The sequence below is a fragment of the Microvirga soli genome, from assembly GCF_016734765.1.
Classification (GTDB): domain Bacteria; phylum Pseudomonadota; class Alphaproteobacteria; order Rhizobiales; family Beijerinckiaceae; genus Microvirga; species Microvirga soli.
The window spans coordinates 112,658-170,328 of the sequence record NZ_JAERQE010000006.1; the positions used below are offsets into that span (position 1 = coordinate 112,658).

The following is a 57,671-nucleotide window of genomic DNA, read 5'->3' on the forward strand; positions in this document are numbered from 1 at the left end:
CTGTCGTTCATGTCCGCCGGAGCAGCCCAGGCGCAAGGAGCGCTGGTGATGTATTGCGCCGTGCAGGAGGAATGGTGCCGCGCCATGACCACCGCATTCGAGCGCGAGACCGGGATCAAGGTCTCCATGACCCGCAAAAGCTCCGGCGAAATCTATGCGCAGGTCAAGGCAGAGTCGCAGAACCCCCGCGCCGACATCTGGTGGGGCGGCACGGGCGACCCTCACATGCAGGCCGCCGAGGAAGGCCTGACGGAAGCCTACAAGTCGCCGAAGATGAGCGAGTTGCAGGACTGGGCCGTGCGCCAGTGGGATCAGTCCAAGCAGCGCACGGTCGGGATCTACTCCGGTGCACTCGGCTTCGGCTACAACACTGACCAGGCCAAGGCGAACAATATCGGCGAGCCGAAGTGCTGGGCCGATCTGCTCAAGGCCGAGCTGAAGGACGAAGTGCAGGTCGCCGATCCCAACTCCTCCGGCACGGCTTACACGCTTCTCGCCACCATCATCCAGATCATGGGTGAGGACAAAGGCTTCGAGTACCTCAAGGCCCTGCACAAGAACGTGAACCAGTACACCAAGTCGGGTGCAGCTCCGGCCAAGGCGACGGCCCTGGGCGAGACCACTGTCGGCATCACCTTCCTCCACGACATGGTGACGATGGTGGTCGACAAGGCGCCGGTGAAGGTCGTGGCCCCCTGCGAAGGCACGGGCTATGAGATCGGCTCCATGTCGATCATCAAGGGCGCCAAGAACTTGGACAGCGCCAAGAAGTTCTACGACTGGGCCCTGACCGCCGACGCGCAGAAGCTCGGCGCCGAGGCCAAGTCCTACCAGGTGCCTTCGAACAAGAACACCCCGATCCCGCCGCAGTCTCCGAAGCTCAGCGACGTCAAGCTGATCAACTTCGACTTCGCCAAGTACGGATCGTCCGACGAGCGCAAGCGCCTCCTGTCCAAGTGGGACAACGAGGTAAAGAACCTGCCGAAATAGTCAGGCCTGCGATGTCTTCGGCGAGGCGTGAGCCGCCTCGCCGAAGACAATTCTAAAGTGATGGATCAGAAGGCCGGTCGTCATGCCGGCCGTGAGGCGGGAATTCAAAGATGTCACGGGCAACCCTTGGCTGGATCGTTCTGAGCTGGGTCGGATTTGCCCTCCTGCCCTGGTACGGGTTCGACCGCTCCGCCTCTCCCACCCTCTCCGACTACTTCGTCAGCGGGTCGGCGCTGATCCACAGCCTTCGTGGCGTCTGGTGGCTTCTGCCGATTCTTGTGCCGCTCGGCATGGCTTTGGTTCCTGCCATCCGGCCGTCGATTCAACAGAAGGGCACCTGGCTCGTCGCATCGGGGCTCCTCGGACTTGCCCTCATCGTCGCTCAGGGCTTCAGCATCGGCCTCAATGGCTGGACGTTCGAAATTTTGAGGGGCCTGTTCGGTGAGCCGGGTCCGAGCCAAGCCGGCATGGGCTATGGCGCGGCCCTCACGGCGGCAGCGTTCCTCATCATCCTCTGCCACGGCCTTGCGGCGCGCGGCTGGTGCCGCGGCGATGCATTCGTCACCTCGTCCATCGGGGCAGTCGTCGCGCTCATCCTCGTGTTCGTGTTCTTCCCGGTTTCCACGATCCTGGCGAGCGCGTTCGCCGACAACAGCGGAAATTTCGCGCCGTCCGAGTTCGTCGCCAAGTTCATGGACAAGTCGATCTGGGGCCTGGACTGCCTGACCAGCGACCTGCGTTGCGGCGTGGCCTGGAACACCCTGTTCCTTGGGCTGCTCGTGGCCTTCGGCACCACGGCCCTGGGCCTTGCCTTCGCGCTCATCGCGACCCGCACCGACTTCCGGTACAAGAAGCTCCTGCGCGTGATGAGCGTGCTTCCCATCATCACGCCGCCCTTCGTGATCGGCCTCGCCCTGATCCTGCTCTTCGGCCGCTCGGGTGCCCTCTCCAACATTCTCTGGGAATGGTTCGGTGTCCCGCGTTCACGCTGGATCTACGGCCTTCCCGGCGTCTTTATCGCGCAGCTTCTAGCGTTCACGCCCATCGCCTTCCTTGTCCTCATCGGCGTGGTGCAGGGCATCAGCCCGACCCTTGAAGAAGCCTCCCAGACCCTGCGGGCCAAGAGCTGGACCACCTTCTGGACCGTGACGCTGCCACTGATGCGTCCGGGCCTCGCCAATGCATTCCTGCTCGGCTTCGTCGAGAGCCTCGCGGATTTCGGCAATCCCCTGGTGCTCGCCGGCAATTACGAGGTGCTCTCCACCAAGATCTTCTTCGCGGTCGTCGGCGCGCAGCAGGATCAGGGCCGCGCTGCGGTGCTTTCCATTATCCTGCTCGCCTTCACGCTCGGGGCCTTCTGGCTGCAGCATGCCTGGCTCGGCAAGAAGGTCTACACCACCGTGACCGGCAAGGGCGATTCAGGCATTCCGCTGCCGCTGCCGCGACGGGTCGCGCTGGCTTCCTATTTCACGGCGATCCCATGGGCGATCTTCACGGTGGCCGTTTATGCCATCATCGTCGTGGGCGCCTTCGTCCGCTCCATGGGCCGCGACTACACGCCGACATTCGAGCACTTCATCACCGCCTTCCGGGTCGAGCGTGCCGATTGGGGCCTCTACTTCTCGGGATCGGCCTGGAACTCGTTCTTTGCGACCGTGAAGGTGGCGGCGCTGTCGGCGCCCCTCACCGCTGCCATTGGCCTGCTGACGGCATACCTTCTCACCCGCCAGCGCTTCTCCGGCCAACGCGCCTTCGAGTTCGGCACGCTCTTGAGCTTCGCCATTCCCGGCACAGTGGTGGGCGTGTCCTACATCCTGGCCTTCAACGTACCGCCCATCGAGATCACCGGAACGGGCTTCATTCTCGTGATGTGCTTCGTGTTCCGCAACATGCCGGTCGGCGTGCGCTCCGGCATCGCCACCTTGAGCCAGATCGACAAGAGCCTTGATGAGGCCTCCCTTACCCTGGGTGCCCGCTCGTCCACCACCATGCGCCGCGTGGTGCTACCTCTGCTGCGGCCGGCCATCGTCGCCTCCCTGGTTTATTCCTTCGTGCGCGCCATGACGGCGGTCAGTGCCGTGATCTTCCTCGTCACCGCCGAGTACAACATGGCGACGACCTATATCGTCGGCCGCGTCGAGGCGGGCGAGTTCGGCCTCGCAATTGCCTATTCCACCGCGCTCATCCTCGTCATGCTGCTTGCCATCGTGGCGATCCAGCTCATGGTCGGTGAGCGCCGCCTTGGGCGTCGCAGCGCGAGCGCCCCCTCCCCCATTGCCGTGCAGGCGATTCCATGAACAAGATGTCCTCCGTCCATTCCATCTCCACCGCCGCATCCAAGAAGCAGGCTGCTTCCGTGGAATTCCGAAACGTGACGAAGCGCTATGGCACCGTCACGGCCGTGGACAGCGTGTCCTTCACCATCAAGCCCGGCCAGCTCGTCACCCTGCTCGGCCCCTCGGGCTGCGGCAAGACCACGACTTTGCGCATGATCGCAGGACTTGAGATGGCAAGCGAAGGCCAGATCCTGATCGGCGACCGCGACGTGACGAATCTCTCGGCCGCCGACCGGGACGTGAGCATGGTATTCCAGTCCTATGCGCTCTTTCCGCATATGTCGGTTCTGGAGAACGTGGCTTATGGCCCGACCGTGCAGGGCGTCCCGAAGAAGGACGCCTATGCAATGGCCATGGAGAAGCTCGACATCATTGGCTTGAAGGGTCTCGAGAAGCGCGCACCGTCGGAGCTCTCCGGCGGACAGCAGCAGCGTGTGGCGGTAGCCCGCGCCCTTGTGCTGGAGCCGCAGGTGCTGCTCTTCGACGAACCCTTGTCGAATCTCGACGCCAAGCTGCGCCGTCGCGTCCGCGAGGACATTCGCGAGTTGCAGCAGAACCTCAATCTCACCGTGGCCTACGTGACGCACGATCAGGAGGAGGCGCTTGCGGTCTCCGACCACATCATCGTCATGTCGAATGCCCGCATTGCCCAAACCGGCACGCCGCACGAACTCTACGAGGAGCCGGCGAACCTGTTCGTTGCCGACTTCATCGGCGATGCCAATATCATCACCGGAGACCTCGCAAGCATCGCCGGCCCCATGGCGCAGGTGAAGATCGGTGGTCTCAATCTCCAGCTTCCCCATCGCGGCGCCAGTCAGGGCCCTGTGAAGCTGGCCGCCCGGCCCGATGCCATTTTTCTCGATGAAGCTGTGCAAGCCGGAGCCTTGGCCGGCACGGTGCGCAAGACATCCTATCTCGGCACGCAGGTGGAATACGACGTGGAAAGCCCGATCGGGAACCTGTTCGTGGTCCAGTACGGCCGCAAGGAGGCAATTGCCCCCGGCACTCCAGTGTCGATCTCCTTCGCCACCCAGCGCGGTGTCGCCATCATCCCGGATGCATAAAGCCAGCCGGGCAGACTTCGGTCTTGGTGCTGCGGATTGCAAACCGGCCTGGGTGCCGCACCTTGCCCGGCTGTAAAATATCTATAGAGCAGGGTTACATTTCCAACGGGCTGCCTTCCGGAACGGAGGGCTGTAATCCCGTTGGCGTTCTGACCCATTCCAGAGACGACGTGATGCTCAAAGCCTTGATCTTCGATATGGACGGCACCCTGGTGCACAGCGACCCAGCCCACCTGGAAGCTTTTGCCCAGACCCTGGGCCCTCAGGGCATCGTGATCAGTGAGGACCTGTATCGCACGTCGATCATCGGCCACACCAACGAGTCGATCTTTGCCGCACTCCTGCCTCACCTGCCGGTCGAGGAGCACGAGGTTTATGCGGAACGCAAGGAAGCCGCCTTCCGGCGCCTCGCGCTCGAGCTCAAGCCCTTGGAAGGCCTGCTTGAGCTATTCGACTGGGCGGAGGCCCGCGGCATCAGGCTTGCCCTGGTCACCAATGCTCCCCTGCTGAACGCAACCCACATCCTCGATATTCTCGGCATTACGGACCGGTTCGAGGTCAAGATCACCATCGATCAGGTCGAGCGCGGCAAGCCCGATCCCCTGCCCTATCTGACGGCCATCGAGCGGCTCGGTATACGTGCGGAGGAGGCTGTCGCTTTCGAGGACTCACCCTCGGGCATGAAAGCGGCCAAGGCGGCGGGGCTGTTCTCCTTCGGCGTTCTGACAGGCCTGAGTGCCGCGGAACTCACCAAAGTCGGCGCCGACAGGACGATTGAGACTTTCCGTGACGCGGCCCTCTGGGACGTTCTGGAGCGCAGGATCGCAGCTTAAACCTCAAGCCGCATCGGGCTGCCGGTCAGGTTCGTCGCCTGCTGCATCGAAGCGCCGACGGGCGGCCAGAATCTCGTCGCGATTCTGGATCGCCCAGTCGCCCAAGGCCCGAACAGTCTTGATCAGGGAGCAACCCAGACCTGTGAGCTGGTAATCCACCCGGGGCGGAATGGTCGGATAAACGGTGCGCGTGACGAGCCCGTCACGTTCCAGGCCGCGCAGGGTCAAGGTCAACATCCGCTGGGAGATCCCGTCCACGAGGCGGCGCAACTCGTTGAAACGCTTGGGTCCTTCGCCCAACTGCACTACCACCTGAACGCTCCATTTGTCACCGACCCGGGACAGGATCTCCGTCACGGTCCGGCAGTCGGTGGGCACATGGATGTGACTGGGTGACATGAAAGTGCCTCCTTGCGAAAGGCTTCGAAAGTTACTTAATGAGCCTCGGTAACAAAAGGGAACTTAATTGTTCCCACCTCCGAATGCAAATAAAGGACATTCCATGAAGCCCAAGCTTCACATCATCATCGCCAGCACCCGCCCCGGTCGGGTCGGCCCGGGCGTCGCCCAGTGGTTCAGCGAGTACACAGCGGAACACGGCAAGTTCGAGCCTGTGCTGGTTGACCTCGCCGCGTTCAACCTGCCGCTCTTCGACGAGCCCGAGCACCCGATGAAGCAGAACTACCACCATGCCCATACCAAGGCATGGGCCGAGAGCGTGTCTGCCGCGGATGCCTTCGTGTTCGTCACGCCCGAGTACAACTACGCTCCGCCGCCGGCACTGGTGAACGCGCTGAACTACCTGTCGCGCGAATGGAACTATGCGCCCGCCGGCTTCGTCAGCTATGGCGGCATTTCCGGCGGCCTGCGTTCGGTCCAGGTGGCCAAGCAGATCGTCACGACCCTGAAGATGATGCCGATCCCGGAAGGTGTGCCGATGCCGATGGTGTTCCAGAATCTGGACGAGAACGGCAAGCTCAAGCCCGTCGACATCTACAGGACATCGGCAGCGACGATGCTCGACGAACTCTTCCGCTGGACGGAGGCTCTCAGGTCGCTGCGGGCCGAACGCAAGACCAAAATGAAGGCTGCGGCCTAAGAACCGAGAATATCAGAACAAAGGCACCGCTGAAGCTTGTCAGCGGTGCCTTTCTCGTTCGCACTATGGATTTCAGACCCGCCCGGCCAGCGCATCCTCGAAGAGCTTGCGGGCGCTTTCCTTCGTGATCGGCACCGGATTGCCGCCGGCGGTGGGGTCGTTCGGCGCCATCTCGGACATCTCGTCGAAGCGGGCGCTGTCCACCTTCAGGCCTTCCAGCGTGTGCGGCACGCCGAGATCCTTGCGCAGCTGCAGCACCCAGTCGAGGAAGGCCTGGAACGAAGGCTCAAGTCCGATATAGGCGGCGAGCCGCTCAATCCGCTCCTCGATGGCCTTGCGATTGTAGACCAGTACGTAGGGCATGAAGACCGCGTTGGTCAGGCCATGATGCGTGTCATAGAGCGCGCCGGTCGGGTGCGAGAGGGCATGGATAGCGCCGAGCCCCTTCTGGAACGCCGTGGCGCCCATGGCAGCCGCCGACATCAGCTGCGCGCGAGCCTCGATGTCTTTCCCGTCTTTATAGGCGCGCGGCAGGTACTCCTTCACGAGGCGGATGCCTTCGACCGCGATACCATCGGCCAACGGGTGATAGCCTGGTGCGCAATAAGCCTCGAGGCAATGCGCGAGCGCATCGAGACCCGTGCCGGCCGTGATGTGAGGCGGCATGCCCACCGTCAGCTCCGGATCGCAGATCACGATCTTCGGCATCATCAGTGGATGGAAGATCACCTTCTTGGTGTGCGTCGCCTCCTGCGTGATCACACCGGCGCGGCCCACTTCCGAGCCCGTGCCGGCGGTGGTCGGCACGGCGATGATCGGCTGGATGCCGTTCGGGTCGGCGCGGGTCCACCAGTCGCCGATATCCTCGAACTCCCACATGGGCCGGGTTTGGCCCGCCATGAAGGCGATGACCTTGCCAGCATCGAGCGCCGAGCCGCCGCCGAAAGCGACGACGCCGTCATGCTTGCCGGCCTTCAGGGCTTCCAAGCCCTTGTACACGTTCGTCTCGACCGGGTTCGGCTTGATATCGGAGAAGATCGCGGCCTTCAGCCCTGCGGACAAAAGCTGATCGAGCGCCGCCTTCGTCATCGGTTGCGTGGCCAGGAACGGATCCGTCACGATGAGCGGAGCCTGCATGCCGACCGACTTGCAGGCCTCAGCCAGTTCGGCAATGCGGCCTGCGCCGAAACGGATGGCGGTGGGATAGCTCCAGTTGGAACGGGGAGACATGGTCATGATGCTTTCAATCAGATCTGGCGGAGATGGTAGGATTTCGGACGGGTGAGCGATTCATAGGCCAGCCGCGACAGGCTCGCGCCGCGGCCCGTATCCTTCACGCCGGTCCAGGCAAGAGCGGGATCGAGATAATCGCAGCGGTTCATGAACACGGTGCCGGTTTCGAGCTTCTCGCCGATGGCCTCAGCCGCATCGACATCGGACGTCCAGATCGCAGCCGAAAGGCCATAGGGCGAGTCGTTCATGAGGCGGATCGCCTCCTCGTCGCCCTTCACTTTCATGATGCCGACGGTGGGGCCGAAGCTCTCCTCGCGCATCACGCTCATGGAGTGATCCACATCGGTGAGCACCTGCGGCGCGAGATAGGCGGTGTTGCCGGTATCAGAAGCAAAGCGTTTCGTGTCGATATGCGCCTTCGCGCCTTTCGCCACCGCCTCCGCATTCTGCCCTCGCACGAGATCGGCAAAGCGCTTGTGCGCCATCGGGCCGAGCGTCGTCGCCTCGTCGAGCGGATTGCCGAGCGCGTACTTGTTCACGAGTTCGACTGCGCCCTCAACGAAGCGGTCGTAATGCTTCTCGTGCACATAGATGCGCTCGATGCCGCAGCAGCACTGGCCCGAGTTGAAGAAGGCACCGTCTACGAGGTTCTCGATGGCATGATCGAGATTGGCATCCTCGCGCACGTAGGACGGATCCTTGCCGCCGAGCTCGAGTCCAAGCGATGTAAAGGATCCCGCCGCCGCACGCTCGATGGAGCGCCCGCCGGAAACGGAACCGGTGAAGTTGCAGTGATCGATGAGGCCGCCGCTCAGGATGCGGCTCGTCTGATCGTGGCTGAGATGCAGGTTCTGGAACAGACCCTTCGGCATCCCGGCCCGATCCATCGCCATCTGGAAGCGCTCGCCTGCCAGCACGGTCTGCGAGGCGTGCTTCAGGAGCACCGCGTTGCCTGCCATGAGTGCCGGCACGATGGTGTTGATGGCGGTGAGATAGGGATAGTTCCAAGGCGCGATCACCAGCACGAGACCCACGGGCTCGCGCTTGATCATGCGACGGAAGCCCGGCTTCTCGTCATCGGCCGGAATCGGCTGCAGGCTCTTCTCGGCAATGCCGATCATATGGCGCGCCCGCTCTTCGACGCCACGGAACTCGCCGCCATAACGCACCGGGCGGCCCATCTGCTGGGCGATCTCCGGCACCACCTCCTGGTTCATGGCGAGCAGCGCGTCGAGGAAGGCTGAGACCCTGCTCGCACGCTCCGCGATGGTGGTGTTGCGCCACGCCTTCTGCGCCTCACGGGCGGACGTGATCGCCGCGTCGATGGCGGCCTCGGACATGATGGGACGTCGGACGAGTTCACGCCCGTCGATGGGGGAAATGCAGACGATATCGGTATCGGCCATGATGTGATGCCTGAAAGACCATGACCCTCGCGGATCATGGTCTTCTCCTGTGATTGAGTCTCGATAAGGCTTTTAGATGATCTCGAAGTAACGGGCGAGCTGCCAATCGGTGATAGCCTTGCGCGCCTCGCGCTCCTCCCATTCCCGGGTTGCAGCGTAATGCTCGACGAAGGTGTCGCCGAAGAGCTGGCGCGCGGCCTGCGATCCTTTCAGCCGCTCGGCCGCCTCGCCGAGGGAGCGCGGCAGGGCCCGCTCCTTGGGGTGCTCGACCGCATAGGCATTGCCCTGGATCGGCTCGCCCGGATCGACCCGGTTCTCGATGCCCCAGAGACCCGAGCCGATGGCAGCGGCGAGCGCGATATACGGGTTGATATCGGCAGCCGCGACCCGGTACTCCACCCGCTGCGATTTCTCGGAACCCGGAATCACACGCAAAGCCGTGGTGCGGTTCTCCACGCCCCAGGCGGAATCGGTCGGCGCCCAGAAGCCGGGGATCAGCCGCGTGTAGCTGTTCACCGTGCAGGCCACCATGGCGAGGATTTCCGGCATCAGCTGCTGCTGCCCGCCAACGAACCAGCGCATGGTCTCCGACATATTGTGCTTGGCGTGCGGATCGTAGAACGCGCCCTTGCCGGTGTTGAGATCCCTGAGCGACGCATGCAGGTGGCCGGACTGACCGGGCCAGTCCCGCGACCACTTAGCCATGAAGGTCGCCATCCAGCCACGGCGCTGAGCCAGGATCTTGGTGTAGGTCTTGAACAGAGCCGCCTTGTCGGCAGCCTTCAACGCGTCGTCGACGCGGATCGCCGCCTCCAGCACGCCCGGTCCGGTCTCCGTGTGAAGACCCTCGATCTCGAAATCCATCTTTTTTCCGAGGTCGAGAAGCTCGTGGTAGAAATCCGCGTGCACGCCGGAGCGCAGTACCGAATAGCCGAAGAAGCCAGGCGTGATGTTCTTGAGATCGCGATAGCTCTTCTCGCGCACGGAATGCGGCGTCTCCTCGAACAGGAAGAACTCGAACTCGGCCGCAGCCGAGACCGCGAACCCCATGTCCTCTGCTTTCTTGAGCACGCGCCGCAGCACGCCGCGTGGGCAGGCCGCCTCCGCATAGCCTTCGAACTCTGCCAGGAAGAATGGGAGATCGTTCTCGAAAGGAATGAGACGCATGGATTCCGGGATCACCCGTGCCGTCGCATCGGGATAGGCCGTATGCCAGCCGGTCAGCGTGGTGTTGTCGTAGAGCTGATCGTTGGAGTCCCAGCCCAGCACCACGTCGCAGAAGCCGAAGCCCTTCTCGAGGGCCGACTCGAACTTGTCGCGAGCCATGTACTTGCCGCGCATGATGCCGTCGATATCCGTGAGGCCGATCTTCACGAAAGGAAGATCGCGGCTGCGCACATATTCCAGCGCATCAGTGGCATTCTTGATCTTGGGAGCGTCCATACGAATAACCTTGACCGCGATAGGAGAAAGGGAGCGCGCGGCTTGCGCGCTCCCGACGTGTCAGTAGGACTTGTACTCGCTCTCGCCCTTGGTGAGCGCGAACTCCTCCTCCGGGGAGAGGATGAGCTTATGCCGTCCGATGAGCAGGAAGTAGGCCATCATGACTGCGTAATAGACTGCAACGCCGATGACGGCGGTCTGGAAGACCGAGTCGGTGAGCTGGAAGTAGAGCGTCACCGCCGCGATCACCATGCAGACCACCGCGCCCGCGATGCCGAATGGGCTCCTGTAGGGTCGGTGCAGGTTCGGATACTTCTTCTTGAGCACGATGTAGGACATGCCCTGCATGAAGTAGGCCAGCATCGCGCCCGCCACCGCCATGTTCAGCAACGTGCCGCCGATGACTGTCGCACCTGCCTCGGCTCCCGCCGAGAACCAGATGATCAGCATCACAAGGAGGCCCAGCACAGCGCCTGCGATCAGCGCCACATGCGGCGTCTTGCGTTCGCCATGCGTAACCGACAGGAAGCTTGGGAAGTAGCCGGCTCGCGACAGCGAGTAGATCTGCCGCCCGAAGGCGAAGATGATGGTGTGGAACGAAGCGATGAGGCCGATGACCGCAACCGCCGCGAGGACTTTTGCAATGTCCGTGCCGAACAGGGTGCGGAACCCGTCGAGCAGCGGCTCGCCCGACTTGCCAAGGCCCACCGCACCCGGTGCGATACCGGTGTTCAGGAAGAGCACGAGGAAGGCCGAAGCGATCAGCGTCAGGATACCGGCGATAATGCCTTTGGGCATGTCGCGCTGCGGATCGTGCGATTCTTCGGCCGCCAGTGGCAGTTGCTCAATGGCGAGGAACAGCCAGACCGCGAAGGGCAATGAGGCCAGGATGCTGCCGACGCCCAAGGGCAGGAAAGGACCGTTGCCGCTTGGAAGCTCTGCACCGTCGGGCCCGATGTTCAATGCCCAGCGCGAGAAATCGAACTGGCCGGAGAACAGAACCGAAAGGTAAAAGGCGGCGAGCACGGCAAGGGCCGCCAATGTGACGCCCACGGTGACCCTGAACGACAGCTCGACACCGATGATGTTGAGGCCGACGAACAGTGCGTAGCACAGCACCCAGTATACGGGCTGGAACGCCGGTGCCGTCTCGAAGATCGCCGACAGGTAGGAGCTGATGAAGAACACGATCACGGCCGGGGTCAGCACGAACTCGATGTTCTCCGCGATGCCCGTGATGTAGCCGGCCCAAGGCCCCATGGATGTGCGGGCAAAGGAATAGGCACCACCTGTGTGCGGCAGGGCCGGCGACATCTCGGCGAGCGAGAAGGTCAGGCCCAGATACATGGTGGCGATGATGATGGTGGCGAAGAACATCGCCCCGAAGCCATTGGCGAGGCCGAGATTCCAGCCCGAGTAGTGCCCTGAGATCACCGCCCCAACGCCGAGCGCCCAGAGCGACCAGACGCGTGCATGACGCTTGAGGCGCCGGGCTTCGAAATAGTTTTGATCCACCGTGGTGTAGGTGACGCCGGCGGCGTTCTGCACCCCGGCTGGCGGGGCGTGAACCCCGGGATTTCCTTGTCCGACTGACATTGAGTTGATCCTCCAAGAAGTTCTGCGTTTCGGGTCACGGCACATGTGTGCGCCATGCCCGTCATCAGAGCGTCCGTGCCCCCTCCCTCAAAAGCGGCGCCAGACGATTGGCCCACGACGCCTGTCCGTCTTCTGTGCGGATCAGGTCGTTGCGGATTTCGATCATCAGCGGGGGAAGACCGCGCCTCTCGGCGTGGCGTTCCAGGGTGTGGAACACCCGGTCCGCTGGTGAATAGGGTTCGTTCATGCCGACGGTGAGCGCCGGATCCTGCTTCAAGCCGGCTTCGACATAGCGGGCATAGCGCTCGTCGCGATTGAAGATGAGGCCGATCTGCCAGGGGCGCGGCACATCCCGGTAGACGGGCGTGAAGGAATGGATGGACACGACGGCACCGAGCTCTCCTGCCGCCATGCGGGCATTCGCGAAGGTGTCGACCGCATCGTGGAAGGCATCGTAGACCTCGCGCGCACGATAAGTCCGCTCGTCGTCATCGAGGTCGAGATTGCCCGGGATCGTGGTTCGCTCGCTCAGCGTCCAGATCGAATCCGGCGCAGACGGTTCACGATTGAGGTCGAGCACGAGGCGCGAGACGGTTGCATGGACCAGCGGCGCGTCGAGAAGGCGCGAAAGCTCCTTGGCCACTCCGAGTGCACCGGGGTCCCAGGCAATGTGGCTTTCGAGTTCCTCAGGTCCGAGACCTAGGGTGCCGTAGCGGGCAGGCAGACGATTGGAGGCATGTTCGCAGATAAGCAGGATGGGCGAGCGCCCTTGCGGGTTCTCAATCGCGGCAACCGGCTGCTCCGCCGTTTCGGCAGAGGCTGGACTGGCTGTCACCTGACTCGCCTGCGTCATGCGGTTCTCCGTCAACCTGCCTTAAGGCAGGGATTGTCCCCGGTTGAACGCTTGATACGTTTCTTATTAAATTCTCAGGTTTTGAAATTTCTGATACAGCTTTTCAGAACCGTCAAGGAGGGGCTGTGAATCAATCCGGTATGCGTGGCAAAAGCCGCCTCCATCCCACAGACCCGCCGAGCCTCGCCGAGCGCATCCGGCTCGAGATGGAATCCTTCACGCCCAGCGAAAAGCGCGCCGCCCACCTGCTCCTGAGCCATTATCCCTTTGCCGGCCTTGATACCGTTGCGGAATTCGCCTCCCGCGCCGGCATCTCTGCCCCGTCCGTCCTGCGCTTTGTCACCCGGCTCGGCTTCGGCGGCTTCCCGGACTTCCAGAAGCACCTGCGGGAGGAACTCGAGGCTCAGCTGCTCTCACCGCTTGCCAAATCTGGGCCCTCCGACAAGGGGCAAGGCGCACCGGCGCTCGCCTCCTTCGCGGAAGCCGTGATCGGTAACCTGAAGGCAACAGTGGAGAACATCGCCCCGGCCGAATTCGAGGCGGTGGTGGCGCTCCTGTCCGACCCGCGCCGGCACATCCACTTCACCGGTGGGCGCTTCACGGGCGCGCTCGCGCGCTACGCCGAGAGCCATTTCCGCATCGTGCGCAGCCATGTGGACTTCATCGAGGGCCAGCCTGCCCTCTGGCGCGACCGGATGATCGAGATCAGCCGGAAGGACGTGATCGTCGCCTTCGACATCCGCCGCTATCAGGAGGATGTGACGGCGCTCTGCGAAGCGGCGTCGAAGCAGGGAGCAACCGTCGTCCTGCTCACCGATCCATGGCTCTCGCCCATCGCCCGCGTCGCCCGGCACGTGCTGCCCGCCCACATCGTCGCTCCGTCCAATTGGGATTCCTCGGCGGGCCTGCTGCTTCTGACGGAGGCGCTCGTCGCGGCCGTCACCAAGCGCCTGTGGGAGACTGCCAAGCCGCGCATGGAGGCGGTGGAGCGCCTGCGGGGCGAGAGATCGTAGGCTTTATTCCGCTGCAGCCGTCTTGTTCCGCTGCAGCCAGCCGATCAGGATGGGCAGCACGAGGCCGATGCCGAGAAAGCGGACGAGGTGGTGGATGCCGACATAGAGCGGATCCAACCCGAGAATGAGCGCGAGAACGGTCATAGCCTCAAGGCCGCCGGGCGCGAAGGCCACCAGACCGTTGGCGAAACTGACCCCTGCGAGCCAGGCGGCCACGCCTGCAAAGAGTGCAGCCACCACCATGCCGACCGTAAAGGAGCCGAGTGCCGCGATGAAGGCGCGCTTCAGGGTCGAGCGCTGGATGTTGCGAAACCGCTCGGCGATGAAGAGACCGATCAGAACAAGACCGCCCGTCGCAATGACAGGAGGAATGACGCCGGTGACCCATGCAGTGCCGTGACTGACCGAACTCATCACCGTCGCGCCGAGCAGAATGGGAGCCGCAACCTTCAGCTGCTTGAGCACGGCTCCCAACAGCAATCCACCGAGGAGGATCAGAGCCATGCCGCCCGGGCTCTCGACAGGCATGCCCTCGCCGATCAGCGCACCGGTGTTGCCGCCATCACCTGTGAGCACGACGAAGCTCGGCAGCAGGGCGATCAGCACGAAAAGACGGAAGTTCTGCACGATGGCAATGGAGGCGACCTCAGCCTTGCGCTCGGCTGCCACGGCAAGAACGGTGGAGAGCGCGCCCGGTACGGAGGCCAGCACCGCATCGGCCCTGCGCCAGCCCGACATGCGCGTGAGCCACGCCGTCGAGGCCGCTGAAATCGCCACCACGCCGATGACCAAAAGAATGAGGCTGCCGGGATAACGGCCCATGGCAGCAATGGCCTCGGGCGTGACCGCCGCGCCCATGGCGGCACCCGAGATCAGCATGGCTGCGTCGGCAAGAGCACGCGGCATGGGCACAGCCCATCCGGTAAGGCCCCACAGAGTCGCCCCAATGGCAGCCCCCGACAGCCAAGCCGCCGGAACGCCGAGCCAGTGGAAGACGAGGCCACCGAGGGCGGCGATCAGAATCTGGACGAGATGGGCGAGAAAGGGACGCATCACGATGTTGCTCAATGGACGCCGTTTCCTTGCCCGTCAAATGCCGTTGGCGCGCACAAGCCATGCGAAGAGCGTCTGCGAAGCCGCAGCCTGGTATTCTGAATACGGCCTCGCAGACCTTAGGCGACGAGCCGCTGCAGGGCCTCGCTGATGCGGCGAACCGCCTCTTCCACATCCTCGGGCTTGCGCAGGTAGCACAGGCGCAGATACCCCTCGCCCGCCTCGCCGAAGGCCGAGCCCGGCGCCAAGCCTACATTCGCCTCGTCGATGAGGCGGAAGGCAATGTCCTTGGAACTGCTGGCGCCCTTGATCTTCAGGAATGCATAGAAGGCCCCGCTCGGCGGCGGCAGTTCGACGAGACCGGTTTGCGCAAGCCGCCCGACGATCTCGCGCCCTTGGCGTGCGCGAACGATCTGCTCGGCGAGGAAGCTCTCGCCCTGCTCGATGGCGGCGACGCCGGCGCGCTGGACGAAGACCGGCGTTCCCGAGGTCTGGTACTGCACCAGGTTCTCGATGACCTGTCCTAGAGCGGGCGGGGCTTCGAGCCAGCCGAGCCGCCAGCCGGTCATGGCCCAGTTCTTGGAGAAGGTTTGGACGAAGATGATCTTGTCGTCCGGCTCCATCACGTCACGGAACGAAGGCGTGCGCCCGTCGATGGTGAGAGCGGGGTCGTGAATGAAGCGGCTGTAGATCTCGTCCGCCACGATCCAGAGGCCATGACGGCGGGCGAGATCGAGCGCAGCGCGCAGATCGGCGTGGCTCGCCACCCATCCGGTTGGGTTCGAGGGCGAGTTAATGACGAGCACACGGGTGCGCGGCGTGATTGCCTTCTCGAGTCGCTCGAAGTCGAGGTGCCAGCCTTTGTCGTCGATCGCCATCGGAACCGGCACGGGGCGTGCACCGGCAATGGTGATAGCGCCGGCGAAGTTTGGCCATGCGGGCGTAGGGATGAGCACCTCATCGCCGTTGCCCGCGAGCATGCGGAAGGCAAGCTGCATGGCCGGCATGCCGCCGGAGGTGACGAAGAAGCGCTCCGGATCGAAAGCTTTGCGGTAGACCTGCTCATGATAGCGGGCAATCGCCTGACGCAGCTCGGGGATGCCGCGCTGGTAGGTGTAGAAGGTTTCGCCCTTCGCGAGCGACTGGGCCGCCGCCTCGCAGATGAACGACGGGGTCGGCAGATCGCCCTCGCCCACCCAGAGCGGAATGATGCCGGGCTTCAAGCGACCGTAGCTGAACACGTCGACGATGCCGCTGGTCGGCGCCTGCTCCGCCTCGGGGCGCAGGTTGAGAACAGACGGAATCGACACGGACGCATTCATGGGAGATTTCCTTGGGAAGCCAGCGAACAGGGATGGCCCGTTCGGCCCCTCAAGGCAAGTCTTGAATACGTCGCATGACAAAAGACGAAGGGTTCGATCGATACCGGTGATGAATCAGAGCGTCCGGCCCGTCTTCATCAGGTCGCGGATTTCGGTCAGCAGCTTTACGTCGGCGGGAATTTCGGCCGGCTTGTCGGCTGTGCCGGTCTTGGCATCTTCCTTGCGGCGCAGGCGGTTCATGCCCTTGACCAGGAGAAAGAGAATCCACGCGATGATGATGAAGTTGATGGCAGCCGTGATGAAGCTGCCCCAGGCGAGCACAGCCCCCTGGTTCTTGGCCTCCGTCAGGGCCGGCGCTGTGACGGTCTCTGACAGGGGCGTGAAGTAGTTCGTGAAATCGAGGCCGCCGGTGACGGCCCCGATGACGGGCATGAAGATGTCGCCCACCAGCGAATCCACGATCTTGCTGAAGGCGGCGCCGATGATGATGCCGATGGCGAGATCGACCACATTGCCGCGAAGTGCGAACTGCTTGAACTCGTTCCACATAACCGGACCTCCTGTCGCTTGCTCCCAAGCTTCAAGCTGCCCGACTTAAGAATTTCGTCAAGTGCTGCGGCTCGCAAGCAGGTCCTGCAGATCCAGGCGTTGGGTGACCATCTGGAGTTCGCCGCCCGACGTTCTCGGCCATTGATCCTCGGGCCGGTCCACGTAAAGCTCGATGCCATTGCCATCGGGATCGCTCAGGTAGAGAGCTTCGCTGACCCCGTGGTCGCTCGCCCCCTGGAGCGGAATACCAGCCTCGGCGAGCCTGTAGAGCGCATCGGCCAGTGCCGCCCGCGTCGGGTAGAGGATTGCCAGATGGTAGAGCCCCGTGGTGCCGGGAGGCGGCGGCGAGCCGCCCTGGCTCTCCCAGGTGTTCAGGCCGATGTGGTGGTGATAGCCTCCAGCCGACACGAAGGCCGCCTGGGTGCCATAGCGCTGCATCAGCTCGAAGCCGAGCACGCCGCAATAGAAGGCGAGCGCGCGATCGAGATCCGCCACCTTGAGATGAACGTGGCCGATCCTGACGCCTGGATCGATGGGCCTCGCCGCCGGTTGTCCGGTGGCTTCATGAGAGGTTTGGTTCAGCATCGGTTTGTCTTTCAAGCAGACCGTGTGGATAACGCAGGAGCAGCCTTGGCCGATCCGCCCTGAAGGGCAAATGCGCCATTGCCGAGCAGTGCCTGAGCTGCAAGAGCCGCGATCCAGAAGGCGAGGAATTCCCAGCCGCCGTTCGGGTTGCTGAAGAAGAAGCCGGCCTTGCCGTGAACGAGAACGATGGCGCCGAGCAGGATCGGGATCAGGGCCAGGGACACCCAGCGGGTGAAGACGCCGAGGATCAGGGCGATGCCACCGACAGCTTCGGCCGCGATGGTGAGGTAGGCAAGCGACGGCGGCAGGCCGAGGCTGCCGAAGAACTGGGCGGCGCCGGCAGGCGTGAACACGAAGAATTTTAGGCCGGCATGGGCGAGGAACACGATGCCGAGGGTGATGCGCAGGATCAGGGCGGCGTAAGGGGCGGTACGGGTGTCAATCATCGAACGATCTCCGGAATGGGACCTTCATATGATCTCAAACCGGAGATATGATAATCTTCCCCTCTGAATATTACTTCACACCGAGAGAGTGAAATCATCCCATGCTCGACCGCGTCACCAGCATGCAGGTCTTTGTTCGCGTCGCAGCCCTCGGCAGCTTCTCGGCAGCAGCACGGGCGCTCAATCTTTCCCAAACTATGGTGACGAAGCATGTGGCTGCCCTCGAGGACAGGCTCGGGGTCAAGCTGCTGCATCGCTCCACCCGCAAGCTAGTGCTGACCGAAGGCGGCCGGGATTATCTCTCCGCCTGCGAGCGCATCCTGGCCGAGATCGAGGAGGCGGAGGCCTCCGCCAGCCTCGACCGGATCGAGCCGCGCGGGACCCTGCGGCTCAATGTGCCCCTCACTTTCGGCTTCCGCCACATCGCCCCGGCGCTGCCCGAATTCAACCGTCTCCACCCGGCCGTTTCCTTCGATCTCGGTCTTGCGGACCGTTACGTGGATCTTATCGAGGAAGGGTGGGACCTGGCGATCCGGATCGGGCGGCTGAAGGATTCGAGCCTCGTCGCCCGGCGCCTTGCTCCCTGCCGCACCGTGGTCTGCGCCGCTCCCTCTTACCTGAAGCAGCATGGGACACCGGGAAAACTCGACGATCTCGCCCGGCACAACTGCCTGGGCTATACCCTGCCGAGCGCCATCGGGGCGAACCGCTGGACCTTCGGCCAAGATGGCGAGATCGTCGTGCCGGTTCAGGGGAACCTTCGCGCCAACAATGGCGATGCTCTGCTGGCTGCGGCCGTCGCCGGACAGGGGCTGATCTACCAGCCCACCTTTATTGTCGGAGATTGCCTGCGCGACGGCAGGCTCGTGCGGGTGCTCGGGGACCACTCCACCTACCAGCCGGGCATTCATGCCGTCCTGCCCTCCGGCCGCCAGGCCCCGGCCAAGGTGCGTGCCTTCATCGCGTTCCTGGCGCAGCGCTTTGCGCCTGAACCCGCTTGGGATCGAGGCCTGTGATCGGCTGGCGGTGGCCTTCGCATCGCTAACCGGCTAAAGCTAATCCACGTCTGTTTTCGAGGATTCACGCCTATGGTCGCCACCTGGGCCGTCGTGTTGTCGGCGCTGGTCTATCTCTGCTTCCTGTTCACGGTGGCCTATTGGGGTGACAACTGGGGGCGGCGCTTCGTTCAGGGGCCGGCCCGCTCGACGATCGCGGCCCTCGCGCTCGCGGTCTATTGCACGTCCTGGACCTTCTTCGGATCGGTCGGGCTCGCCAGCCATTCGGGCTTCGACTTTCTCGCCATCTATATCGGCCCGATCCTGGTGATCGGTCTGGGCTTCCCGCTCGTCGCCCGGGTGGTGCGCGTGGCGAAGACCCAGAACATCTCCTCCATCGCCGACTTCGTGGCCGCGCGATACGGCAAGAGCGAGAGGGTCGCGGCCCTCGTCAGCCTCATCGCCCTCGTCGGCTCGGTTCCTTACATCGCCCTGCAGCTGAAGGCGGTGTCGTCCTCGCTCGACGTGTTCCTGACGGCAGCGAGCGGCGCATCCCTGAGCCAACTGCCGATCCTCGGCGATCTGGCCCTTGTGGTTGCCCTTGTTCTTGCAGGCTTCGCCGTCGCCTTCGGCACGCGTCACACGGATGCGACCGCGCACCAGAACGGACTTCTGCTCGCCATCTCCATCGAGTCCTTGGTGAAGCTGATCGCCTTCCTGATGATCGGCGGCTACATCACCTTCGTGATGTTCGGCGGCTATGACGACATCGTCCAGCGCCTCAACGCACAGGGCACCACCTCCGCCCTGATGGAGCGGACATCGGGTTTCGGCAGCTATATCACGCTCATCCTGCTCTCGACCTGTGCGACCCTTCTTCTCCCGCGCCAGTTCCATGTCACCGTGGTCGAGAACCACGACATCGCGGATCTGAAGCGCGCCGCGTGGCTGTTTCCGCTCTACCTCGTCCTCATCAATCTCTTCGTGATCCCGGTCGCTCTGGCAGGCATGTCCGCCTTTCCCGAAGGGAGCATCGACCGAGACATGACCGTGCTCGCGCTGCCGCTGATGGACAAGGCCGGCACTCTGGCGGTGATTGCCTTCCTCGGCGGCTTCTCGGCCGCCACCGCCATGGTGATCGTCGATTCCGTCGCCGTGGCCGTGATGATCTCGAACCACCTCGTCATGCCCATCGTCCTGCGGCGGCGCGCCTTTGCCGGCATCGATCCCGGCGGCTTCGTGATCGGCGTGAGGCGGGTCTCCATCGTCCTCGTCATCCTGCTGGGCTATGCGTATTACCGCGCCTCGGGAGAAGCGGCGCTCGCCGCCATCGGGCTTCTGTCCTTTGCGGCCATCGCCCAGGTGGCGCCGGCCTTTCTCGGCGGCCTCATCTGGTCGCGCGGCACGGCGCTCGGCGCCAGCGTCGGGCTCGTGGTAGGCTTCGTCACCTGGGCCTACACGCTCCTTCTGCCGAGCCTCGTCTGGGACGGCGTGTTCTGGTCGGATGTGGTCGTCACAGGGCCCTTCGGCATCACGGCGCTGAAGCCGACATCCCTGTTCGGGGTCGATCTGCCCCAACTGACCCACGGCGTGATCTGGAGCCTGACGCTCAACATCCTGTGCTACATCGCCTTCTCCCTGTGGCGGCCGGTGACGGCCATGGAGCAGATCCAGGCCAATGTCTTCCTCGGCGAGGCTGCCGCGTCCGCCACGCCGAGCTTCCGCCTGTTCCGCGCCAGCGTGGGCGTCGGCGAGCTGCGCGCCACCGTCGCCCGCTATCTGGGTGAGGAGCGGACGGCCCGCTCCTTTGAGGGCTTCGCTCACAGCCGCGGGCAGAATATCGATCTGCGTGCCGAGGCGGACATCCATCTCCTGCGCTATGCGGAGCACCTTCTGGCCTCGGCCATCGGCACCGCGTCCTCACGCCTTGCGCTGTCGCTGCTGCTGCGCCGACGCACCGTCTCCACGGAAGCGGCCCTCAAGCTGCTCGACGATGCATCGGCGGCGATCCAGCACAGCCGCGATCTTCTCCAGCACGCGCTCAACTACGCCAAGCAGGGCATCACGGTGATCGACGGCGATCTGCGGCTGCTCGCCTGGAATCAGGCTTTCCTCGACCTCTACGACATGCCGCCCAACTTCGTGCAGGTAGGGATCGGTATGGAGCAGATCGTGCGCTACAACGCTTCGCGCGGATCTTACGGACCCGGCAAGATCGAGGATCTTGTGGAAGCCCGCCTCCATTCGTTCCGGCACGATGTGGAGCCGGTGCGCCTCAGGCTCTATCCCTCGGGCAAGGTGATCGAGATCCGCTCGAACCTGCTGCCCGACGGCGGCCATGTGACCACCTACACGGACGTCACGGAAACCGTTCTGGCCGAAGAAGCGAGCCGCCGCGCCAACGAGACCCTGGAGCAGCGGGTGCGCGAGCGAACAGAGGAGCTCACCCGCCTCAACGAAGCGCTCAGGAACGCCAAGGCGGAGGCCGACGAGGCCAACATCTCCAAGACGCGGTTCCTCGCGGCTGCCTCGCACGACATTCTGCAGCCGCTCAATGCAGCGCGCCTCTATGCCACTTCGCTCGTGGAGCGGGATCGCGAGGCTGGCGATGTAACGCTGGCCGAGAACATCGATGCGTCGTTGGATGCCGTCGAGGAGATCCTGACCGCCATTCTCGACATCTCGCGCCTCGATACGGGCGCCATGAAGCCGCAATGGTCGAGTTTCCGCATCGACGAGATGTTCCGTCAGCTGCAGCGCGAATTCGAGCCGATCGCCCGGGCCAAGAACCTGAAGCTCACCTTCATCCCCTCCTCCATGACGGTGCGCTCGGACCGGCGCCTCATGCGCCGCCTTTTGCAGAACCTGATCTCCAACGCGATCAAGTACACACCGTCCGGGCGCGTGCTCGTCGGCGGACGCCGCCGCGGCGGGCACTTCGCTCTGGAAGTCTGGGACACGGGTCTCGGCATCCCGGCCTCCAAGCAGCGCGTGGTCTTCCGCGAGTTCCAGCGCCTGGATCAGGGCATGAAGGTTGCGCGTGGTCTGGGCCTGGGACTGTCCATCGTCGAGCGCATCGGCCGCGTGCTGAAGCACCCGATCACGTTGAACTCCGAGGTCGGGCGCGGCTCCGTGTTCCGGCTGGAGGTGCCTGTGGTCGCTGCCCTTCCGGCAACGGCCGCAAGCCCCGAGCCGCCGAAGGCTCCAGCGACCGTACTGTCGGGCCTTCGCGTGCTCGTCATCGACAACGAGCCCGCCATTCTGGAAGGCATGCGTCTTCTGCTCACGGGATGGGGATGCGACGTCTGGACAGCATCCGACCTGGAGACCGCACACCAGGCCCTGCGCACGAACAAGGGTCTGCCGGAGGTGATCATCGCCGATTACCACCTGGACGAAACCGACGGGCTCGAAGTCATCAAGGCCCTGCGCTGGAAGACCCAGGTCGATATGCCGGCCCTGCTCGTCACCGCCGACCGCACGCCTGTCGTTCGCGACGCCGCGGCTGCGATGAACATCCATGTTCTCAACAAGCCGCTGAAACCCGCAGCCCTGCGCGCATTGCTGACGCAATGGCGGGCGACGAAAGTGGCAGCGGAGTAGAGAAGCCTCCAACGTCATCCCCGGGCGTGTCCCGGGGATCCACGTCTTAACCGCGCGCAAAGACGTGGATGGCCGCAACAAGTGCGGCCATGACGGGTGTGCTAGACGGGCCTCAGCGCATGATCCACCGCCGCAATGGCGTGGATTGTCGTCGTATCGAACAGCGGCACGGCGCTGTCCTCGTCCTTCACCAGCAGCATGATCTCGGTGCAGCCGAGGATGACGCATTGCGCGCCGCGCTCGATCAGGCGGGCGATGATGTCGCGATAGGCCTGACGGGATTCCGGCCTGACCTGCCCAAGCACCAGTTCCTTATAGATGATCTCGTGCACGATCCGGCGGTCGTCCTCGTCCGGCACCAGAACGTCGAGACCGTGGCGCTGCTGCAGACGGCCTTTGTAGAAATCCTGCTCCATGGTGAAGGCCGTGCCGAGGAGACCAACGCGCTCGAAGCCCGCCGCCCTGATCTTCTCGGCCGTGGGGTCGGCGATGTGGAGCAGCGGGATGCCAACCGCCGACGAGATAGCATCCGCCAGGCGGTGCATGGTGTTGGTGCACACCACGATGAAATCGGCTCCGCCGCGCTCCAGCCGGAGTGCCGCGTCCTTCATCAATTCGGCAAGCTTCTCCCATTCACCGTCGTGCTGAAGTCGTTTGATCTCTTCGAAATCGAAGGACCACATCAGGCATTGCGCCGAATGCACCCCGCCGAGCCGCCGGTTCGTCTCCTGATTGACAATGCGGTAATACTCGGCCGAGCTCTCCCAGCTCATACCGCCGATAAGTCCGATGGTCTGCATGTTGGGCTCTAAAGATTCGGAGTGTAGGGCGCGCGGCTGCTCGCCAGCGCGTCGGCGAGAAGATCGAGCCTGTCCTGGCCCCAGAACACCTCACCCTCGAGCACATAGGCCGGAGAGCCGAAGACATCGGCGGCAATCGCATTCTCGAGGTTGAGGGCATAAATCGCCTCGGTGGTGCTGCCGGTGGCCACATCCATCAGCGAGGATGAGTCGAAACCGGCCTGCTCCGCCAACTCGGTGAGAACCAGCGGATCGCCCAAGTTGCGCTCCTCCTCCCACACGGCTGCGTAAGCGCGGCGCAGGAAGGCATCGGGGTTCTTGCCGGTGGCATTGATGGCGATCACAAAGCGGTCGGCCAGGTTCACGTCGAAGGGCCAGTGCTTCGGAGTGATGTTGAAGGAAAGGCCGCGCTTTTCGCGCCAGCGCTGCAACTCCAGGATCCTGTAGCGTTGCCGGGCCGGATGGCGCTGGGCGAGCGGCAGGCCGCCGGTTTCAGCAAAGACCCGGCCCAGGAAAACCGGCTTGTAGTTGACCTCGGCGCCATGCCTCTGGACGATGTCCATGAAGGGCGCATGGCCGATATAGGCCCAGGGGCTCACGAGGGAGAAGTAGTAGTCGATGATGCGGGGCATGGGCTCGATTCGAGGTTGATGGGCCTTGAGCGGCGATGCTCCAGCTTGGACCATCAGGCCGCGCTCTTCAATGTCTCTTCTGCCCTGAGAAAGGCCTCGACCTCGGGGGCGGCCGCCGGTGCCTTGGCCTCGATGCCGATCTCGGCCAGCAGGCGATCCATGGAAACGAAGCGCCTCTGCTTGCGGTCATAGAGCCCGGCCCGCACGAGGGCGATGGCGTTGAGAACAGGACTACCGTCCTTGGCCTGCGACATCACGCGATGCTCCATCACCACATGGCTGTCGGACCAAGTGAGGATGCGGGTCTCCAGAGTGAAGGCGCGAAACGGCCTCAGCTCGCGCCGGAACCGGATCTGCGCGGAGCCCACCACGGGCACCCAGCCCTTCTTGAGGATAGGCCGCCACAGGCCTGAGCGGATCATCATGTCGGTGCGCCCGAGATCCATGAGCGTCCAGTAGCGCCCGTTGTTCATGTGCAGCGATGTATCGAGATCATGCGGCCACACGCGAAAGGCGAGGCGCGACACGTCCCGCACCGGATCGAGCCTCAGTCGAGCAAACGAGGCGATGATCAGGTGAAGGAGGCGCAGCCACAGGTTCATGACATGCCAATCCCGGTCTGGCGCTGGAACAGCATGAGATCGAGGGCTGGCGACTCGCGGCCGAGGCCCGTCAGCAGGCAATGGACCTGCCCGCGATGGTGTGTCTGGTGGTTGAAGAAATGCATCAGCGCCGGTGCCAGAGGCTGCTCGACATCTTTCGGGTTCGTGATCGTCCGGTAGCGGAAGCGCCCCGCGAGATCGGCATCGGACAGGCGGTCGATATAAGCGACGATCCGCGCATCCTCCTTCTCGCGCGCAGCACGCAACTCGGCGAAGCTTTCGAAGAGGATGGCGTCGAGGCGGTTCGGCGCCTCGCCCTCGCCCGTGAACCGCCTCATCCAGATGCGGTCGGCAACGAGGATATGATTGAGGGTGCCGTGCACCGATTTGAAGAACGCCCCGCGATCCGCGCGGTAATCCGCCTCGGACAATTGCGCGGCAACCTCATAAAGGCGCTCGTTGCACCAGGCATTGTAGCCCGCCATCATGGCGAAGTGCTGTTTCATAAGGCTCCCTCGTTTCCGGAAGCGGCACCATATCGTCATCCCGGACGAAGCGCAGCGCAGATCCGGGATCGCTTCAAGAATGTGGCGCCATTCTCGTCCGGCGATCCCGGGTTCTGCTGCGCAGAGCCCCGGGATGACGATTGATGTTAAGCCGCCTTCTTGGCGGCCGCCCGTCCGTAGAAGGTCTCGCCACTGGCTGCCATGTCGACAAGCAGCTGCGGCGGCGAGAAGCGGTCGCCGTGCTTGGCCTGCAGCTTCCGGCACAATTCCACGAAGGCTTTCGCGCCCATGAAGTCGATGTAGGACAACGCGCCGCCCGTATAGGGCGCGAAGCCGAAGCCGAGGATCGAGCCCACATCCGCCTCGCGCGGATCGGTGACAACGCCTTCCTCGACCGTGCGGGCCGCCTCCAGCGCCTGCGTGACGAGCAGGCGTTGCTTCAACTCGTCCATGTCGATGAGTTCGGCCGCCGCCGTATCCACCTGCAGATCCCTCAATCCGGGCCAGAGACGCTTCTGCCCGCCTTCCGGATAATCGTAGAAGCCTTTCCGGTTCTTGCGGCCGAAGCGGCCTTCCTTCTCCACCAGCGTGGTGAGCAGTTGCTCCTGCTCCGGAATGATCGCTGCATCGCCCAGCTGCGCCTTGGTGGCGCGTAGGATCTTGAGGCCGAGATCGACCCCGACCTCGTCGTTGAGCGACAGAGGCCCGACGGGCATGCCCACCTGCTTGCCGGCCTGCTCGATCATCGTGGCCGGCACACCCTCGGTGAGCATCAGATGGCCTTCGAGGATATAGGCGAGCACGCAGCGGTTGGCGAAGAAGCCGCGGGAATCGTTGACAACGATCGGCGTCTTCTTGATCAGGCGCACGTAGTCGAGCGCGGTGGCGAGCGCCTTGTCACCCGTTTCCTTGCCCATGATGATTTCGACCAGCATCATCTTCTCGACCGGCGAGAAGAAGTGGATGCCGATGAACTGACCGGCATTCTTCGACTGCTGGGCCAAGCCTGAGATCGGCAGGGTCGAGGTGTTGGAAGCGAAGATGCAGTCCGGACGGATGGCCGCTTCAACCTTCTGGATCACCTCGGCCTTCACCTTCGGATCCTCGAACACCGCCTCGATGACGAGATCGCAATCCTTCAGATCATTGTAGTCAGCAGACGCGGTGATGCGTGCAAGCAGCGCATCGCGATCCGCCGTCTTGGCGCGGCCCTTCATGATCTGGTCACTCATGAGCTTGTGCGAATGCGCCTTGCCCTTCTCGGCGGCTTCTACATCGCGGTCGATGAGCACGACCTCGAGGCCGGCATTCGCCGTAACATAGGCCACGCTCGCTCCCATGAAGCCCGCGCCGATCACGCCGACCTTCTTGAGGCTTGTGGCCGGCACATTCTTCGGGCGGCGCGCGCCCTTGTTGAGATCCTGCATGGAAATGAAGAGCGTCCGGATCATCGCCGCCGCCTCCTTCGAGCGCAGGATCTTGGCGAACCAGCGCGACTCCACCTTCAAGGCCAGATCCATCGGCAGCTGCAGACCCTGATACACGGATTCCAGAATCGCGCGGATCGCCGGGTAATTGTCCTGCGTCTCGCGGCGGTAGATGGCGTTCGCCGGAGGCCAGATCTGCATGCCAGCGGCGGAAAACACCTTGTTGGAAGGCAGCTTGTAGCCCTTCTGGTCCCAGGGGGCCACGGCCGAACCGCCGTTCTTGATCCAATCCTTGGCTGCCTGCACGATCCCTTCGCGCGGCGCGACGGCATGGACGAGGCCCATGTTGCGCGCCATGAGAGGGCGGATCTGCTCGCCTTTGAACAGCATCTGCAGGGCATCGCCCGTCTGCATGAGGCGCGCCACGCGCTGTGTGCCGCCGGCGCCGGGGAAAAGACCGACCTTTACCTCGGGCAGGCCGACGCGGGTGGAATCCACATCAGACAGCACGCGGAAATGGCAGGCGAGCGCGAGCTCGAAAGCGCCGCCGAGGCACACGCCATGCACGGCCGCCGCAAACGGCTTGCCGCAGGTCTCCAGACGACGATAGAGCAGCGAAAGCTTGCGCGATTCATCGAAGAAGAACTGCATGGCAGCCTCTTCGCCCTTCTGCTTCGCGAGCTTGGCATATTCCATGCCAAGGCCCTGGAGCATGGTGAGGTCCGCGCCGCCCGAGAACGCCTCCTTGCCGGAGGTGATCACGCAGCCCTTGATGGCCTCGTCGCCCGCAACCGTCTCGATGATCTGCTCCAGCTCGCCCATCACCTCGGGGGTGATGACGTTCATGGAACGTCCCGGCATGTCCCAGGTGGCGAGTGCAATGCCGTCGGCATCGGTCTCGAAGCGGAAATTGGTGAAGTTCATCTCGTTCTCCCTCGGACCTCATCCTGAGGAGCAGCGCAGCTGCGTCTCGAAGGATGATCCAGTGTTCACTTGAACCGCATCCTCGCCCTTCGAGACGGCGCTTCGCGCCTCCTCAGGATGAGGATGCTTGCGTTGTGCTTCCTCAAACACGCTCGATGATCGCGGCCGTGCCCATGCCGGCGGCCACGCACAACGTCACGAGAGCCGTCTGCTTGTTGGTGCGCTCCAGCTCGTCAAGCACCGTGCCGAGGATCATGGCCCCGGTGGCGCCAAGCGGATGGCCCATGGCGATGGCGCCGCCATTCACGTTGACCTTCGCCGGATCGAGGTCCATCGCCTGGATGTAGCGCAGCACCACCGATGAGAACGCCTCGTTGATCTCAAAGAGGTCGATGTCGTCCTTCGTCATGCCAGCCTTGCGCAGCGCCAGCTCCGACACGTCGATAGGTCCGGTGAGCATGAGGGCGAGATCGGACCCGATGGAGGCAAAGCCCTTGATGCGCGCGCGCGGCTTCAAGCCAGCCTTCGTGCCGCCCTCCTTGTTGCCGACGAGAACGGCTGCGGCGCCGTCGACGATGCCCGAGGAGTTGCCGGCATGATGCACGTGGTTGACGAACTCCACATCCGGGTGGGCCGCAATCGCCACCGCGTCGAAGCCGCCCATCTCGCCCATCTGCACGAAGGCAGCCTTGAGCTGACCGAGCGACTGCATGTCGGTCTGCGGCCGCATGTGCTCGTCCTTCGCCAGGATCGTGAGGCCGTTGATGTCCTTTACCGGAACGACAGACTTGGCGAACCGCCCTTCGTTCCAGGCCTTTCCGGCGCGCTTCTGCGACTCGACCGCGTAGGCGTCGACATCGTCGCGCGAGAAACCGTACTTCGTAGCGATAAGATCCGCCGAGATGCCCTGCGGCAGGAAGTAGTTGTCGATGGCGATCCCCGGATCGACCGGCCATGCGCCGCCCGACGCGCCCATGCCGATGCGGCTCATGGATTCCACGCCGCCCCCAATGGTGATGTCCTTCATGCCCGACATGACCTGCGCGGCCGCCAGCGCCACCGCATCGAGCCCGGAGGCGCAGAAGCGGTTGATCTGGACGCCCGGAACCTCCTTGCCATAACCGGCCTTCAAGGCTGCCGCACGGGCGATGTCGCCACCGGCCTCGCCGACCGGATCGACGCAGCCGAGCACCACGTCCTCGACCAGCTTGGGATCGAGATCGTTGCGCTTGCGGATGGCGTCCAGCGTCGTGACGGCAAGGTCCACCGCCGGAACCTCGTGCAGCGAACCGTCCGGCTTGCCGCGCCCGCGCGGGGTGCGAACGGCGTCGTAGATATAGGCTTCAGCCATGGAGGCCTCCTGGGTCTCTGTCATCCCGGACGCTAAAAGCGATCCGGGATCGGTATCAGAATAGAGTGCTTTACGCGGCTTGCGACCCCGGCTCTTCGGCCGGGATGACACTTATCATAATCAGAACGCTTCCACCGGCATCGCCATGGTCGTGTCCGAGCCCGTGGTGATGAGAGCCAGACGCGTGGCGGTCTCGGGCATCATGCGCTCCATGAAGAAGCGGCCAGTCAGGAGCTTGGCATCCATCTTCTCGGCGACGCCGTTGCCTTCAGCCTTCTTGCCTTGAGCGGCCTTTGCCATCCGGGCCCACATATAGCCGAGCACCACGAGGCCGAAGAGGTGCATGTAGTCGGTGGCGCCGGCGCCCGCATTGTCGGGCTTCGCCATGGCGTTCTGCATGAACCACATGGTGGCCTGCTGCAGATGGCCGAGGCCCTGCTGCAGCGGGGCGATGTAAGGCTTCAGAGACTCATCGCCAGCATTCTCCTGGCAGAAGGCGCCGACCTCGTTGAAGAAGGTCATGACCGCGCGTCCGCCATCCTTGCCGAGCTTGCGGCCCACGAGGTCCATGGCCTGGATGCCGTTGGCGCCCTCGTAGATCATGGCAATGCGGGCATCGCGCACGAACTGCGACATGCCCCACTCCTCGATATAGCCGTGGCCGCCGAACATCTGCTGTGCCTTCACGGCGTTGTCGAAGCCGAGATCGGTGAGCACACCCTTCGCCACCGGCGTCATGAGGCCCATGTAATCCTCGGCCACCTGACGCTGCGCCTCGTCGGAGGAGCGATGCGCGATATCGCTGTTCAGCCCGGTCCACACGATGAAGGCGCGGCCTGCCTCGTTGAAAGCCTTGATGGACAGGAGCGTGCGGCGCACATCCGGATGCACGATGATCGGATCGGCAGGCTTGTCGGGGAACTTCGCCCCGGTGAGCGAACGGCCCTGGAGACGGTCCTTCGCATAGGCCACGGCGTTCTGGTAGGCGACCTCGGATTGCGCGAGCCCCTGCACGCCCACAGCCAGACGCGCCTCGTTCATCATCACGAACATGGCGTTGAGACCGCGGTTCTCCTGACCGACGAGCCAGCCCCTGGCGCCATCGTAGTTCATGACGGCGGTGGCGTTGCCGTGAATGCCCATCTTGTGCTCGAGCGATCCGCAGGAGACGCCGTTGCGCTCACCGAGCGAGCCATCCTGGTTCACGAGAACCTTCGGCACCACGAAGAGCGAGATGCCCTTGGTGCCTTGAGGCGCACCCTCGATGCGGGCGAGCACCAGATGGACGATGTTCTCCGCCATGTCATGCTCGCCGGCGGAGATGAAGATCTTGGTGCCGGAAATGGCGTAGGAGCCGTCGCCGTTCGGCACGGCCTTGGTCTTGAGCAGCCCGAGATCCGTGCCGCAATGAGGCTCGGTGAGGTTCATGGTGCCGGTCCATGTGCCCTCAATCATCTTCGGCAGATAGGTCTTCTTCTGCTCCTCGGTGCCGTGCTCGATGAGCGCCGCAATCGCTCCTTGCGTCAGGCCCGGATACATGCCGAGCGCCAGGTTCGACGAGGAGACGAATTCCTGCATGATGGTGTTGAGGACTGAAGGAAGCCCCTGCCCGCCGAACTCCTCGGGCGCGGCCAGACCCATCCAGCCCCCGGCGGCGTAGGCCTCGTAAGCTTGCCTGAAGCCCTTGGGCGTGGTCACCGAACCGTCCGGGTTGCGGGTGCAGCCTTCCTGGTCGCCTGAGAGGTTGAGGGGCGCAAACACCTCCTCGCAGAGCTTGGCGCCCTCGGCCAGGATCGCCTCTGCCGTATCGGATGTCGCATCGGCGAACCCCGGCAGGTTGTTGTAGCGCTCAATCGGAAACACGTCGTTTAAAAGGAACATGACGTCTTCGACGGGGGCCTTGTAGACCGGCATTCGGATGTCTCCCAGATCGTTTGCCGGCCTAATCTTCCCATGCGGAAGCGCGCCAGCCAAGCAGATAGTTCACATATAAACTATCCGACCGTATTTGGAAGAGGCGGGGCGTTAAATCTTTCGAGGGAGGACGGCGATGAGCCTCCCGGCAGGAAAGCCCAAGGGTCGTTCCCGAGCCTTCCCTTCGCGATCACACGCGGGCAAAAGAAAAGCCCTCCGGCATCGAGGCGTGCAGCCTGATGCCGGAGGGCTTGTTGCGAAGGCTCGTTGAGAGCGCGAGGATCAGGCGGCGGCAGCCATGCCGGCGCGGCGGGCCTGGAGCTCGGCCAGGGCTTCCTCGATTTCCTTCTTCTGCTGCTCCAGATGCAGGATCTGGTCCTCGATCTGGTCGAGGGACAGCTTGAGGTTCATGGCCGGGCCGTTGCCGGAGCGCTCCTCGGCCAGCATGGCGCGGATCTCGGTCAGGGTGAAGCCGAGCTGCTTGCCCTTGAGGATCACCGAAAGGCGCTCACGGTCGCGGGCATCGTAAATCCGGGCGGTTCCGTCCCGGCGTGGGGACAGGAGGCCGCGATCCTCGTAGAAACGCAGGGTGCGGAGGGTCACGCCGAACTCGCGTGCGAGATCGCCGATCGTGTACTGCTTTGCACCCTCTGCTGCATCTCCAGCTTTGGCGCCGATTGCGTATTGGTCCATGGAAGGCCCCGTCATCTCATTGTTCTCGGCTCAGTGCCCAGCGCACCTCCCCTTTGGTAACGAAATGATATAACATATAATTCAACAGATGCAAGAGTATAACAGATATTCGGTGCCGATGGGGCAGAAGAACCCGCTCTCTGCGGCATGACGCAAGGGAATATTCTGCCTTCCAAATGAGCAATTGCCCTCAAACCCCCTCCATTTAACGGGTTTTTTACTACGCTCGACGAAAGCTGCGCTGGCAGATGAAGGGTTTGGAGGTGGCGTGATTCGCCTCGTCTCCGGTGCTCTTCGTTCGCCAGGCGGAGATCGGCACGGGGCCTCCATCCGCCTTGAGAGGTTTCAGCGTATCCCCGCGAGTCCATGATGAGACGACACGTCCCCTCAAGACCTGACGACCTCGAGCTGGCCATGGCCGCGGCACGCCGGGCCGACTTGAGCCTTGAGGAATGGGCCGCGGCCATTCTGGCCGGGCAGGACGACGAGCACGTTCCCTCCTATCGGCCCAAAGCCCGCCGGACTTCCACGGGCGATCTCGACAACCTGATTGCCCGGATGTCCTTTGCGCCGCGCCCGCAGCCGAAGAAGGATTACGAAGCGCTCATGGCCGCCATCGCGACCGAGAGCGAGCGGCAGGCGCAGGATCAGGCCTCGCGAACGGCCATCGCCCTGGAGTCGATGGCAAGCTGGATCGAGCAGGCCGAAACCCGCCTCAACGATGCCGCCCGCACCTCAACGGATCAGCAGGAGCGCATCGCGGCCATCCTGACCCAGGCCCTGGCATCCCTGAAGGAGCGCCTCGACATGGTTGAGCGCCGGGTCTCCTCCGAACAGGCTGCTCCGCCCCGCATCGAATTCCCCATGGAGGAGGCGCTCAAGGCGCTCGCCCCCGTGTCCGAGACCCTGTCCGGCCTGCGGACCGACATGTCCCGGCTCGCCGCGCGCCTGGAGCAGCCGAACACGGATTTCACCCCAGCCGTTGAAACGATCCGCTCTGAGATCGACACGCTCCGGTTCGGCATGGAGCATCTGGCGACCCGCAACGAAATCGCCGCCCTGGGCGCGTCTCTCGGCTCCATGGCCAAGGATCTCGAGCAGGGACCGACAACCAAGGATCTGCACACCCTCGCCGGCTCGATGAGTGTTCTCTACGAAGAGGTCCAGACCCTCTCCGAGCGGGTCAATCATGAATTGCATCAGAGCCTCGGACTCGGCATCGATCGCATCACCGACAAGATCGACCGCATGGCCGAGGCGGGCATTGACCGCTCGGTGATTGATTTCCTGAGCAGCCAGATCGTGGACCTGCGCCAGGACCTGGCGAGCCGGGCCGCCCCGCAGCAGATGGACCGGCTCTCCGGCGAAGTCGAAGCACTCGGCAGGCAGATCGCCGAACTCCGCCTGCATCAGGTGGGCAAGAGCGATTTCACCGCTCTGAAGCAGTCCCTCGACGATGTCTGCTCGGCCCTCTATGTGACCGCCACGGCCCAGGACACGAGCAGGGTTCCGGAACTGCTGGAAAGCGTGGACCGCCGCCTCGATCTCCTCGTCCGGCGTCCGGACCCGAAGCCCGCCGATCTCGCACCGATCAGCGAGCAGCTGGCGCTCCTGACCGAACGCATGGCGGGCCTGTCCGGCAGCCGCTCCCCTGAGGGCAACGCGGCAGCCGAGCGCGAGGCGCTCTCCCAAAATCCTCTCCTGGAGCCTCTCCTGGAGCGGTTCGACCGGATAGAGCAGGAGCTGCGCCAGCTCGGCCAGCACTCCGATACGGCCAGCGTGGCCGAGATGCTCCGCTCCATCGAGGAAAAGCTAGAACGCACGCCCTCCCCGCCAGCGGGCTTCGAGGCCCTGGAGCGGCAGGTCGCGGCCCTTGCGGAGCGCATCGAATCCGCACCTGGGGAACCGATCCATCAAGCCTTGGTGGAAGCCACAGGTCACCTGAAGAACCTGCAGAACGAGGCTGCCGGGATCGCTGAACGGGCGGCCAAGGCCGTGGTGAACGACATCCGTTCAGCCTTGCCGGATACGGGCGACCTGGACAATCTCAAGCATGGCTTCGTCGAGCTGAAAGCCCTGCATACGCGCTCGGACAGGAAAACCCAGGAAACTCTGAAGTCGGTTCACGAAGCCCTGGAGGCCCTGGCGTCCCGCCTGCCGGGCCACGCTGCTCCGGCGGGCGCAACCGTCTCCCAGCCCGAGCCAGCCTCTACACCGCTGCCGCCGGCAGACCGTCTCGAGGCGGCCGTGCGCAAGCTTCATACGGTGACCCTGTCCCGGATCGAGGAGACCGCGCTGCAAGTCTCCGACACGCGTGTGCACGATTTGAAGCCTGCAGAGGCCACCCTCCTTGCAGCCTCGGACGAAGATCGCGGCCATGTGCGGGCAAGCTTCATTGCGGCGGCACGAAGGGCCGCTCAGATTGCGGAGCCGGAATTCGTCGAACCCGTATCCCTGTCCCAAGGACAGGAGGCAGGCCTCTCCAGTGAAGAGCAGGACGGAGACACCGATGCGGCCGCACAGCTGCCATCGCTCTTCGAGCGCCTGCGCCGGACCCTGGACAGCCACCGACGCCCTCTCCTTCTGGGGCTCGCCTTCCTGGTTCTTGCAGCCGGCACCGCTCAGATCCTGTCCGGAGGCCACACCGTCTCATCCTCCGCATCGGCGAGCGCCCCGCAGGCGATCCGCGCTCCCGAGGCGGAAGCTCGTGGCATGCCAGCCGCTCCTGCGGCAAAACAGGATTTGAGCCTGTTCCAGCCCTCAAGCCTTGCCGCGCAATCCTCGACCCCGGCGCCGCTGGCGGCAGGCAGGTTCCTGGTGGACCCAGCAACCATTGGCGACATCCCGGCAGAGGTTCCAGCGGGCTTACGGCAGGCGGCCCTGTCGGGGGATGCGGCGGCCCTCTACGAGATCGGGGCTCGTCTGACCGAGGGACGCGGCATGGTCGAGGATGCGGCGGCGGCCGTCCGCCTCTTCGAGCGCGCCTCCCAGGCAGGGCTTCCTCCGGCCCAGGAGCGTCTTGCCGGGATGTTCGAAAAAGGCCTCGGGGTCGGGCGCGATCTCAAGCAGGCCGTCTCCTGGTATGAGCGGGCGGCCCAGGGCGGCCATGTTCGCGCCATGCACAATCTCGCGACCCTGCTCGCCTCCGGGGCCCATGCTAAGCCAGACTATGTCACGGCCCTGCGCTGGTACACGGAGGCCGCAGAGGCGGGCTTTCGCGACAGCCAGTTCAACACGGGCCTGCTTCTCACCCGCGGCATTGGCTCGAAGCCCAACCTGCCCGGTGCTTTCCAGTGGTTTTCCGTTGCAGCCGCTCAGGGTGATGCGGAGGCCGCCCGGAAGCGTGACGAGCTGGCGGCTCGGCTTACCCCTGCCGATCTGAAGAACGCCAAAGCCGCCGCCGATCAATGGCGCCCGCGCGCCGTGGACCCGATTGCGAACGAGCCGCCGGCCGCCATCCCCGAATGGACGGCCGCCCTGGATCGATCTTCGCCCGACAGGAGTTGAAGGCAGGCAGGCTCTGTCATCTTCCGTTCAGAACATGACCGTTACATCGCCTGCATGATGCTGTAACAACGATGTGGCTGCACCGGCCATAGGGGAACCGGGTTGCAAATCTATTTGCCTATCGCTGAAATGCCTGTGAGCGTTCTTCTCATCCTCGGGATGGGTGCGGCGGTGGGCTTCATTTCCGGCCTTTTCGGCATCGGCGGCGGCTTCCTCATGACGCCGCTTCTGATCTTCCTCGGCATTCCCCCGGCAGTGGCCGTGGCAACCCAATCGGCCCAGATCGTCGCCTCCTCCACCACCAGCGTGCTCGGCGCGTTGAGACGCAACGCCCTCGATCACAAGCTCGGCGCCATCCTGGTGGCCGGCGGCTTCGTCGGGTCCGCGCTCGGCGTCTGGTTCTTTGCGGCCGCGCGCCGGGCCGGGCAGCTCGATCTCGTCATCGTCATCTCCTACGTGACGCTCTTCACCATCGTCGGCAGCCTGATGCTGAAGGAAAGCATCCGGGAGTTCTGGCACCGGCGCAAGGGCGGCACGGTGCGCTTGCGGCGCAAGGCGGGCGAGCATGCGCCCTATCTCGGCTGGCCCCTGCGCATGCGCTTCTACCGCTCCAAGCTCTATGTGAGCGTCATCCCGATCCTCGGGCTCTCGCTCTTCATCGGCTTTGCCGGCGCGCTCCTCGGCATCGGCGGCGGCTTCATCGTGGTGCCGGCGCTTCTCTATGTCTTCCGCGTGCCCACCACCGTCGTCGTGGGCACGTCCCAGTTCCAGATCGTCTGCACCACCCTCGTGGCCCTCATCCTCCACGCAGTCACCAATCAGGCAGTCGACATGGTGCTGGCGATCCTCCTCATCGTCGGCGGCGTCTTCGGCGCTCAGTTCGGAGCCCGGATGGGACGCCATCTGCGGGCGGAGCTGTTCCGCTTCCTGCTCGCGCTCCTGCTGCTAGCCGTGGGCCTGCGCTTCGGCCTCGAACTGGTGCTGAAGCCGGAGGAGCCGTTCTCCATCTCGGTTCAGGAGGTGCGCTCATGAGGGCGCTCGGCCCCCTCCTGTTCCTGGTGGCGAGCCTTGCTCCCGCTCAGGCCGAGACCCTGATCACGTCGCTGTCGAACCACAGGGTGCTGATCAACTCCAACTATACCGGCACGCAGATCGCCGTGTTCGGCGCCATCGAACGCGACGCCCAGACGGTCGCCCGCGCCACCGGCTACGACGTGGTGGTGACGGTCCGCGGCCCGCGCCAGTTCCTGACCGTGCGCGAGAGAGAGCGGCTCGGCCCCGTCTGGATCAACCAGGAACAGCAGAAGTTCCCATCGGTGCCGGCCTATATCAGCGTGATGACCTCCCGGCCGATTGCGGAGATCACAAGCGACCAGCTGCGCCAGCGGCAGAAGGTCGGCCTTGAGGCCATCATCAACGCCAACGACTTCACCTATGCCCGCGACGGCGCGGACAAGCCATTCCGCGAGGCGCTGCACCGTCTGAAGGCGCAGGAAGGCCTTTATCTCGAAGACGAGCGCGGCGTGACGTTCCTGACCCCGAGCATCTTCCGCGCCGGCATTCCGCTGCCGGCCACAGCCCCGCCCGGCAATTACGATGTGGATGTGACGCTGTTTGCCGACACCGTGATCCTGGCGCGCACGTCCACGGATTTCGAGCTGGTCAAGACGGGATTCGAGGAGCGGATCGGCGTCGTGGCCCGCGACTGGTCGCTGTTCTACGGCCTCGCCACGGCCGTGATCGCCATCTTCTTCGGCTGGCTCGCCAACGTGATCTTCCGGCGCGACTGAATAAGCAACAAGGCTCCGCCTTTACAGGCCGGGATCGTCGGGCAATCCTGCTCGCTGCTTGAGGGGACCATGCACGATGATGCTCAAAGCCGGGACGGTTCAGTTTCACCACAGGGCCAATGACAAGGCCTACAACATGTCGGTGGTGGAGCGTTTCACCCAGGAAGCCGCCGAGCGCCAAGTGAAGATCCTGGCCTTTCCCGAAATGTGCCTGACCGGCTACTGGCATGTGCGCAATCTCAGACGTGATCAGCTTGAGGAGCTTGCCGAGCCCGTGCCCTCGGGCGCCTCTACGCAGGCGGTCCTGAGCCTCGCGGCCCGGTACGACATGGCCATCGGCGTCGGCCTGATCGAACGGGCGGAGGACGGGCTTCTCTTCAACACCTACGTGGTCTGCCTGCCCGACGGACAGGTGCACCGGCACCGCAAGCTCCATGCCTTCGAGAGCGACGACATCGCCAGCGGCGACAGCTACACGGTGTTCGACACGCCCTGGGGCGTGAAGGTCGGCGTTCTCATCTGCTGGGACAACAACCTCGTCGAGAATGCCCGCGCGACGGCCCTGCTCGGCGCCGACATCGTCATGGCCCCGCACCAGACCGGCGGCTGCCACTCGCGCAGCCCTCAGGCCATGGGGTTGATCGACCCTGTCCTCTGGGAGAACCGGCACAATGCTCCCGAAGCCATCGAAGCGGAGTTCCGCGGCCCCAAAGGACGCGAGTGGCTGATGCGCTGGCTGCCGGCCCGGGCCCACGACAACGGCTATTTCCTGCTGTTTGCCAACGGGGTCGGCGAGGATGACGGCGAGGTGCGCACCGGCAACGCCATGATCATCGACTGCTATGGGCGGATCATCGCGGAAACCTGGAAAGCCCAGGATGCTTTGGTCGTGGCGGATCTCGACCTCGACCTCCTGCCGCTGGCCACCGGCCGCCGCTGGATCCGCGGTCGGCGCCCGGAGCTCTACGGGCTTCTCACGCAGCTTCAGGGCCATGAACTCGCACCACGGCAGGCGCGGTTTTCGGAGGCACCTGTGGTGAAGACGGTGGAGTAGTACCCCCTCACGTCATGGCCGCACTTGTTGCGGCCATCCACGTCTTTGAACCACGGCGCCATGAAGACGTGGATACCCGGGACAAGCCCGGGCATGACGGCGTTTTAAATGCTTAGTCCCGACAGAGCATAGACTTCGCAATCGCAAAAATCCGCTCCGTGCCGATGAGGTGCGCTGTGAAGCCGGTGGCGAAGAGCGGCTTGAACGCCGCATCGCAGGCATTCAGTCCGCCCGCATAGGCGCCGAGCGCCGGCATCACGCAGCGGCTGCCGTCGGTGAGGAAGCAGCGCCGCCGCGTGGAGCGCCCGCGCATCACCACCTTGCCAACCGGATGCAAGTGGCCTGCGACCTCCGCCTGCTTGCCCGCCGCCGGCTCGTGGCGCAGGGTCAGCGATCCGAGCGCCATCTCCTCCACCACCTGCCCGCCGATGCTGTCGGGGAGGATGCGGTCGTGATTGCCCGTGACCCAGATCCAGTCGCGGCCCTGCTGCACGCCCGAGAGCGTCGTGCGCTCCTCAGTCCCGAGGCGATCCGGTCCGCCGATATCGTGGAAGCTATCGCCAAGCGCAATGACGGTCTTCGGGTTGAAGCGGAACACCGCGTCGGAGAGGGCGAGAAGCGTCTCGCGTGTATCGTAGGGCGGCAGCATCATGCCGCGCCGGGCAAAGGACGAGCCCTTCTCGAAATGGAGATCGGCCACGAGCAAGGCATCGTGGGCTGGCAGATACATCGCCCCCGTCAGGTCGAGCAGCGCCAGCTGACCTTTCAGCTCGATTTCGTGCGTTGTCTGTTTGTTCTTTCGCAATGCCGTCACGCCAAAGCCTCGTCGAGAAGCGCTGCTTCCGCCTCGGCCAGAATCTCGTCCGCGTTGTCGCTATAGACGCGCTCGCGGCCGATCTCCAGCATGACGGACACGCTCAAAGGAGAAACCCGGTCGAGCGGCTTGTGGATGATTCGCCCCCGGATGCGCTCAAGCATCATGCCGAGGCGCCTCACGTCGAGGAGTCCCGTTGCCGCATCCGCCCTGGCGGCGCGCAACAGAACGTGATCGGGCTCGTGCTTGCGCAGCACGTCGTAGACGAGATCGGTGGAAATCGTCACCTGCCGGCCTGTCTTCTTCTCCCCCGGGAACCGGCGCTCGATGAGGCCCGCGATCACCGCGCATTGGCGGAAGGTGCGCTTCATGAGGGAGGATTCCGCCAGCCAATCCTCTAGATCGTCGCCCAGCATGTCCTCGGAGAACAGCTCGTCCAGGAAACCGGGTTCGCGTGCGGCGCGGCCTGCGATGTCGCCCGAGGCATAGACCGCGATGCCGTAATCGTTCGCCACGAAGCCGAGCGGCTTAAGCTTGGCGCGTTCCAGACGGCGGGTGAGCAGCATGCCCAGCGTCTGGTGCGCGAGCCTGCCCTCGAAGGGAAAGCACGTCATGTAGAAGCGGTTACTCCGGGGAAACGTCTCGACCAGAAGATCGCGCGGCCCCGGCACGATGGAGCGGCGGCGCTGCTGCAGCAGCCACTCGGTCATCTGCGGCGGAAGGCGATCCCACTCGAACGGATCGGCGAGGATTGCGCGCACACGGGCCGCGAGAAAGGTCGAGAGCGGGAACTTGCCGCCCTCATAGGACGGGATCATCGGATCGGTGCCTGCGCCCGCGCGGGTGGCCAGCACCTCGTCCTCGGAAATGCCCTCGAAGCGCAGCACCTCGCCGGCGAACAGGAACGTATCGCCTGGCGTCAGCGTCTCGGCGAAATACTCCTCGATCTCGCCGAGAATTCTTCCACGCGGCAGCACGGTGCCGGGGCGCGAGCGCATGGACTTGCCGAGCCGCACCTTGATCATGCTCGACTCGACGATGGTGCCGACATTCAAGCGATATTGCTGCGCCACCCTCGCATCGCGCACGCGCCACAGGCCATCGTTGCCCTTCACGATCTTGGCAAAGCGCTCATAGGCACGAAGCGCATAGCCGCCCGTCGCCACGAAGGCGACACAGGCCTGGAATTCCTCCCATGTCAGTCCCGCATAGGGTGCGGCGGAACGCACCTCCTCGTATAAATCCTCCAGGCCGAAAGGCCCGGCGCAGGCCATGCCGAGGATATGCTGGCACAGCACATCGAGGGCACCGACGCGGGCATCCGGCGTGTCCTGGGCGGCCTCGTGCACCGCATCGAGCGCGGCGCGGCATTCGAGAATCTCGAAGCGGTTCGCCGGCACGAGATAGGCTTCTGAGGGCTCGTCCATGCGATGGTTCGAACGACCGATGCGCTGCATGATGCGGGATGCCCCTTTCGGCGCACCCACATTCACCACGAGATCCACATCACCCCAGTCGATGCCGAGATCGAGCGTCGCCGTGCACACCACCGCCTTGAGCTTGCCCGCCGCCATCGCTTCCTCGACGCGGCGGCGCTGCGAGACGTCGAGGGAACCGTGATGCAGCGCGATGGCGAGATTGTCGTCGTTGAGCTTCCACAGTTCCTGGAACGTGTACTCCGCCTGCAGGCGCGTGTTGACGAAAACCAGTGTGGTCTTGTGCGTGCGGATGAGCCCGTAGATGGAAGGCATCGACAGCGATGCCGTGTGGCCGGCAAGCGGCAGGCGCTCGTCGAGGTCGAGCATGCGGATGTCAGGCTGCGCGCCGCCCTGCACCACGACGAGGTCGGCGAGCGCCTCGTGCCCCATCTCCCCCTTGAGGGGGGAGGTCGCGCCAAGGGCGCGGGAGGGGGTGGGATCCTCCACCTTATCAATGTCGGTGCTGCCACCCCACCCCGACCTGTCGGTCGACCCTCCCCCTCCAGGGGAGGGTGAGTGCTGCGGCGCCAGGTAGCGCCTGAGATCGTCCGGCTCGCGCACCGTCGCCGACAGCCCCACGGCCGTCACCTGCGGGGCGATCGTCATCAGCCGAGCCAAACCCAGCGACAGCAGGTCGCCGCGCTTCGAGGTCACGAGCGAGTGCAGCTCGTCCAGCACCACGCGCCGCAGGTCCTTGAAAAACTCCTGCGCCTCCGCGTGCGCCAGCAGCAGCGCCAGCTGCTCCGGCGTGGTGAGCAGGACGTCCGGCGGGCGCTCGATCTGGCGGGCGCGCTTGTGCGAGGGCGTATCGCCCGTGCGGGTCTCGACATGGATCGGCAGCCCCATCTCGGCTACCGGAATCTCGAGGTTGCGCGCCACGTCGGTGGCGAGCGCCTTCAGGGGCGAGATGTAGAGCGTGTGGAGGCCCCGCTTCTCCTTGAACCCGCGGCTTCCCCGCTCCGAGAGTTCCACAAGGCTCGGCAGGAACCCGGCCAGCGTCTTGCCCGCGCCTGTGGGCGCCACCAGCAGCACAGAGCGCCCTGCCCGCGCCTTGGCAAGCAGGTCCAGCTGGTGTGCCCTCGGCTTCCAGCCGCGGCTCTTGAACCAGTCACGAAAGGTCTTGGGGAGAAGGGTGGGGGGACGTTGGGACATGAGTCCTCAAGATAGGGCTACGGGAATGGTTCCGCTATGGCGGGACGTCGCTCTCAGTGTCATTCCCGGCCGGAGCGCAGCGAAGGGGAAGGGAATCCATAGCGACAGTGCGTGATTGCCGATCCCCTTCCCGGCCTACGGCCGCCGGGGATGACACGGGTGCAGCCTCGGAACATGTGAACGCCCCTATCTGCCCGCTTGCCATCAGGCCCAGGATCGCCTCAGTTCAACCAACGCCAAAAACGATACTCAAGAGGATCAGCGCCATGCCGCACGAGACCCAGTTCCAGAACGCCGTCGCCGTCGTCACCGGGGGCACGCAAGGGGTGGGCGAGGCCATTGCTCGAACCCTGGCCGAGCGGGGCGCCAAAGGCATCGTGATCTGCGGCCGCAACGAGGAGCGCGGGCATGCGGTGGCCCGCGAGATCTCCAACCAGGGCTGCCACACGGAATTCGTGCGCGCCGATCTCGAAAACGTCGAGGAGGCCCGCCAGGTGGCCGCGCGGGCCGACAGCGTCTTCGGGCGCGTCGACGTCCTGGTGAACGCCGCCGGCATCACCGACCGGGGCACCATCTTCGACACCACGCCGGAACTCTTCGACCGCATGTTCGCGGTCAATGTGCGCGCGCCTTTCTTCCTGATGCAGGAGGCCGCCACCATCATGCGGCGCGAAAAGATCGAGGGCACCATGGTCAACATCCTGTCCATGTCGGCCCATGGCGGCCAGCCCTTCATCTCGGCCTATTGCGGCTCGAAGGGAGCGCTTGCGACGCTGACCAAGAATGCCGCTTTCAGCCTCGTGCCCTGGCGCATCCGCGTGAACGGCCTCAACATCGGCTGGATGAACACGCCCGGCGAGGACCGGATCATGAAGACCTATCACGGCGCGCAGGACGGCTGGCTGGAGAAGGCGGCGTCAGAGCAGCCCTTCGGCCGCCTCCTGGATCCGCGCGAGGTCGCCCGCGCCGTGGCATTCCTCACTTCAGCTGAGTCCGGCATGATGACCGGCTCGATCATCGACTTCGATCAATCGGTGATGGGCTGCTACGAAAGCGCGCCGCATCCGTCGAAGCCGGCCGAGTAGACCGCCCCACAAACACGACCTCTTCCTGAACAGCCAGTCGGCCCGTCACCCCCTTTGTCATCACCGGCCTTGTGCCGGTGATCTCGATGCGAAAGGCGCTACGCTCTTCCTGATCGCGATGGCCGGGACAAGCACGGCCATGAAGCAGAAAGATATCGGCGGCTTAGCGCTGCATCACGCACAAAAACCCGGGAACCGGCACACCGCGATCCTCCCGGGTCGAGGCCCGTTCAAAAATCACCACCGTAAAACCAACCGCCTCCGCAAGCTGGCGCACGTAAGCCTCGCTGTGGGCATAGCGCGCATCCGCGCCGAGGATGAAGCCTTCGCCCTCATGGGCCTGCACCGTGAAGGCGAAGAGCCCTTCGCCCTTCAGGACTCGATGCACCTCGCGGAACGCGGAATCGAGCGCCGCCATATAGACGAACACGTCGGCCGCCACCACGAGGTCGGCTTCAGCACTGGCACGACCTGAGAGAAACGCGACGAGCTCACCTTCGTGCAACGCGTCATAGAGCGTGGTCTTCCCAGCTTTCTCCAGCATGCCAGGCGAAAGGTCGACGCCCTCGACGGACGCGCACGATCCGTCGAGGGCCTGCGCCATCAGCCCGGTGCCGCAGCCGAGGTCGAGAGTCGGGCCGAAGCGATACTCCCGCGCCTGCTTGGAGCAGGCACGGCGAAGCGCGTCTGCGATCAGCTCCGGTCCGCGATAAGACAGGCTCTTGGTCAGGTGCTGGTCGAATTTCGGCGCGTAATCGTCGAAAAGCGCCCGCACATAGCCTTCCGTGATGGCCTCATCGGGCGCGAGCGCGCCGAGCCGGGCGAGGTCGAGCCGCACGCCCAGTTCATCGGCGGGCTCCAGGGCAAGCGCCTGGCGGAGAGCGCCCACCGCCTCCTCCTGTACGCCGAGTTCGGCAAGCGAGCGTCCCAGCATGGCATGAGCAGCCGCGAAATCCGGCGCGAGCTCCAGCACCTGCCGGGCGAGATCCGCCGCCGCCTCGAAGTCGCGCTCGTCGAAAGCGGCGCGGGCATATTCGTAGCGGCGGTCGGCGCGAAAGTCGCCGGTGGATCGGGCGGTCGAGGTCGGTGGCATGGCGTGTGGATGCGGGAGAGCGGAGAGGCTGTCAATAACGTGTTCCGCCTAACGCCACTCTCCTGCCATCACTGTCCAAGACGTGCCGGTGTCATCCCCGGCGGCCGTGAGGCCGGGAACGGGATCCATAGTGCTGAGGGTGTAAGTGGATTCCCTTCCCTCGCTACGCTCGCCGGGAATGCCCCTGTTCGTCATCCCGGACTTGTTCCGGGATGCACGTCTTGGAAGCCACGCTGATATAAGACGTGGATGGCCGGGACGAGCCCGGCCATGACGGTGCGGGTGAGGGTGTGTTCTTACTTTGTTCTTGACAATTCTCCTAACCTCGGCTATAGCTAGGGACATCCTCGTCCAATGAGGGGCGCGCTCGCGAGGCGTCGCAAGAGTGGGACGGGGAGCGGTCCTGCCGCAGGCCTCGCACGCCTGTGATCGCAGGGGGCCGATCTGGCATGCCTCCAGGTCCGCTAAAACAAACCGCGCGTGATGAGCAGCTTGGCTCTCACTTCTCACCACCATCCATCGAGCCGGGCTGCGCACCACGCCACCCTCGATTGACCTGACGGCTTGAGGCCACCCGGCCTCAGGCCCGAAGGCGCTGGCTCTTTGACACCCCACCAGCGTCATCCCGGACGGCATAGCCGAGCCGGGATCGCAAGACGAATAAAGCACGGTCATCCCGGGGCTGCGCAGCAGAGCCCGGGATCCAGAACTGCCGACGAGACAGAACGAAGCGCGACGCTGCTCGCTCTCTCCCGAAACGTCCGCGGTTCTGGATCCCCGCCTGCGCGGGGATGACAATGTCGAGGTTCCGGCACCCCATTCTGTCTCCGATCCCGGATTGCCTTGCAGCGTCCGAGGCGTCCGCCGGGAACCTCGGCAGGGACAGGGCTATTCCCCAACCTGACACCGACCGGCTCAACCCTATATCCAAACCCATGGCGCTGCGTTCCACCGACATCCTCACCCAGACCCCGCAAGGGCTCTACTGCCCCCTCGGCGACTTCCACATCGACCCGGTCAGGCCCGTGAAACGGGCGCTGATCACGCACGGCCATTCGGACCATGCGCGGTCGGGCCACCGATCCGTCATGGCAACCCGGGAGACCCTGCGGATCATGGGGGTGCGCTATGGCGAGGATTTTGCCGACTCCACCCAGGAGGCCTCTCTGAGGGAGAGCCTTCGCGTCGGCGACGTGACGGTGCGCTTCACGCCGGCCGGCCATGTGCTGGGCTCGGCGCAGATTTCCATCGAGGCCGGCGGCACCCGGGTCGTGGTGTCCGGCGACTACAAGCGCGCCGAGGACCCCACCTGCCTTCCCTATGAGGTCGTGCCCTGCGATGTGTTCATCACCGAGGCGACCTTCGGCCTGCCCGTCTTCCGCCACCCCGACACGCGGGGGGAAGTGCGCAAGCTCCTCGATTCCGTCGCCCTGTTCCCTGAGCGAGCCCACATCGTCGGAGCCTATGCGCTGGGAAAAGCCCAGCGGGTCATGGCGCTCCTGCGCGAGGAAGGCTACGACCAGCCGATCCATCTCCACGGCGCCATGGAGCGCCTGACCGAGCTGTATAAATCCGAAGGCATTCCCTTGGGCGAGACCCCTAAGGTCGTGGCCGCCGAGCGCTCGAAGCTCGCCGGGGCCATCGTGATCTGCCCGCCCTCCTCGATCCAGGACCTCTGGTCCCGCCGCTTCCCCGATCCGGTCACCTGCTTCGCCTCCGGGTGGATGCGGGTGCGGGGGCGGGCCCGGCAGAAAGGCGTGGAACTGCCGCTCGTGATCTCCGACCATTCCGACTGGGACGACCTCTGCCGCACGATCCAGGAGACCGGCGCCGGCGAGGTCTGGGTCACGCACGGCCAGGAGGACGCCCTGGTCCATTGGTGCACCACTCATGGCATCAGAGCCCGGCCCCTGCACATGCTGGGCTACGGCGACGAGGGTGAGGCGGAGGAGGCTGCCCACCCTCCCCTTGAGGGGGAGGGTCGCGAGCGTAGCGAGAGGGGTGGGGTGGAAACACCAAGCTCGAAAAGTGCCGGCGCCAATCACCCCACCTCGGCTTTACAAGCCGATCCTCCCCCTCAAGGGAAGGATGAGAGTGGGCAAGGAGGCGCAGCATGAACCGCTTCGCCGCCCTTCTCGATCGCCTCGGCTACGAGCCCCGCCGCAATGCGAAGCTGCGGCTGCTCACGGATTATTTCCGCCACACCCCGGATCCGGACCGCGGCTATGCGCTCGCCGCCATGACCGGCGCGCTGATGTTCAAGGAGGCCAAGCCCGGCCTGATCCGCGGCCTCGTGGAGGAGCGCACCGACCCTGAACTGTTCCGGATGTCCTATCACTATGTGGGCGATCTCGCCGAGACCGTGGCCCTGATCTGGCCCGCTCCGGGGCATGAGAGCGTGGCGCCGGCCGATGGTGCGCCCACCATCGGCCACAACAACCCGCCGCCCCATGTGCCGACGCTGACCGAGGTCATCGAGACACTGGCGACCACCAGCAAGAGCGATTTGCCCGCCCGGGTCGCCGGGTGGATGGATGCGCTGGACGAGACAGGGCGCTGGGCGCTGATCAAGCTGATCACCCGAGAGCTGCGGGTCGGCGTCTCGGCGCGCCTTGCCAAGACCGCCGTGGCCCAGCTCGGGCAGATCGAGCCCGACGAGGTCGAGCTGGTCTGGCACGGGCTGGAGGCGCCCTACGAGGATCTCTTCGCCTGGGTCGAAGGCCGGGGCGAAAAGCCGGAATCCGGCAATCCCGCCCCGTTCCGCCCCTCCATGCTCTCGCATCCGCTGGAGGACGAGGATTTCGCGAAGCTCGAAGCCTCCGAGTTCCTGGCCGAGTGGAAATGGGACGGCATCCGCCTTCAGGCCGCTTCCGGCCACGGCAGCGACGGGCGCCCGGTGCGGCGCATCTATTCCCGCACCGGCGAGGATGTCTCTCGCGCCTTTCCCGACCTCGTGGAGGCGCTCGACTTCGAGGGCGCCATCGACGGCGAGCTGCTGATCGTGCGTGAGGGCCGGGTCCAGACCTTCAACGTGCTCCAGCAGCGCCTGAACCGGAAGGCCGTCACCCCGAAGCTGATCGCGGAGTTTCCCGCTCACCTGCGCGTCTACGACATCCTGTTCGAGGGCGAGGAAGACCTGCGCCCCCTGCCCTTCGCCGAGCGGCGCCGGCGCCTGGAGGCACTCGTTGCCCGGCTCGACGACCCGCGCATCGACCTCTCGCCCATGGTGCCCTTCGAGACCTGGGAGGATCTCGCGGCCGCCCGGTCCGACCCGGCCTCGGTGGGTGCAGGCCCCGATGCGGATGCTATCGAGGGCTGCATGATCAAGCGGGCGAGCAGCCCCTATCTGCCCGGGCGCCCCAAAGGCTACTGGTACAAGTGGAAGCGCGACCCATACCTTGTCGACGCCGTGATGATGTACGGCCAACGCGGCCACGGGAAGCGCTCGTCCTTCTATTCCGACTACACCTTCGGCGTCTGGCGCGAGGGCCCGGGCGGCGAGGAGCTGGTGCCGGTAGGCAAGGCCTATCACGGCTTCACCGACGAAGAGCTGGTGAAGCTCGACCGCTTTGTCCGCAACCACACGGTCAAGCGCTTCGGCCCGGTCCGGGAGGTGGAATACGGCAAGGACAAGGGGCTTGTGCTGGAGGTGGCCTTCGAGGGTCTGCAGCGCTCGACCCGGCACAAATCCGGCGTCGCCATGCGCTTTCCCCGCATCAACCGCATCCGCTGGGACAAGCCTGCGGCCGAGGCCGACCGGATCGAGACCCTCGAGAAGATCCTGGAGCGGGGCGAACAGGAGGTTCATCCGTTGAAGGATCAGGAGGCCTGACGATGCTGAACGTGGAAACCCTCTCCGAGGCGAGCGTCACCCAGCAGGTGAACGGCCGGCTCGTGGTGGAGACCGAAGGCCCGGGCTTTACCGATATCACGGATGCCCTGTCGCGCTGGGTGTTCGGCACCGGAGTCCTGAACGGCCTTCTGACGATCTTCTGCCGCCACACCTCGGCGTCGCTGCTCATCCAGGAGAACGCCGATCCCGACGTGCGCCGGGACCTGCTGACGGCCCTCGACCGCCTGGCGCCCCGCGAGGCCGGCTATGTTCACTCAACGGAAGGGCCGGACGACATGCCGGCTCATATCAGGACCATGCTGTCCGGAGTGTCCCTGAGCATTCCCGTGGTGGAGGGCCAGATGGTGCTCGGCACTTGGCAGGGGGTCTATCTGGCCGAGCACCGAGACCGGCCGCACACCCGCGATCTGATCGTCCATCTGATCGGGGCGTAATCCACATGATTGCATGTGATGCCTGCGTAGATTCCCGTAGAATAACCAAGAAGAGCGTTTGCCGCCTTGCCATTCCCTCAAGGTTCCGGCTAAGGCACAAGGCAAGCGTCTCGTGGGAGTAGGCACACGTGCAAAGTCAGTCCACCACGATCATCATTGCCGACGACCATCCGCTGTTTCGCGGCGCGTTGAGGCAGTCCGTGGCCTCCATCATGCCCCAGGCCCGCGTGATGGAAGCAAGTGGCATGGATGAGCTGAACGCCACCCTCTCCCAGGAACGCGACGTCGACCTGATCCTGCTCGACCTGACCATGCCGGGCGTCCAGGGCTTTTCCGGCCTGATGTCGCTCCGGGCGCAATATCCCGAGCTGCCCGTGGTGATCGTTTCCGCCACGGAGGAGCCCACCGTGATCCGCCGGGCCATGGATTTCGGCGCCTCCGGGTTCATTCCGAAATCCATCGACATCGACAGCATCGGCGGCGCCATCCAGGCGGTGCTCGCGGGCGACACCTGGACCCCGCCCGACGTCGATCTCTCGGCCACCGAGGACGCGGAAACCGCCGACCTTGTCCGTCGCTTGGGCACCCTTACGCCACAGCAGGTGCGTGTGCTGACCATGCTGTCCGAGGGCCTGCTCAACAAGCAGATTGCCTACGAGCTCGGGGTCTCAGAGGCCACCGTGAAGGCCCACGTCTCCGCCATCCTCGACAAGCTCGGGGTCGATAGCCGCACCCAGGCGGTCATCGCCGCCTCCAAGATCGGCGTGACCCAGCGTCCCTCCCAGGCTGGAGCCGATTAAAGCCCCTCGATAAACGCATCGATCCGCGACAGCGCCTGCTCGGCGAGCATACTGTCGAAACGGATGAACACGTGGGCGCCGCCCGGCCAGACCGCGAGATCGGCCTTGTTGCCGGCCGCGACCCAGCGGGAGGCCATGAACAGCGTGTCGTCGAGGAGCAGATCCCTGGTTCCCACTGAGAAGAGCGCCGGCGGCATTCCCTTCAGCTCGGCATAGAGCGGAGAGACGACCGGATCGCGCCGATCGAGATCCGGGCCGCAGAAATTATCCGCGAAAAGCTTGACCCCGGGGGTGTTCAGGATGAGGGGTTCGTCGCCCCAGTTGGCCGCACTCGGGGTCAGGCTGACATCGTAGCAGCCGGCGAAGAGGTTGGCGCCCCTGAAGGGATTGAGGCCGTGCTTGTCTCGCAGGCGCAGCAGGGTCAGGGCCGAGAGATGTGCGCCGGCCGACTCGCCGCCGATGAACAGGCGCGAGGTGCCGAAGCGGCTTTCGGCTTCACGGATCAGCCAGAGGGCCGCCGCCTCGCAATCGTCGGGACCAGCCGGGAACCGATGCTCAGGGGCAAGCCGGTACTCCACCGACACCACCGCAAGGCCACACCGCTCCGCCAGTCGGTCGAGCCAGGGATCCTGCTCGTCGGCGGTGCCGATGGTCCAGCCGCCGCCATGGATGTGGAGATAGGCACCCCGTGGATTCTCCGGGGCAATGATGCGGAGCGGAAGCGGTCCGCCCGGCCCGTCGATGGTGATCGTTTGAGCCCTGCTGCTCAGGGGCATGAGCGGGAAGGCCCCCTTGCCCTTGCGACGGTTTTCCCGGATCAGGGCGGGAGGCGCCTCCCAGTAGCGGCCAAGCGGCGAGAGCCTCGCGACAATATCGGCATTCTGGGCACGGATCTCCTCGCTGATGGCGGAGGGATCGAAGAGGGCGGGATCGATCATGCGGCACTCGGGTTGGGTTGCGTTCATCGCCGGCCCCTGCGATGAAGCACACGCGAGACCCGAGGTCTATTACGCTTTCTTCCAGTGACGCTTTCCGGCGAGATGAGCAGCATGTCCAACTTGAACCGTTTTCTCGGCGGCTCCCCCGGCTCCGTGCTGGTGAAGCTGATCTTCCTGTCGCTCCTCGTCGGCGCCTTCCTGGCCTTTCTGGGCATCACGCCCCTCGGGCTAATCGAGGGCTTGTTCGACTGGATCGCGTCGATTTTCGATCTCAGCTTCGAGACCGTGCAGGAGGTTGGGCTCTGGATCCTCTACGGCGCCGTCATCGTGGTGCCGCTCTGGCTCATCTCCCGCCTGTTCGGCAGCCGGCGCTGAGCCCCGCCATGGACGGCACACCGACCACGCAGCGGCTGGACATCTCCCACTACCGCATTCTGGCACTCGCCCTACCGATGACCCTGTCGCATGTGACGACGCCCCTGCTGGGGCTCGTCGACGCGACGGTGATCGGACGCTTGGGCGAGGCGCATCTCCTCGGCGCGGTGGCGCTCGGCGCCGTCATCTTCGATTTCGTGTTCTGGAGCTTCGGGTCGCTGCGCATGGCCACCGCCGGCCTCACGGCCCAGGCGACGGGCGCCGGCAATCGGCATGAGGTCGACGTGACGCTCGCCCGTGCGTTTCTGGTGGCGGCGATCACGGGCCTCCTGCTGATCCTGCTGCAATGGCCCATCGCCGCGATGGCCTTTTCCATGGTGGGCGCCAGCGCGGCGGTCACCGAGGCGCTCTCCACCTATTTCTTCATCCGCATCTGGGCCGCACCCTTCACCCTGGCGAATTACGTGATCCTCGGCTCTACCCTGGGGCGCGGCCGCACGGATCTCGGCCTGCTGCTCCAGGTGGCGATCAATGTGGCCAACATCGTGCTGACCATGGCGCTGGTGCTGGGTCTCGATCTCGGCATCGCCGGTGCGGCCATCGGCACAGCCCTGGCCGAGGTGCTGGGTGCAGGCCTCGGCATTCTCGTGCTGCGCCGCCTCGGCTCCAATCCGCTCGCCGTCACATGGGCCGAGGTGCTGAACCGGGCCGCGATGCTGCAGACGCTCGCCATGAACCGGGACATCATGATCCGCAACGTGGCGCTCATCCTCGCCTTCTCGATCTTCAGCGCCATGGGGGCCCGATCTGGAGACGTGACGTTGGCTGCGAATGCGGTGCTCTACAACATGTTCCTGATCGGCGGCTATTTCCTCGACGGCTTCGCCACCGCGGCCGAGACCCTGTGCGGGCAGAGCATCGGCGCCCGCGACGAGCGCAGCTTCCGCCGCGCGATCAATTTAAGCCTGGGATGGAGCCTCGGCTTCGGACTCGCGGTATCCGCGCTGTTCCTGATTGCCGGCGGACCCTTCATCGACTTCGTGTCGACCAATCCGGATGTGCGGGCTTATGCAAGGGACTATCTCGTCTTCGCTGCCCTGACTCCATTCTTCGGAGCCGCTGCCTTCGCCTTCGACGGCATCTACACGGGCGCGACCTGGACCCGGTCCATGCGCGACCTGATGGTCATCGCCTTCTTGGTCTATGCCGGCATCCTTTTCGCCGCCGGCGATCTCGGCAACACGGCGCTCTGGATCGCGCTTCTCGTTTTCCTAAGCGCGCGAGGACTGGGCCAGTTCCTCCTCTATCCAAGGCTGGCGAGAAAGACCTTCGCCAGCCTTGCGTGAGTTCGAGCCTCAGAACTCTCCCTTGGCGATCGCCGATGCATCACGGCCGAGCGCCTGTGTCAGCGATGTCTTCTCAGCCGCGAGCGTCTGCACCAGACCGTTCTTGATGTCGCTGACGAGGCCGGGGCCCTTGTAGACCATGGCCGAGTAGAACTGCACCAAGCTGGCACCGGCGCGGATCTTCGCCAAGGCGGTCTCCGCGGAGTCGACGCCGCCGACGCCGATGAGCGGGATCTTGTGCTCCACACGCAGGAAGGCCTCGGCCAGAAGCTTCGTGGAGGGGATGAAGAGGGGCTTGCCCGAGAGGCCGCCGGTCTCCGATGCCAGCGCCCTCTCCTTCAGGCTCTCAGGCCGCGCAACTGTCGTATTGGAAACGGTGAGCCCGTCTATGCTGCGCTTGAGCGCCGTGGCGACGATCGCATCAAGCGTATCGAGCGAGATATCGGGCGCGATCTTCAGGAGCACGATGGTTTTATGCCTGCCCTGCTCGCTCTTATTCCGCGCCTCGATGCTGCGGGCGAGAAGATCGTCCAGGAAGGCTTCGCCCTGCAGGTCGCGTAGGCCCGGCGTGTTGGGCGAGGACACGTTGATCGTCAGAAAATCGGCAAGCCCGCACAGGCGCTGGATGCACAGCACGTAATCGGCGATGCGGTCAGCGGAATCCTTGTTGGCCCCGATATTGACGCCGACGATCCCGGGCCGTCCGCGGCGCTGTGCCAGGCGCCGGCATGCCGCATCGAGCCCGTCGCTGTTGAGCCCGAAGCGGTTGATGACCGCTTCGTCCTGCGTGAGCCGGAACACGCGGGGACGCGGATTACCAGCTTGCGGCTTCGGCACGACGCCGCCGAGTTCGACGAAGCCGAAACCGAGGCCCAGAAGCTGATCCGGCACCTCGCATTGCTTGTCGAAGCCCGCCGCAAGCCCGACGGGATTGGGAAAGTTCCTGCCGAACACCTCGATGGACAACCGGGGATCGTCTGCGGGCGCGGGCATCACCGGCATCAGGGACAGCCCCCTGATGGTCAGCTGATGCGCGGTCTCCGCATCGAGCGCATGCAGCGCGGGCTTAGCGAGAGAAAACAATGCGCCGATCATGCGTCGAGATCCGGAAAGACATGGTGGCCATCCTGGCCGAGAGGCAGCGGCTTCACCCATCGTACAGCCGACAGAGGCAGGTGAGCGTAGAGATGCGGGAAGAGATCCCCGCCGCGGGACGGTTCGTAGCGCAGAGCATCCCCAAGTGAGTCGCCATCGATGGCGATCAGCAGGAGATCGCTTTGGCCTGCAAAGTGCCTGGCGGCCGTTTCTCGAACCTGCTCGGCGGTGGAGAAATGGAGGTACCCATCTTGGATGTCGATAGGCGCTCCGGCGAAGAATCCAGCCGCTTCGGCTTCGCGCCACAGCAATGCTGGGCAGATTTTGTAGATCAGGCGCATGATAGCTCGATTCATCGTGCGTCGCTTCAGGAGCAATCCTGATTAGACATATTGTCTCAAGAGGCGGGAGCCCATTGTCTATGCCTTAGAACAATCTTAATTCCTAATCATAGGTTCGCTTTCAGTTATTCGCTTCTAGCGAAGGTTTTTTACAATGTTGTCCCACGAGCGCGTCTGGGCTGCGATCGATGCATTAGCATCACGTCATGGAATGACCGCATCGGGCCTCGCCCGCAAGGCCGGCCTCGATGCAACAAGCTTCAACAGATCAAAACGCGTCAGTCCCGAGGGCCGTGAACGATGGCCCTCGACAGAGTCGATTTCAAAGATCCTGAAGGCAACCGGTGCGACCCTCGAGGACTTCCTGCGCCTCGTCGAACCCACGGGCTCCCTGCGCCGTTCCATGATCCCGCTGATCAGCATGGAGGAGGCGACTTCGGCGAAAATCCTCAATGAGGATGGAACGCCGACAGAAGGCTCCGGCTGGGACGAACTCGAATTCCCGGATTTCGGCCAGGAGAAGGTCTTCGGCCTTGAGGTCGCCGGCGACACGCTTGCGCCGCTCTACCGGGACGGGGACGTGCTCATCGTCTCGCCCACCGCCAGCACCCGCAAGGGAGACCGCATCGTGGTGTGCACCGCAGGCGGCGAGATCCTGGCCAAGGAGCTCAAGCGCCGCTCGGCCAAGACCCTGGAGATGACGTCCCTCGTGAAGGACCAGGAAGACCAGGTGATCGCCACCGAGGAGATCGCCTGGACGGCCCGGATCATGTGGGCACGGCAGTAGCCTTCAGGCTGCGCGGTCCCTCAGAAAAGTCTCGTGCTCACGCACGAGATCGCCATTGAGGGCCTTGCGGATCAGCGCCCGGCTCTCCTTCACGCCGTAGAGCGCCACGAACGAGCCGAAGCGCGGACCGCGTGGCTCTCCGAGCAGCACCTGATAGATCGTGTTGAACCACTCTATGGACACGCCTGGGCGCTCAGGCGTCGCACCCTTGGCCTTGAAATCCTGATAGCGCGGCTCGGCGCGGCCCACATTGTAGATCTCGTCCTGGATCGCTTCCGCGGTTGCGGGGCGCTCCCCTGACTCGAAGGATTCGAGCACCTCGTCCAACCGCCGAAGCGATGCGGCCTCGACCTCGTCCGCCAGACGATAGGTCTTCTGCGGCTTCACGAAATCCTCGAAGTAGCGCACGGCACGCTTCGCGAGGCTGTCGAGACGCGGATGCGTCTCCGGCGACACGCCCGGCGCATAGCGGCGGATGAAGCCCCAGAGCACAGACGGATCCTCGGAATTCGCCACGGCCACAAGGTTGAGCAGCATGGAGAAGGAGATCGTCGTGCCCGGCTGATTGGAGCCCTCCGACGATACCAGCTCGGGTGCCGGCGGCTCGCCCGCGTGCAGGTGCCAGACCGGGTTCATCAGGCGCGTCTTCGCATCCTGCGCCGGATACTTCTCCAGGAAGGTCAGGTAATCGTCCACCTGCCGCGGGATCACGTCGAAATGGAGCTTCTTGGCCTCGCGCGGCTTGTTGAACATGAACAGCCGGAGGCTGTCCTGTGTGCCGTAGGTGAGCCACTCGTCGATGGTGAGGCCATTGCCCTTGGACTTCGAGATCTTCTGGCCCTTGTCGTCGAGGAAGAGCTCGTAGTTGAACCCGTCCGGCGGCAGGCCGCCGATAGCCTTGGCGATTTCCCCGGAGAGCTTCACGCTGTCGATCAGGTCCTTGCCAGCCATTTCGTAATCGACGCCGAGCGCCACCCAGCGCATGGCCCAATCGGGCTTCCACTGCAGCTTGGCATGGCCGCCGGTGACCGGAGTCTCGAAGCGCTCGCCCGTCTCGGGATCGCGCCACACGATGGTGCCGGCGTCCAGCTTACGCTCGTCGATGGGTACCTGCATCACGATGCCGGTCTTCGGATGGATCGGCAGGAACGGCGAATAGGATTGCTGGCGCTCCTGGCGCAGGGACGGCAGCATGATCGCCATCACGGCATCGTAGCGCTCGAGCACGGTGAGCAGCGTCTTGTCGAACTTGCCGGCCTTGTAGCACTCGGTTGCCGACATGAACTCGTAGTCGAAGCCGAAGGCATCGAGGAATTCGCGCAGGCGCGCATTGTTGTGATGCGCGAAGCTCTCATGGGTGCCGAACGGGTCCGGCACCTGGGTCAGCGGCTTGCCGAGGGAAGCGCCCACCAGCTCCTTGTTGGGGATGTTGTCCGGCACCTTGCGCAGGCCGTCCATGTCGTCCGAGAAAGCGACGAGGCGGGTCGGGATGGTGTCACCGGTCAGCACCCGGAAGGCATGGCGGACCATGCTGGTGCGGGCCACCTCGCCGAAGGTGCCGATATGCGGCAGGCCCGAGGGGCCATAGCCGGTCTCGAACAGAGCCTCTTTCTTCCCCGTTTTCTTGAGACGCTCGACAAGCTTGCGGGCCTCCTCGAAAGGCCAGGCATTGGCGGTCTGGGCGGCTTCAATCAGGGCGGGGTCGAGAGACAGATTTCGGGACATGGGCCTAGTGCTTAGAGGAAAATGCTTCCAGAAGCGCGGCACACTAGAGCATCGAACCCAAAAGTGGAATCCACTTTTGGGAACCATTGGATGCTCAATTTTTTAAACAGCTCATCGTTCGTACGGGAAAACCGGGCCCACTTTTCCGGACGATGCGCTGGACGACGCTGGCAAGGGTCAATGCGGTAAACCCAACCCTCAAGGGTCGGCAAGACTTAGTAAGGATGAACTTAGTAGGGGCTGATCGGGAAGAAGCGCAGGTAGAGCTCGGCATATCTGCCCTCCCGCCAGAGCTGCTGGAGCGCGAAATCCAGCGCCCGACGAAGACCATCATCCTCGGTGCGGGTGATGAAGCCGATGCCCTCGCCGAAAAAGCGGCTTTCCAGGTAGGGGCCGCCCGAGAAGTCGCAGCATCCCGCCGCTTCCTCGCCGCCGATCCAGAGGGCAAGGCCAAGGCCATCGGCGAACAGGTAGTCGATCTCACCGGCCTTGAGAGCAGTCTGCGCCGCCGCCAGCTCCGGATAGGGCTTGAGGGAGGCACCTCCCATGAAAGACTTGGCATAGGCTTCATGGGCCGTGCCGCCGACGACGCCCAGGCTCTTGCCCTGCAGGGTCTTGGCGTCCGGTGCCGGCAGGTTCTTGTCCCGGCGCACGGCAAAACGGGCCGGGATCTTAAAATAGGGACCGGTCACGGCATAGCCCCGGCGCAGATCCGCCGTGATGGGAATGGCGGCCGCCACCACATCGCCCTGCTTCTCGTTGAGGGCATTCAGAAGCGTGTCGAAGCGCCGGACCTGAACCGTGCAGGTCAGCCCCAAGCGCTCGCAGGCAGCCCGGGCGAGTTCCACGGACAGACCGGTCGGGTTACCGTCGAGGCCAGGAAAATGAAGCGGCGGGAAGTCGTCGTCGACCAGAAAGCGGATCGTGCGGGTGGCCGGCAGCTCCGGTCGCTCGAGCTGGGTCCTGGGATCCCAGAAATTGGGGATGTTCACCCCTTGAGCCTGAACCGCGCCGATGTTCAGCGCAAAAGTCAGGGGCAGTAGCATCCCGGCCCATCCAAGGGGCTTGATCTTGCGGGAAAGGCGGGCAACCAATGTAACGATATCTAGGACCATCGAGGCGACATTCTCTTGCTCTTAGCTTTGCGCTGCTCAGGAATGCCTAAGGGAAGCACCCGACGCTCATGATGAGGCAGGGTCTAGCGGACGGGGCCGCACAGTCAACAGCGCTGCCGATCGAGAGCGGATTTCTCAGCAGTCATGGGCATGCGCCCGACGCCCTCTGGCAGGCCGCAATCTTCGCTCAGGCCACGGGGGTTACAGCCGATGAATTCCTGATGAGAGAAAGGATTGTCTCGGAGGACGATTTCTACAGGGCTCTTGCGGCCGAGCTCGGGTGCCCTTTCGTTGCCGCCCCGCACCTGTCATCGGGTGTGCGCTATCCCGACAGCATCCTGGCAGGTTTGGCCCCTATGGCCGGTAGGAAAGCCAGGTTCGTGGCGGCGCCGCGCGGCCGCGCCCTGGCGGACCTTCTCAAAGCCCGATCCCGCCGGCAGCTCGCCATCACCACACCGACCAAGCTGAGAGAGGCCGCCTTTGAGGCTCAAAGTCCGCTGATCGCCCGGCGGGCCGCCCATGATCTGGCCGACAAGGCCCCTCAACTCGCAACCGATGTCAGCTACGGGCAGATCGCGGTTCTTTTCGTGGTTCTGACCTTGATCGTATTCGGCCTCGGGTTTGCCCCCGGGCTGAGCACCGGGATCCTAGGCGCCCTTATGGGTCCGTTGTTCCTCGGCATGATCGTACTCCGCATCGCAGCGGCATCCCTGAACAATCCTGTCGAGCCCGAAGAGCAAGAGCTCCGCATCGAGGATGCGGACCTGCCCGTCTACACGATTATCGCAGCCCTTTATCGCGAGAAGCGCGTCGTAGCCCGCTTCCTTGAGGCCCTCACGCGGCTCGATTATCCCGTGGCAAAACTCGACATCAAGCTCGTGCTCGAGGCAGACGACCGCGAGACGCCGGAGGCCCTGCGCTCCATCGAGGTTCCAGGCAATGTCGAGATCCTGATCGCGCCGCCGGGTGGGCCGCGCACGAAACCCCGCGCGCTCAACGTCGCTCTGCCCTTGGCGCGGGGCCGCTACACGGTGATCTACGATGCTGAGGACGTGCCCGACCCGGGCCAACTGCGCCTGGCGATATCGCACTTTGCCGAAGCGCCTCCAAACGTCGCCTGCCTGCAGGCGCGGCTCACCATCGACAACACCGACGACACTTGGCTCACACGGCTCTTCACTATCGAATACGCGGCCCTGTTCGATGTGTTCAATCCAGGGCTGGCCGACATCGGCAGCCCCATTGCCCTGGGCGGCACCTCCAACCATTTTCGCACCGCCGTGCTGCGGACAATCTATGGCTGGGACGCCTGGAACGTCACCGAGGATGCCGATCTCGGCATTCGCTTGGCACGGCTCGGCTATGAGGTGAAGGATCTTCCCTCCTCCACCCTCGAGGAGGCGCCTGGTACCCTGCGGCTCTGGATGCGGCAGCGGACGCGATGGATGAAGGGCTATGTGCAGACTGCGGTGAGCCACACGCGCAAGCCCTGGATCATGCTGCGCCAGCTCGGATTCTGGCGCTTCTCCGGCGCCCTCGCCCTGACCTGGGGAACCGTGCTCAGCGCCCTCGTCTATCCGCTCTTCACCGGGCTCTATGTCGCATCATGGCTTCAAGA

The 57,671-nt window shown here is 64.3% G+C and carries 48 protein-coding genes (2 of these 48 running past the window's edge); 21 read left to right on the forward strand and 27 right to left on the reverse strand.

Going from position 1 to position 57,671, the window contains the following annotated elements:
- From JKL45_RS08180 to JKL45_RS08195, 4 genes are all read left to right on the forward strand, one after another.
- Positions 1-990 carry the 3' portion of an ABC transporter substrate-binding protein gene (locus JKL45_RS08180; protein WP_201860625.1) on the forward strand. It extends 57 nt beyond the left edge of the window, so 990 of the gene's 1,047 nt are visible here — the last part of the coding sequence; the start codon falls outside the window, past its left edge; its stop codon occupies positions 988-990.
- 110 nt (positions 991-1,100) lie between these two features.
- Positions 1,101-3,287 (forward strand): ABC transporter permease, encoded by a 2,187-nt coding sequence (locus tag JKL45_RS08185; RefSeq protein ID WP_201860626.1) that lies wholly within the window; start codon positions 1,101-1,103, stop codon positions 3,285-3,287.
- The gene (locus JKL45_RS08190; protein WP_246498377.1) at positions 3,284-4,393 is read left to right on the forward strand and encodes an ABC transporter ATP-binding protein; all 1,110 of its coding nucleotides are present in this window, start codon (positions 3,284-3,286) and stop codon (positions 4,391-4,393) included. The genes JKL45_RS08185 and JKL45_RS08190 overlap by 4 nt, the downstream gene beginning before the upstream one ends.
- A gap of 173 nt (positions 4,394-4,566) precedes the next feature.
- Positions 4,567-5,226 (forward strand): HAD family hydrolase, encoded by a 660-nt coding sequence (locus JKL45_RS08195; protein ID WP_201860627.1) that lies wholly within the window; start codon positions 4,567-4,569, stop codon positions 5,224-5,226.
- Between the two features lie 3 nt (positions 5,227-5,229).
- On the opposite strand, the gene JKL45_RS08200 is transcribed toward JKL45_RS08195, so the two are convergent.
- Positions 5,230-5,625, reverse strand: a complete 396-nt coding sequence (locus tag JKL45_RS08200; protein WP_201860628.1) for a winged helix-turn-helix transcriptional regulator — start codon at positions 5,623-5,625, stop codon at positions 5,230-5,232.
- Between the two features lie 103 nt (positions 5,626-5,728).
- Here JKL45_RS08200 and JKL45_RS08205 point away from each other — a divergent pair, with 103 nt between their 5' ends.
- Complete coding sequence (locus tag JKL45_RS08205; protein ID WP_201860629.1) at positions 5,729-6,325, forward strand: NADPH-dependent FMN reductase; 597 nt, start codon at positions 5,729-5,731, stop codon at positions 6,323-6,325.
- 72 nt (positions 6,326-6,397) lie between these two features.
- Here JKL45_RS08205 and JKL45_RS08210 read toward each other — a convergent pair whose 3' ends face one another.
- The 5 genes from JKL45_RS08210 to JKL45_RS08230 all read right to left on the reverse strand — a co-directional run bounded on the left by JKL45_RS08210 (position 6,398) and on the right by JKL45_RS08230 (position 12,856).
- Positions 6,398-7,561, reverse strand: a complete 1,164-nt coding sequence (locus JKL45_RS08210) for an iron-containing alcohol dehydrogenase (protein ID WP_201860630.1) — start codon at positions 7,559-7,561, stop codon at positions 6,398-6,400.
- 11 nt (positions 7,562-7,572) lie between these two features.
- Positions 7,573-8,964: an aldehyde dehydrogenase family protein gene (locus tag JKL45_RS08215; RefSeq protein ID WP_201860631.1), complete on the reverse strand. Its 1,392-nt coding sequence runs from the start codon at positions 8,962-8,964 to the stop codon at positions 7,573-7,575.
- 72 nt (positions 8,965-9,036) lie between these two features.
- The gene (locus tag JKL45_RS08220; protein WP_201860632.1) at positions 9,037-10,407 is read right to left on the reverse strand and encodes a glutamine synthetase family protein; all 1,371 of its coding nucleotides are present in this window, start codon (positions 10,405-10,407) and stop codon (positions 9,037-9,039) included.
- A gap of 60 nt (positions 10,408-10,467) precedes the next feature.
- Positions 10,468-12,003 carry an amino acid permease gene (locus JKL45_RS08225; RefSeq protein WP_201860633.1) on the reverse strand — a complete coding sequence of 512 codons (1,536 nt, stop codon included), beginning with the start codon at positions 12,001-12,003 and terminating at the stop codon, positions 10,468-10,470.
- A 64-nt stretch (positions 12,004-12,067) separates the two neighbouring features.
- Complete coding sequence (locus JKL45_RS08230; protein WP_201860634.1) at positions 12,068-12,856, reverse strand: N-formylglutamate amidohydrolase; 789 nt, start codon at positions 12,854-12,856, stop codon at positions 12,068-12,070.
- Between the two features lie 125 nt (positions 12,857-12,981).
- Here JKL45_RS08230 and JKL45_RS08235 point away from each other — a divergent pair, with 125 nt between their 5' ends.
- A complete protein-coding gene (locus JKL45_RS08235) occupies positions 12,982-13,869 on the forward strand; it encodes a MurR/RpiR family transcriptional regulator (protein ID WP_312896926.1) in 888 nt (295 codons plus the stop codon).
- A 3-nt stretch (positions 13,870-13,872) separates the two neighbouring features.
- Here the strand turns inward: JKL45_RS08235 and JKL45_RS08240 are convergent, their stop codons facing one another.
- The 5 genes from JKL45_RS08240 to JKL45_RS08260 all read right to left on the reverse strand — a co-directional run bounded on the left by JKL45_RS08240 (position 13,873) and on the right by JKL45_RS08260 (position 17,824).
- A complete protein-coding gene (locus JKL45_RS08240; RefSeq protein WP_201860685.1) occupies positions 13,873-14,922 on the reverse strand; it encodes an AbrB family protein in 1,050 nt (349 codons plus the stop codon).
- 119 nt (positions 14,923-15,041) lie between these two features.
- Positions 15,042-16,244: a pyridoxal phosphate-dependent aminotransferase gene (locus tag JKL45_RS08245; protein WP_201860635.1), complete on the reverse strand. Its 1,203-nt coding sequence runs from the start codon at positions 16,242-16,244 to the stop codon at positions 15,042-15,044.
- A gap of 114 nt (positions 16,245-16,358) precedes the next feature.
- Positions 16,359-16,793, reverse strand: a complete 435-nt coding sequence (mscL, locus tag JKL45_RS08250; protein ID WP_201860636.1) for a large conductance mechanosensitive channel protein MscL — start codon at positions 16,791-16,793, stop codon at positions 16,359-16,361.
- Positions 16,794-16,850: 57 nt separating this feature from the next.
- Positions 16,851-17,378 (reverse strand): VOC family protein, encoded by a 528-nt coding sequence (locus tag JKL45_RS08255; RefSeq protein WP_201860637.1) that lies wholly within the window; start codon positions 17,376-17,378, stop codon positions 16,851-16,853.
- 11 nt (positions 17,379-17,389) lie between these two features.
- Positions 17,390-17,824 carry a DoxX family protein gene (locus tag JKL45_RS08260; RefSeq protein WP_201860638.1) on the reverse strand — a complete coding sequence of 145 codons (435 nt, stop codon included), beginning with the start codon at positions 17,822-17,824 and terminating at the stop codon, positions 17,390-17,392.
- A gap of 101 nt (positions 17,825-17,925) precedes the next feature.
- Here JKL45_RS08260 and JKL45_RS08265 point away from each other — a divergent pair, with 101 nt between their 5' ends.
- On the forward strand, positions 17,926-18,840 hold the full coding sequence (locus JKL45_RS08265) for a LysR family transcriptional regulator (RefSeq protein ID WP_201860639.1): 915 nt from the start codon (positions 17,926-17,928) through the stop codon (positions 18,838-18,840).
- 72 nt (positions 18,841-18,912) lie between these two features.
- Positions 18,913-22,422, forward strand: a complete 3,510-nt coding sequence (locus JKL45_RS08270) for a PAS domain-containing hybrid sensor histidine kinase/response regulator (protein ID WP_201860640.1) — start codon at positions 18,913-18,915, stop codon at positions 22,420-22,422.
- Between the two features lie 101 nt (positions 22,423-22,523).
- On the opposite strand, the gene JKL45_RS08275 is transcribed toward JKL45_RS08270, so the two are convergent.
- The 8 genes from JKL45_RS08275 to JKL45_RS08310 all read right to left on the reverse strand — a co-directional run bounded on the left by JKL45_RS08275 (position 22,524) and on the right by JKL45_RS08310 (position 31,271).
- On the reverse strand, positions 22,524-23,222 hold the full coding sequence (locus tag JKL45_RS08275) for an aspartate/glutamate racemase family protein (RefSeq protein ID WP_201860641.1): 699 nt from the start codon (positions 23,220-23,222) through the stop codon (positions 22,524-22,526).
- Between the two features lie 8 nt (positions 23,223-23,230).
- Complete coding sequence (locus JKL45_RS08280) at positions 23,231-23,854, reverse strand: 2-hydroxychromene-2-carboxylate isomerase (RefSeq protein WP_201860686.1); 624 nt, start codon at positions 23,852-23,854, stop codon at positions 23,231-23,233.
- Positions 23,855-23,907: 53 nt separating this feature from the next.
- Positions 23,908-24,456, reverse strand: coding sequence for a thioesterase family protein (locus JKL45_RS08285; RefSeq protein WP_201860642.1), 549 nt, complete (start codon positions 24,454-24,456; stop codon positions 23,908-23,910).
- On the reverse strand, positions 24,453-24,962 hold the full coding sequence (locus JKL45_RS08290) for a DinB family protein (RefSeq protein ID WP_201860643.1): 510 nt from the start codon (positions 24,960-24,962) through the stop codon (positions 24,453-24,455). Before JKL45_RS08290 ends, JKL45_RS08285 begins: the two co-directional genes overlap by 4 nt.
- 146 nt (positions 24,963-25,108) lie before the next feature.
- A complete protein-coding gene (locus JKL45_RS08295; protein WP_201860644.1) occupies positions 25,109-27,313 on the reverse strand; it encodes an FAD-dependent oxidoreductase in 2,205 nt (734 codons plus the stop codon).
- A 142-nt stretch (positions 27,314-27,455) separates the two neighbouring features.
- Positions 27,456-28,664 carry an acetyl-CoA C-acetyltransferase gene (locus tag JKL45_RS08300; RefSeq protein ID WP_201860645.1) on the reverse strand — a complete coding sequence of 403 codons (1,209 nt, stop codon included), beginning with the start codon at positions 28,662-28,664 and terminating at the stop codon, positions 27,456-27,458.
- Between the two features lie 120 nt (positions 28,665-28,784).
- Positions 28,785-30,578 carry an acyl-CoA dehydrogenase C-terminal domain-containing protein gene (locus JKL45_RS08305; protein ID WP_201860646.1) on the reverse strand — a complete coding sequence of 598 codons (1,794 nt, stop codon included), beginning with the start codon at positions 30,576-30,578 and terminating at the stop codon, positions 28,785-28,787.
- Between the two features lie 282 nt (positions 30,579-30,860).
- Complete coding sequence (locus JKL45_RS08310) at positions 30,861-31,271, reverse strand: MerR family transcriptional regulator (protein WP_201860647.1); 411 nt, start codon at positions 31,269-31,271, stop codon at positions 30,861-30,863.
- Between the two features lie 414 nt (positions 31,272-31,685).
- On the opposite strand from JKL45_RS08310, the gene JKL45_RS08315 reads away from it, so the two are divergent.
- The 4 genes from JKL45_RS08315 (at position 31,686) to JKL45_RS08330 (ending at position 37,622) form a co-directional block, all read left to right on the forward strand.
- Positions 31,686-34,778, forward strand: a complete 3,093-nt coding sequence (locus JKL45_RS08315) for an SEL1-like repeat protein (RefSeq protein ID WP_201860648.1) — start codon at positions 31,686-31,688, stop codon at positions 34,776-34,778.
- Between the two features lie 102 nt (positions 34,779-34,880).
- Positions 34,881-35,810 (forward strand): sulfite exporter TauE/SafE family protein, encoded by a 930-nt coding sequence (locus tag JKL45_RS08320; protein ID WP_201860649.1) that lies wholly within the window; start codon positions 34,881-34,883, stop codon positions 35,808-35,810.
- Positions 35,807-36,568, forward strand: coding sequence for a TIGR02186 family protein (locus JKL45_RS08325; RefSeq protein WP_201860650.1), 762 nt, complete (start codon positions 35,807-35,809; stop codon positions 36,566-36,568). The genes JKL45_RS08320 and JKL45_RS08325 overlap by 4 nt, the downstream gene beginning before the upstream one ends.
- 76 nt (positions 36,569-36,644) lie before the next feature.
- Entirely contained in the window at positions 36,645-37,622 is a 978-nt protein-coding gene (locus JKL45_RS08330; RefSeq protein ID WP_201860651.1) for a nitrilase family protein, read from the forward strand.
- A 112-nt stretch (positions 37,623-37,734) separates the two neighbouring features.
- On the opposite strand, the gene pdeM is transcribed toward JKL45_RS08330, so the two are convergent.
- Positions 37,735-38,436, reverse strand: coding sequence for a ligase-associated DNA damage response endonuclease PdeM (gene pdeM / locus JKL45_RS08335; RefSeq protein WP_201860652.1), 702 nt, complete (start codon positions 38,434-38,436; stop codon positions 37,735-37,737).
- Entirely contained in the window at positions 38,433-41,066 is a 2,634-nt protein-coding gene (locus JKL45_RS08340) for a ligase-associated DNA damage response DEXH box helicase (protein ID WP_201860653.1), read from the reverse strand. The genes pdeM and JKL45_RS08340 overlap by 4 nt, the downstream gene beginning before the upstream one ends.
- Before the next feature lie 266 nt (positions 41,067-41,332).
- On the opposite strand from JKL45_RS08340, the gene JKL45_RS08345 reads away from it, so the two are divergent.
- On the forward strand, positions 41,333-42,151 hold the full coding sequence (locus JKL45_RS08345; protein ID WP_201860654.1) for an SDR family oxidoreductase: 819 nt from the start codon (positions 41,333-41,335) through the stop codon (positions 42,149-42,151).
- A gap of 163 nt (positions 42,152-42,314) precedes the next feature.
- On the opposite strand, the gene JKL45_RS08350 is transcribed toward JKL45_RS08345, so the two are convergent.
- Positions 42,315-43,244 carry a class I SAM-dependent DNA methyltransferase gene (locus JKL45_RS08350; RefSeq protein ID WP_201860655.1) on the reverse strand — a complete coding sequence of 310 codons (930 nt, stop codon included), beginning with the start codon at positions 43,242-43,244 and terminating at the stop codon, positions 42,315-42,317.
- 935 nt (positions 43,245-44,179) lie between these two features.
- Between JKL45_RS08350 and JKL45_RS08355 the strand changes: the two genes are divergently transcribed.
- The 4 genes from JKL45_RS08355 (at position 44,180) to JKL45_RS08370 (ending at position 48,331) form a co-directional block, all read left to right on the forward strand.
- Positions 44,180-45,361: a ligase-associated DNA damage response exonuclease gene (locus tag JKL45_RS08355; RefSeq protein WP_201860687.1), complete on the forward strand. Its 1,182-nt coding sequence runs from the start codon at positions 44,180-44,182 to the stop codon at positions 45,359-45,361.
- Positions 45,358-47,076 (forward strand): cisplatin damage response ATP-dependent DNA ligase, encoded by a 1,719-nt coding sequence (locus tag JKL45_RS08360; protein ID WP_201860656.1) that lies wholly within the window; start codon positions 45,358-45,360, stop codon positions 47,074-47,076. The genes JKL45_RS08355 and JKL45_RS08360 overlap by 4 nt, the downstream gene beginning before the upstream one ends.
- 2 nt (positions 47,077-47,078) lie before the next feature.
- Complete coding sequence (locus JKL45_RS08365; RefSeq protein ID WP_201860657.1) at positions 47,079-47,531, forward strand: secondary thiamine-phosphate synthase enzyme YjbQ; 453 nt, start codon at positions 47,079-47,081, stop codon at positions 47,529-47,531.
- A 128-nt stretch (positions 47,532-47,659) separates the two neighbouring features.
- On the forward strand, positions 47,660-48,331 hold the full coding sequence (locus tag JKL45_RS08370) for a response regulator (RefSeq protein WP_201860658.1): 672 nt from the start codon (positions 47,660-47,662) through the stop codon (positions 48,329-48,331).
- On the opposite strand, the gene JKL45_RS08375 is transcribed toward JKL45_RS08370, so the two are convergent.
- Positions 48,328-49,269: an alpha/beta hydrolase gene (locus tag JKL45_RS08375; protein ID WP_201860688.1), complete on the reverse strand. Its 942-nt coding sequence runs from the start codon at positions 49,267-49,269 to the stop codon at positions 48,328-48,330. The two genes, JKL45_RS08370 and JKL45_RS08375, sit on opposite strands and share 4 nt — an antisense overlap.
- A gap of 111 nt (positions 49,270-49,380) precedes the next feature.
- Here JKL45_RS08375 and JKL45_RS08380 point away from each other — a divergent pair, with 111 nt between their 5' ends.
- Both JKL45_RS08380 and JKL45_RS08385 read left to right on the forward strand, forming a co-directional pair.
- Positions 49,381-49,644 (forward strand): DUF6460 domain-containing protein, encoded by a 264-nt coding sequence (locus JKL45_RS08380; protein ID WP_201860659.1) that lies wholly within the window; start codon positions 49,381-49,383, stop codon positions 49,642-49,644.
- 8 nt (positions 49,645-49,652) lie between these two features.
- Positions 49,653-50,990, forward strand: coding sequence for an MATE family efflux transporter (locus tag JKL45_RS08385; RefSeq protein ID WP_201860660.1), 1,338 nt, complete (start codon positions 49,653-49,655; stop codon positions 50,988-50,990).
- A gap of 9 nt (positions 50,991-50,999) precedes the next feature.
- Here JKL45_RS08385 and JKL45_RS08390 read toward each other — a convergent pair whose 3' ends face one another.
- Positions 51,000-52,085, reverse strand: a complete 1,086-nt coding sequence (locus JKL45_RS08390; RefSeq protein ID WP_201860661.1) for a quinone-dependent dihydroorotate dehydrogenase — start codon at positions 52,083-52,085, stop codon at positions 51,000-51,002.
- Positions 52,082-52,426, reverse strand: a complete 345-nt coding sequence (locus JKL45_RS08395) for a DUF952 domain-containing protein (protein ID WP_201860689.1) — start codon at positions 52,424-52,426, stop codon at positions 52,082-52,084. The genes JKL45_RS08390 and JKL45_RS08395 overlap by 4 nt, the downstream gene beginning before the upstream one ends.
- A 154-nt stretch (positions 52,427-52,580) precedes the next feature.
- Between JKL45_RS08395 and JKL45_RS08400 the strand changes: the two genes are divergently transcribed.
- Positions 52,581-53,213, forward strand: coding sequence for a S24 family peptidase (locus JKL45_RS08400; RefSeq protein WP_201860662.1), 633 nt, complete (start codon positions 52,581-52,583; stop codon positions 53,211-53,213).
- 3 nt (positions 53,214-53,216) lie between these two features.
- Here JKL45_RS08400 and JKL45_RS08405 read toward each other — a convergent pair whose 3' ends face one another.
- Entirely contained in the window at positions 53,217-54,938 is a 1,722-nt protein-coding gene (locus tag JKL45_RS08405) for a lysine--tRNA ligase (RefSeq protein ID WP_201860663.1), read from the reverse strand.
- 230 nt (positions 54,939-55,168) lie between these two features.
- Positions 55,169-55,984, reverse strand: coding sequence for a transporter substrate-binding domain-containing protein (locus tag JKL45_RS08410; protein WP_246498396.1), 816 nt, complete (start codon positions 55,982-55,984; stop codon positions 55,169-55,171).
- Between the two features lie 290 nt (positions 55,985-56,274).
- Between JKL45_RS08410 and JKL45_RS08415 the strand changes: the two genes are divergently transcribed.
- Positions 56,275-57,671, forward strand: partial view of a glycosyltransferase gene (locus JKL45_RS08415; RefSeq protein WP_246498379.1) — the 5' portion only. Its footprint extends 334 nt past the window's final position; 1,397 of the gene's 1,731 nt are visible here — the first part of the coding sequence; its start codon is at positions 56,275-56,277; its stop codon lies beyond the right edge, outside the window.

Coding starts and splice junctions, on each gene's coding strand:
- JKL45_RS08295 (WP_201860644.1), bottom strand. CDS start 27,313: ATGAACTTCACCAATTTCCGCTTCGAGACCGATGCCGACGGCATTGCA.
- JKL45_RS08285 (WP_201860642.1), bottom strand. CDS start 24,456: ATGAACCTGTGGCTGCGCCTCCTTCACCTGATCATCGCCTCGTTTGCT.
- JKL45_RS08395 (WP_201860689.1), bottom strand. CDS start 52,426: ATGCGCCTGATCTACAAAATCTGCCCAGCATTGCTGTGGCGCGAAGCC.
- JKL45_RS08275 (WP_201860641.1), bottom strand. CDS start 23,222: ATGCAGACCATCGGACTTATCGGCGGTATGAGCTGGGAGAGCTCGGCC.
- JKL45_RS08260 (WP_201860638.1), bottom strand. CDS start 17,824: ATGATTGACACCCGTACCGCCCCTTACGCCGCCCTGATCCTGCGCATC.
- JKL45_RS08230 (WP_201860634.1), bottom strand. CDS start 12,856: ATGACGCAGGCGAGTCAGGTGACAGCCAGTCCAGCCTCTGCCGAAACG.
- JKL45_RS08185 (WP_201860626.1), top strand. CDS start 1,101: ATGTCACGGGCAACCCTTGGCTGGATCGTTCTGAGCTGGGTCGGATTT.
- JKL45_RS08375 (WP_201860688.1), bottom strand. CDS start 49,269: ATGATCGATCCCGCCCTCTTCGATCCCTCCGCCATCAGCGAGGAGATC.
- JKL45_RS08325 (WP_201860650.1), top strand. CDS start 35,807: ATGAGGGCGCTCGGCCCCCTCCTGTTCCTGGTGGCGAGCCTTGCTCCC.
- JKL45_RS08385 (WP_201860660.1), top strand. CDS start 49,653: ATGGACGGCACACCGACCACGCAGCGGCTGGACATCTCCCACTACCGC.
- JKL45_RS08340 (WP_201860653.1), bottom strand. CDS start 41,066: ATGTCCCAACGTCCCCCCACCCTTCTCCCCAAGACCTTTCGTGACTGG.
- JKL45_RS08290 (WP_201860643.1), bottom strand. CDS start 24,962: ATGAAACAGCACTTCGCCATGATGGCGGGCTACAATGCCTGGTGCAAC.
- JKL45_RS08305 (WP_201860646.1), bottom strand. CDS start 30,578: ATGCCGGTCTACAAGGCCCCCGTCGAAGACGTCATGTTCCTTTTAAAC.
- JKL45_RS08300 (WP_201860645.1), bottom strand. CDS start 28,664: ATGGCTGAAGCCTATATCTACGACGCCGTTCGCACCCCGCGCGGGCGC.
- JKL45_RS08195 (WP_201860627.1), top strand. CDS start 4,567: ATGCTCAAAGCCTTGATCTTCGATATGGACGGCACCCTGGTGCACAGC.
- JKL45_RS08360 (WP_201860656.1), top strand. CDS start 45,358: ATGAACCGCTTCGCCGCCCTTCTCGATCGCCTCGGCTACGAGCCCCGC.
- JKL45_RS08280 (WP_201860686.1), bottom strand. CDS start 23,854: ATGCCCCGCATCATCGACTACTACTTCTCCCTCGTGAGCCCCTGGGCC.
- JKL45_RS08380 (WP_201860659.1), top strand. CDS start 49,381: ATGTCCAACTTGAACCGTTTTCTCGGCGGCTCCCCCGGCTCCGTGCTG.
- JKL45_RS08215 (WP_201860631.1), bottom strand. CDS start 8,964: ATGGCCGATACCGATATCGTCTGCATTTCCCCCATCGACGGGCGTGAA.
- JKL45_RS08390 (WP_201860661.1), bottom strand. CDS start 52,085: ATGATCGGCGCATTGTTTTCTCTCGCTAAGCCCGCGCTGCATGCGCTC.
- JKL45_RS08405 (WP_201860663.1), bottom strand. CDS start 54,938: ATGTCCCGAAATCTGTCTCTCGACCCCGCCCTGATTGAAGCCGCCCAG.
- JKL45_RS08210 (WP_201860630.1), bottom strand. CDS start 7,561: ATGACCATGTCTCCCCGTTCCAACTGGAGCTATCCCACCGCCATCCGT.
- JKL45_RS08265 (WP_201860639.1), top strand. CDS start 17,926: ATGCTCGACCGCGTCACCAGCATGCAGGTCTTTGTTCGCGTCGCAGCC.
- JKL45_RS08245 (WP_201860635.1), bottom strand. CDS start 16,244: ATGAATGCGTCCGTGTCGATTCCGTCTGTTCTCAACCTGCGCCCCGAG.
- JKL45_RS08315 (WP_201860648.1), top strand. CDS start 31,686: ATGGCCGCGGCACGCCGGGCCGACTTGAGCCTTGAGGAATGGGCCGCG.
- JKL45_RS08225 (WP_201860633.1), bottom strand. CDS start 12,003: ATGTCAGTCGGACAAGGAAATCCCGGGGTTCACGCCCCGCCAGCCGGG.
- mscL (WP_201860636.1), bottom strand. CDS start 16,793: ATGTGGAACGAGTTCAAGCAGTTCGCACTTCGCGGCAATGTGGTCGAT.
- JKL45_RS08400 (WP_201860662.1), top strand. CDS start 52,581: ATGTTGTCCCACGAGCGCGTCTGGGCTGCGATCGATGCATTAGCATCA.
- JKL45_RS08270 (WP_201860640.1), top strand. CDS start 18,913: ATGGTCGCCACCTGGGCCGTCGTGTTGTCGGCGCTGGTCTATCTCTGC.
- JKL45_RS08200 (WP_201860628.1), bottom strand. CDS start 5,625: ATGTCACCCAGTCACATCCATGTGCCCACCGACTGCCGGACCGTGACG.
- JKL45_RS08350 (WP_201860655.1), bottom strand. CDS start 43,244: ATGCCACCGACCTCGACCGCCCGATCCACCGGCGACTTTCGCGCCGAC.
- JKL45_RS08190 (WP_246498377.1), top strand. CDS start 3,284: ATGAACAAGATGTCCTCCGTCCATTCCATCTCCACCGCCGCATCCAAG.
- JKL45_RS08310 (WP_201860647.1), bottom strand. CDS start 31,271: ATGGACCAATACGCAATCGGCGCCAAAGCTGGAGATGCAGCAGAGGGT.
- JKL45_RS08410 (WP_246498396.1), bottom strand. CDS start 55,984: ATGCTACTGCCCCTGACTTTTGCGCTGAACATCGGCGCGGTTCAGGCT.
- JKL45_RS08240 (WP_201860685.1), bottom strand. CDS start 14,922: ATGCGTCCCTTTCTCGCCCATCTCGTCCAGATTCTGATCGCCGCCCTC.
- JKL45_RS08205 (WP_201860629.1), top strand. CDS start 5,729: ATGAAGCCCAAGCTTCACATCATCATCGCCAGCACCCGCCCCGGTCGG.
- JKL45_RS08220 (WP_201860632.1), bottom strand. CDS start 10,407: ATGGACGCTCCCAAGATCAAGAATGCCACTGATGCGCTGGAATATGTG.
- JKL45_RS08255 (WP_201860637.1), bottom strand. CDS start 17,378: ATGCTGAACCAAACCTCTCATGAAGCCACCGGACAACCGGCGGCGAGG.
- JKL45_RS08355 (WP_201860687.1), top strand. CDS start 44,180: ATGGCGCTGCGTTCCACCGACATCCTCACCCAGACCCCGCAAGGGCTC.
- JKL45_RS08345 (WP_201860654.1), top strand. CDS start 41,333: ATGCCGCACGAGACCCAGTTCCAGAACGCCGTCGCCGTCGTCACCGGG.
- JKL45_RS08330 (WP_201860651.1), top strand. CDS start 36,645: ATGATGCTCAAAGCCGGGACGGTTCAGTTTCACCACAGGGCCAATGAC.
- JKL45_RS08365 (WP_201860657.1), top strand. CDS start 47,079: ATGCTGAACGTGGAAACCCTCTCCGAGGCGAGCGTCACCCAGCAGGTG.